At 39.1% G+C, this 57,671-nt stretch carries 49 protein-coding genes; 23 read left to right on the forward strand and 26 right to left on the reverse strand.

All coding sequences use genetic code 11. The features are described 5' to 3' along the window. Nucleotides 1-131: 131 nt before the first annotated feature. From GSF09_RS02315 to GSF09_RS02330, 4 genes are all read right to left on the reverse strand, one after another. The gene (locus GSF09_RS02315) at nt 132-1,085 is read right to left on the reverse strand and encodes a transketolase family protein (protein WP_159799321.1); all 954 of its coding nucleotides are present in this window, start codon (nt 1,083-1,085) and stop codon (nt 132-134) included. Between the two features lie 103 nt (nt 1,086-1,188). After that, entirely contained in the window at nt 1,189-2,040 is an 852-nt protein-coding gene (locus GSF09_RS02320) for a transketolase (RefSeq protein WP_159799322.1), read from the reverse strand. A gap of 120 nt (nt 2,041-2,160) precedes the next feature. After that, nucleotides 2,161-2,655 (reverse strand): hypothetical protein, encoded by a 495-nt coding sequence (locus tag GSF09_RS02325; protein WP_159799323.1) that lies wholly within the window; start codon nt 2,653-2,655, stop codon nt 2,161-2,163. Between the two features lie 10 nt (nt 2,656-2,665). After that, on the reverse strand, nt 2,666-2,992 hold the full coding sequence (locus tag GSF09_RS02330) for a hypothetical protein (protein WP_159799324.1): 327 nt from the start codon (nt 2,990-2,992) through the stop codon (nt 2,666-2,668). Between the two features lie 301 nt (nt 2,993-3,293). Between GSF09_RS02330 and tgt the strand changes: the two genes are divergently transcribed. From tgt to GSF09_RS02360, 6 genes are all read left to right on the forward strand, one after another. Then, nucleotides 3,294-4,424: a tRNA guanosine(34) transglycosylase Tgt gene (gene tgt / locus GSF09_RS02335; protein ID WP_159799325.1), complete on the forward strand. Its 1,131-nt coding sequence runs from the start codon at nt 3,294-3,296 to the stop codon at nt 4,422-4,424. A 48-nt stretch (nt 4,425-4,472) separates the two neighbouring features. Continuing rightward, the gene (locus GSF09_RS02340; protein ID WP_159799326.1) at nt 4,473-5,549 is read left to right on the forward strand and encodes an LptF/LptG family permease; all 1,077 of its coding nucleotides are present in this window, start codon (nt 4,473-4,475) and stop codon (nt 5,547-5,549) included. Then, the gene (locus GSF09_RS02345; RefSeq protein WP_159799327.1) at nt 5,536-6,420 is read left to right on the forward strand and encodes a DMT family transporter; all 885 of its coding nucleotides are present in this window, start codon (nt 5,536-5,538) and stop codon (nt 6,418-6,420) included. The genes GSF09_RS02340 and GSF09_RS02345 overlap by 14 nt, the downstream gene beginning before the upstream one ends. Before the next feature lie 77 nt (nt 6,421-6,497). Continuing rightward, nucleotides 6,498-7,451 carry an acetyl-CoA carboxylase carboxyltransferase subunit alpha gene (locus GSF09_RS02350; protein WP_159799328.1) on the forward strand — a complete coding sequence of 318 codons (954 nt, stop codon included), beginning with the start codon at nt 6,498-6,500 and terminating at the stop codon, nt 7,449-7,451. Between the two features lie 153 nt (nt 7,452-7,604). Then, a complete protein-coding gene (gene dnaB / locus GSF09_RS02355) occupies nt 7,605-9,143 on the forward strand; it encodes a replicative DNA helicase (protein WP_159799329.1) in 1,539 nt (512 codons plus the stop codon). 238 nt (nt 9,144-9,381) lie between these two features. Continuing rightward, nucleotides 9,382-10,644, forward strand: a complete 1,263-nt coding sequence (locus tag GSF09_RS02360) for an asparagine synthetase B (protein WP_159799330.1) — start codon at nt 9,382-9,384, stop codon at nt 10,642-10,644. A gap of 85 nt (nt 10,645-10,729) precedes the next feature. Here the strand turns inward: GSF09_RS02360 and rplT are convergent, their stop codons facing one another. The 4 genes from rplT to thrS all read right to left on the reverse strand — a co-directional run bounded on the left by rplT (nt 10,730) and on the right by thrS (nt 13,918). Further along, on the reverse strand, nt 10,730-11,074 hold the full coding sequence (rplT, locus tag GSF09_RS02365; protein ID WP_159799331.1) for a 50S ribosomal protein L20: 345 nt from the start codon (nt 11,072-11,074) through the stop codon (nt 10,730-10,732). A 90-nt stretch (nt 11,075-11,164) separates the two neighbouring features. After that, on the reverse strand, nt 11,165-11,362 hold the full coding sequence (rpmI, locus tag GSF09_RS02370) for a 50S ribosomal protein L35 (RefSeq protein ID WP_159799332.1): 198 nt from the start codon (nt 11,360-11,362) through the stop codon (nt 11,165-11,167). A 27-nt stretch (nt 11,363-11,389) separates the two neighbouring features. Further along, nucleotides 11,390-11,941, reverse strand: coding sequence for a translation initiation factor IF-3 (gene infC, locus GSF09_RS02375; RefSeq protein WP_159799371.1), 552 nt, complete (start codon nt 11,939-11,941; stop codon nt 11,390-11,392). 30 nt (nt 11,942-11,971) lie between these two features. Next, nucleotides 11,972-13,918 (reverse strand): threonine--tRNA ligase, encoded by a 1,947-nt coding sequence (gene thrS / locus GSF09_RS02380; RefSeq protein WP_159799333.1) that lies wholly within the window; start codon nt 13,916-13,918, stop codon nt 11,972-11,974. Nucleotides 13,919-14,105: 187 nt separating this feature from the next. Here thrS and GSF09_RS02385 point away from each other — a divergent pair, with 187 nt between their 5' ends. Next, nucleotides 14,106-15,038 (forward strand): peptidylprolyl isomerase, encoded by a 933-nt coding sequence (locus tag GSF09_RS02385; RefSeq protein ID WP_159799334.1) that lies wholly within the window; start codon nt 14,106-14,108, stop codon nt 15,036-15,038. Nucleotides 15,039-15,124: 86 nt separating this feature from the next. Further along, complete coding sequence (locus GSF09_RS02390) at nt 15,125-15,679, forward strand: hypothetical protein (RefSeq protein WP_159799335.1); 555 nt, start codon at nt 15,125-15,127, stop codon at nt 15,677-15,679. Between the two features lies 1 nt (nt 15,680). On the opposite strand, the gene GSF09_RS02395 is transcribed toward GSF09_RS02390, so the two are convergent. Further along, on the reverse strand, nt 15,681-16,235 hold the full coding sequence (locus tag GSF09_RS02395; protein ID WP_159799336.1) for a thioredoxin family protein: 555 nt from the start codon (nt 16,233-16,235) through the stop codon (nt 15,681-15,683). Between the two features lie 64 nt (nt 16,236-16,299). Here GSF09_RS02395 and GSF09_RS02400 point away from each other — a divergent pair, with 64 nt between their 5' ends. Then, entirely contained in the window at nt 16,300-16,632 is a 333-nt protein-coding gene (locus GSF09_RS02400) for a tRNA-binding protein (protein WP_370515966.1), read from the forward strand. On the opposite strand, the gene GSF09_RS02405 is transcribed toward GSF09_RS02400, so the two are convergent. From GSF09_RS02405 to GSF09_RS02420, 4 genes are all read right to left on the reverse strand, one after another. Then, a complete protein-coding gene (locus GSF09_RS02405; RefSeq protein WP_159799337.1) occupies nt 16,629-17,471 on the reverse strand; it encodes an alpha/beta hydrolase in 843 nt (280 codons plus the stop codon). The genes GSF09_RS02400 and GSF09_RS02405 overlap by 4 nt on opposite strands. 56 nt (nt 17,472-17,527) lie before the next feature. Beyond that, the gene (locus GSF09_RS02410; protein ID WP_159799373.1) at nt 17,528-18,289 is read right to left on the reverse strand and encodes a C40 family peptidase; all 762 of its coding nucleotides are present in this window, start codon (nt 18,287-18,289) and stop codon (nt 17,528-17,530) included. Between the two features lie 156 nt (nt 18,290-18,445). After that, nucleotides 18,446-18,796: a DUF2200 domain-containing protein gene (locus tag GSF09_RS02415; RefSeq protein ID WP_159799338.1), complete on the reverse strand. Its 351-nt coding sequence runs from the start codon at nt 18,794-18,796 to the stop codon at nt 18,446-18,448. Between the two features lie 25 nt (nt 18,797-18,821). Beyond that, complete coding sequence (locus GSF09_RS02420) at nt 18,822-20,003, reverse strand: acetyl-CoA C-acyltransferase (RefSeq protein WP_159799339.1); 1,182 nt, start codon at nt 20,001-20,003, stop codon at nt 18,822-18,824. Between the two features lie 228 nt (nt 20,004-20,231). On the opposite strand from GSF09_RS02420, the gene GSF09_RS02425 reads away from it, so the two are divergent. The 11 genes from GSF09_RS02425 to GSF09_RS02475 all read left to right on the forward strand — a co-directional run bounded on the left by GSF09_RS02425 (nt 20,232) and on the right by GSF09_RS02475 (nt 37,571). Then, on the forward strand, nt 20,232-20,588 hold the full coding sequence (locus GSF09_RS02425; protein WP_159799340.1) for a hypothetical protein: 357 nt from the start codon (nt 20,232-20,234) through the stop codon (nt 20,586-20,588). A gap of 81 nt (nt 20,589-20,669) precedes the next feature. After that, nucleotides 20,670-23,417: a histidine kinase gene (locus GSF09_RS02430; protein WP_159799341.1), complete on the forward strand. Its 2,748-nt coding sequence runs from the start codon at nt 20,670-20,672 to the stop codon at nt 23,415-23,417. Nucleotides 23,418-23,656: 239 nt separating this feature from the next. Beyond that, nucleotides 23,657-26,479, forward strand: a complete 2,823-nt coding sequence (locus tag GSF09_RS02435) for a SusC/RagA family TonB-linked outer membrane protein (protein WP_159799342.1) — start codon at nt 23,657-23,659, stop codon at nt 26,477-26,479. A gap of 20 nt (nt 26,480-26,499) precedes the next feature. Then, on the forward strand, nt 26,500-27,957 hold the full coding sequence (locus GSF09_RS02440) for a RagB/SusD family nutrient uptake outer membrane protein (protein WP_159799343.1): 1,458 nt from the start codon (nt 26,500-26,502) through the stop codon (nt 27,955-27,957). A gap of 27 nt (nt 27,958-27,984) precedes the next feature. Beyond that, on the forward strand, nt 27,985-28,896 hold the full coding sequence (locus GSF09_RS02445) for a LamG-like jellyroll fold domain-containing protein (protein WP_159799344.1): 912 nt from the start codon (nt 27,985-27,987) through the stop codon (nt 28,894-28,896). A 112-nt stretch (nt 28,897-29,008) separates the two neighbouring features. Next, nucleotides 29,009-30,388: a glucoamylase family protein gene (locus tag GSF09_RS02450; RefSeq protein ID WP_236564839.1), complete on the forward strand. Its 1,380-nt coding sequence runs from the start codon at nt 29,009-29,011 to the stop codon at nt 30,386-30,388. A gap of 9 nt (nt 30,389-30,397) precedes the next feature. Then, entirely contained in the window at nt 30,398-31,099 is a 702-nt protein-coding gene (locus GSF09_RS02455; RefSeq protein ID WP_159799345.1) for a prolyl oligopeptidase family serine peptidase, read from the forward strand. Between the two features lie 26 nt (nt 31,100-31,125). Continuing rightward, nucleotides 31,126-33,369, forward strand: a complete 2,244-nt coding sequence (gene bglX / locus GSF09_RS02460; protein ID WP_159799346.1) for a beta-glucosidase BglX — start codon at nt 31,126-31,128, stop codon at nt 33,367-33,369. Nucleotides 33,370-33,609: 240 nt separating this feature from the next. Then, nucleotides 33,610-35,370 carry a family 43 glycosylhydrolase gene (locus tag GSF09_RS02465; RefSeq protein WP_159799347.1) on the forward strand — a complete coding sequence of 587 codons (1,761 nt, stop codon included), beginning with the start codon at nt 33,610-33,612 and terminating at the stop codon, nt 35,368-35,370. Between the two features lie 41 nt (nt 35,371-35,411). After that, nucleotides 35,412-37,073 (forward strand): MFS transporter, encoded by a 1,662-nt coding sequence (locus tag GSF09_RS02470; RefSeq protein ID WP_159799348.1) that lies wholly within the window; start codon nt 35,412-35,414, stop codon nt 37,071-37,073. Nucleotides 37,074-37,163: 90 nt separating this feature from the next. Continuing rightward, nucleotides 37,164-37,571, forward strand: coding sequence for a hypothetical protein (locus GSF09_RS02475; protein WP_159799349.1), 408 nt, complete (start codon nt 37,164-37,166; stop codon nt 37,569-37,571). Nucleotides 37,572-37,640: 69 nt separating this feature from the next. On the opposite strand, the gene creD is transcribed toward GSF09_RS02475, so the two are convergent. The 6 genes from creD to GSF09_RS02505 form a co-directional block, all read right to left on the reverse strand. Further along, nucleotides 37,641-38,981 (reverse strand): cell envelope integrity protein CreD, encoded by a 1,341-nt coding sequence (gene creD, locus GSF09_RS02480; protein ID WP_159799350.1) that lies wholly within the window; start codon nt 38,979-38,981, stop codon nt 37,641-37,643. 35 nt (nt 38,982-39,016) lie between these two features. Further along, nucleotides 39,017-39,415, reverse strand: coding sequence for a hypothetical protein (locus GSF09_RS02485; RefSeq protein WP_159799351.1), 399 nt, complete (start codon nt 39,413-39,415; stop codon nt 39,017-39,019). 55 nt (nt 39,416-39,470) lie between these two features. Then, nucleotides 39,471-39,767 carry a transcriptional regulator gene (locus GSF09_RS02490; RefSeq protein WP_159799352.1) on the reverse strand — a complete coding sequence of 99 codons (297 nt, stop codon included), beginning with the start codon at nt 39,765-39,767 and terminating at the stop codon, nt 39,471-39,473. A 5-nt stretch (nt 39,768-39,772) separates the two neighbouring features. Next, the gene (locus GSF09_RS02495) at nt 39,773-40,375 is read right to left on the reverse strand and encodes a hypothetical protein (protein ID WP_159799353.1); all 603 of its coding nucleotides are present in this window, start codon (nt 40,373-40,375) and stop codon (nt 39,773-39,775) included. A 124-nt stretch (nt 40,376-40,499) separates the two neighbouring features. Then, nucleotides 40,500-41,318 (reverse strand): 3-deoxy-8-phosphooctulonate synthase, encoded by an 819-nt coding sequence (gene kdsA / locus GSF09_RS02500; RefSeq protein WP_159799354.1) that lies wholly within the window; start codon nt 41,316-41,318, stop codon nt 40,500-40,502. A gap of 55 nt (nt 41,319-41,373) precedes the next feature. Next, on the reverse strand, nt 41,374-41,829 hold the full coding sequence (locus GSF09_RS02505; RefSeq protein WP_159799355.1) for a 2-dehydro-3-deoxyphosphooctonate aldolase: 456 nt from the start codon (nt 41,827-41,829) through the stop codon (nt 41,374-41,376). A 118-nt stretch (nt 41,830-41,947) separates the two neighbouring features. Between GSF09_RS02505 and GSF09_RS02510 the strand changes: the two genes are divergently transcribed. The 3 genes from GSF09_RS02510 to GSF09_RS02520 all read left to right on the forward strand — a co-directional run bounded on the left by GSF09_RS02510 (nt 41,948) and on the right by GSF09_RS02520 (nt 43,544). Beyond that, the gene (locus GSF09_RS02510) at nt 41,948-42,508 is read left to right on the forward strand and encodes a YeeE/YedE family protein (RefSeq protein WP_159799356.1); all 561 of its coding nucleotides are present in this window, start codon (nt 41,948-41,950) and stop codon (nt 42,506-42,508) included. A 6-nt stretch (nt 42,509-42,514) separates the two neighbouring features. Continuing rightward, entirely contained in the window at nt 42,515-42,931 is a 417-nt protein-coding gene (locus tag GSF09_RS02515) for a DUF6691 family protein (protein WP_159799357.1), read from the forward strand. A 133-nt stretch (nt 42,932-43,064) separates the two neighbouring features. Continuing rightward, nucleotides 43,065-43,544: a lipocalin family protein gene (locus GSF09_RS02520; RefSeq protein ID WP_159799358.1), complete on the forward strand. Its 480-nt coding sequence runs from the start codon at nt 43,065-43,067 to the stop codon at nt 43,542-43,544. 82 nt (nt 43,545-43,626) lie between these two features. Here GSF09_RS02520 and GSF09_RS02525 read toward each other — a convergent pair whose 3' ends face one another. The 7 genes from GSF09_RS02525 to GSF09_RS02555 all read right to left on the reverse strand — a co-directional run bounded on the left by GSF09_RS02525 (nt 43,627) and on the right by GSF09_RS02555 (nt 57,515). Then, nucleotides 43,627-44,391 (reverse strand): family 16 glycosylhydrolase, encoded by a 765-nt coding sequence (locus GSF09_RS02525; protein ID WP_159799359.1) that lies wholly within the window; start codon nt 44,389-44,391, stop codon nt 43,627-43,629. A gap of 11 nt (nt 44,392-44,402) precedes the next feature. Continuing rightward, nucleotides 44,403-46,703 carry a beta-glucosidase BglX gene (gene bglX, locus GSF09_RS02530; RefSeq protein ID WP_159799360.1) on the reverse strand — a complete coding sequence of 767 codons (2,301 nt, stop codon included), beginning with the start codon at nt 46,701-46,703 and terminating at the stop codon, nt 44,403-44,405. A gap of 86 nt (nt 46,704-46,789) precedes the next feature. Continuing rightward, nucleotides 46,790-48,445, reverse strand: coding sequence for a family 16 glycosylhydrolase (locus GSF09_RS02535; RefSeq protein WP_159799361.1), 1,656 nt, complete (start codon nt 48,443-48,445; stop codon nt 46,790-46,792). Between the two features lie 4 nt (nt 48,446-48,449). Further along, the gene (locus GSF09_RS02540; RefSeq protein WP_159799362.1) at nt 48,450-50,003 is read right to left on the reverse strand and encodes a PKD domain-containing protein; all 1,554 of its coding nucleotides are present in this window, start codon (nt 50,001-50,003) and stop codon (nt 48,450-48,452) included. Between the two features lie 13 nt (nt 50,004-50,016). Then, nucleotides 50,017-51,522, reverse strand: coding sequence for a RagB/SusD family nutrient uptake outer membrane protein (locus tag GSF09_RS02545; RefSeq protein WP_159799363.1), 1,506 nt, complete (start codon nt 51,520-51,522; stop codon nt 50,017-50,019). A gap of 3 nt (nt 51,523-51,525) precedes the next feature. After that, nucleotides 51,526-54,585 (reverse strand): TonB-dependent receptor, encoded by a 3,060-nt coding sequence (locus GSF09_RS02550; protein WP_159799364.1) that lies wholly within the window; start codon nt 54,583-54,585, stop codon nt 51,526-51,528. A gap of 245 nt (nt 54,586-54,830) precedes the next feature. Beyond that, nucleotides 54,831-57,515: a triple tyrosine motif-containing protein gene (locus GSF09_RS02555; RefSeq protein WP_159799365.1), complete on the reverse strand. Its 2,685-nt coding sequence runs from the start codon at nt 57,513-57,515 to the stop codon at nt 54,831-54,833. Nucleotides 57,516-57,671 lie beyond the last annotated feature (156 nt).

Raw genomic sequence — 57,671 nt, forward strand, 5'->3', positions numbered from 1 at the left:
ACTATTCTCATGTTTTTCCATAATGTTGACATTTATTAGTCAACTTTTTTCAGGACGAGACATGAAATAAAAAAATCCCGGCTTTTAGCCGGGATTTTTTTATGGGTATAAATATATAAATAAAAGAATATTTATTTTCTTTTGATTACTTTTTCAGCAGCTTCAATTATTGCAGCGCTGTTAAGCTTGTATTTCTGCATAAGTTCATCAGGTGTGCCGCTTTCGCCAAAACTGTCATTTACGGCTACAAATTCCTGCGGTGCAGGATTATTAAGGGTAAGGGTACGTGCTACACTTTCGCCAAGCCCGCCTAAAATATTATGTTCCTCAGCAGTAACTACACAGCCTGTTTTAGCAACAGATTTTAAAATGGCTTCCTCATCAAGAGGTTTTATAGTGTGTATGTTTATAACTTCGGCAGATATGCCTTTTTCTTCAAGTTTTTCAGCAGCTACAAGGGCTTCCCAAACCAAATGTCCCGTTGCAATTATAGTAACATCCATACCTTCATTAAGCATAACAGCCATTCCAATTTTAAATTCGCCGTTTTCGGGCGTAAAGTTTGGAACTGATGGGCGCCCAAACCTAAGGTAAACAGGGCCGTCATGTTCAGCTATTGCAATTGTTGCCGCTTTTGTCTGGTTATAATCGCAGGTATTTATAACGGTCATGCCCGGAAGCATTTTCATAAGCCCGATGTCTTCAAGTATCTGGTGGGTTGCACCGTCTTCACCCAAAGTAAGCCCTGCATGTGAGGCGCATATTTTTACGTTTTTGCCCGAATAGGCAACCGACTGGCGTATCTGGTCATATACCCTTCCTGTGGAAAAGTTGGCAAAAGTACCGGTGTATGGAATTTTTCCGCCTATAGTCATACCGGCAGCCATGCCAATCATGTTAGCTTCTGCAATACCTACCTGAAAAAACCTTTCAGGATGGTTCTTCTTAAAATCATCCATTTTAAGCGAACCTATAAGGTCGGCGCAAAGGGCAACTACATTTTCGTTTGTTTTACCTAATTCGGTAAGTCCTGCCCCAAATCCGGAGCGTGTATCTTTATTTCCTGTATTTGTGTATTTTTTCATGACTTTTAATTTAAAAATTTAAATATGGAAAGATTAAAAAAATAGTTGCGTAATGCGTGATGTAATCTTTCAACTATTAAATTTTCAATGTTTAAATAATAAATTAATAATCGCCCAATGAAGTTATTGCGTTTTGAAGAAATGCTTTTTCAAGCTGCTCATCATTTGGTGCCTTGCCATGCCACGCGTGGGTATTCATCATAAAGTCAACACCATTACCCATTTCGGTATGCAGCAGTACGCATACAGGTTTTCCTTTTCCTGTAAGCTCCTTGGCATGTTCCATACCTTTAATTATGGCTTCAAAGCTGTTGCCCAGCAATATTTCAAGCACTTCCCAGCCAAAAGCTTCAAACTTAGCTTTAAGGCTGCCCATAGGCAATACCTCGTCTGTAGGGCCATCAATCTGTTTTCCGTTTACATCTATGGTAGCTATAAGGTTATCCACTTTGTAGGCAGAAGCATACATAATAGCTTCCCAATTCTGCCCTTCCTGTAGTTCGCCGTCGCCATGCAAGCTGTATACAAGGTGGCTGTCCTTATTCAGTTTTTTTGTTTGGGCTGCACCCACGGCAACACTCATGCCCTGGCCTAATGAGCCTGAAGCAACCCTTACACCCGGTAATCCTTCGTGCGTGGTTGGGTGGCCTTGCAGCCTTGAATCAAGCTTCCTGAAGGTAGCCAGTTCACTTACAGGGAAGTAGCCACTGCGTGCAAGAACACTGTAAAATACCGGCGAGATGTGCCCGTTGGAAAGGAAAAAAATGTCTTCGTTAATGCCATCCATATCAAAACCTTCCTTGCGGTCCATTAAAACCTGGTAAAGTGCTATTAAAAATTCAGTACATCCAAGCGAACCGCCCGGGTGGCCAGAATTAACAGCGTGTACCATACGAAGGATGTCTCTCCTTACCTGAATAGCTAACTCGTTTAATTGTTGTGTGTTATAGTTCATTTTCCTGATTTAGTTAAACAGGTGCAAAAGTAGCTTTATTTTTGTGTTATGTCAAAAAAGTTAATGTATATAAACTAAAAAAAGAGGCTACCGCCTCTTTTCTTACAAAGTGTATTTTAGTTATGATAAAACAATTGTTACTGCCGAACCTGACGGAATCCACGTTATGGTGACACCCGAAAAGGGATCGGTTTCGCTATACCAGCTTCCCTGAAAAGGCCCTATGTGACCTGAAAAAGGTGTTCCTAATACATTAAATTTAATAGAAGCCCATTTTTGACTTAACCTGGAATAATAATATGCTGTATTTCCCGAAACCGTTGTGGAGGAACTCCATGATGTTGGATAATATTGCCAGGTAGTAGGTAGCATGTAAAAAGGCAATCCCGGGTTTGCTGGGTCATCATATACTACGGTAGAGTAGGGGTTTAATGTAACCAGGTCATTCATCCTGAATAGTGGAAATGCATAGGTTGGTTCCACTGCACCTATATAGGTTGTAGTCATTAAATATTGAAATTTATAAGGAGTGTTGTTAACAACTTTTAATGGCATATCACTTGCTGATACAGAAATACTGAATGCAAGCATTATTATAGATAATAGCTTTTTCATAATAGTAAGTTTAGTTGGTTCGTAATTCATTTATTTTAGCTAAATGCACATCAAGTGCCTGATTGATTATTTCATAATCAGACAGTCCTTCAGCAATACTCTTACCGTTATATGTCAGGTAATTTCTGGCATCTGTAACAAGTTTTGCCATGGCTTCGTCTTTTTTGCTGTTTTGCATTTTTCCAAAATCCACAATAGATTTTTCAAAATCAAGCATTGGGTCTGTTTTACGAACTTCGGCTACAGTTAATTCATTAGTTGGGGCTTCCTCTTGGTTGGCATCACATGAGAGGAAAACGCCTAATAGTAGAAGCATTAAATAAGAAAATTTCTTCATGGTGATTGTTGTTCCCAGTGCATTATTGCTTTAGGCTGCTGTTTTTTGGAACTTATTTTCCAGCCATAAACTTATCCGGAAAAGCTTGTACTAAAGTAACTTATAATTACAGTTCAAAATAAGCTTTTTAAGTATATTTTAACATAAAAATTAAATAATATTTAATAAATATATGTATTATTTGTTAAATAATTAATTATAATTAACGTTTGACTGGTTTAAATTGAAGTTTAATTAAATAATTAAATTAAGCGTTGCTATAACCTTTTGTTTTTATCTTTGCAGGCTGTAAAAGAAAAGCATGAAATTTGATTTAATTACAACCGATGCGCAAAGCAAGGCAAGGGCAGGGGTAATAACAACCGACCACGGTGTTATTGAAACCCCTATTTTTATGCCTGTAGGTACTGTGGCATCTGTAAAAGGGGTTCACCAAAGGGAGCTTAAGGATGAAATAAACCCGGATATTATTTTAGGAAATACCTACCATTTATACCTGCGTCCTCAAACCGATATACTTGAAAAAGCGGGTGGGCTTCATAAATTTATGAACTGGGATCGTAATATACTTACCGATAGTGGCGGCTACCAGGTATATTCCCTATCTGCCAACAGGAAGATAAAAGAGGAGGGAGTAAAATTTAAATCGCATATAGACGGTTCATACCATTTCTTTTCGCCGGAAAGCGTAATGGAAATCCAGCGTACTATTGGTGCAGATATTATTATGGCGTTTGACGAATGTACACCTTATCCATGCGATTACCGCTATGCAAAGCGCAGTATGCACATGACGCACCGCTGGCTGGACAGGTGTATTGCCCACCTTGAAAAGGTGCCTTATAAATATGGGTACAGCCAGGCATTTTTCCCAATAGTGCAGGGGAGTACTTATAAAGATTTAAGGGAACAGTCAGCCGAATATATTGCGAACGCCGGTGCTGTGGGTAATGCTATAGGAGGCTTATCGGTAGGTGAGCCTGCCGAAGAGATGTATGCCATGACTGATGTGGTTTGCAACATACTGCCCACCGATAAGCCCCGTTATTTAATGGGTGTGGGCACACCAATAAATATTCTTGAAAATATTGCGTTAGGTATAGATATGTTTGATTGTGTTATGCCAACACGCAATGCGCGTAACGGTATGCTGTTTACGGCACATGGAACAATTAATATAAAAAATAAAAAATGGGAGGCTGATTTTTCACCTCTTGATGAAATGGGTATAACCTTTGTGGATACGGAATATACCAAGGCCTATTTAAGGCATCTTTTTGCCGCTAATGAATATCTTGGCAAACAGATTGCCACGATACACAACCTTGGATTTTATATGTGGTTGGTTCGTGAAGCAAGAAAGCATATATTAGCGGGAGATTTCCGTGAATGGAAGGAAAAAATGGTGAAACAAATGAGCCAGAGGCTTTGATGAATTTAGGATAATAAGTTTAGTAATCTTACTACTTAATACTTTTTAATGAAAATAATAGACTGGTACATCCTTAAAAGATACCTGGCAACATTTTTTGTAATGCTGCTGCTTTTTATACCTATAGGTATAGTTATAGACGTATCAGAAAAAATTAATAAGATACTGGCTAAAAAAGTGCCTTTCCTGCAGGTGGCTGCTTATTACGGCGATTTTACCATTTACTTTGCCAACCTGCTTTTCCCCATATTACTCTTCCTTTCGGTGATATGGTTTACATCCAAACTTGCCAACAATACAGAGATTATTGCTATATTAAGTTCAGGTATTTCATTTACCAGGTTTTTGCGTCCTTACATTATTGGTGCATCATTTATTTCTATACTTGCACTGCTTATGGGGTTCTTTTTTGTACCCAAGGCCAGTAAAGGCTTTAACGACTTTAGGTACACCTACCTGAAAAGCAATTCTGAAATAAGGCAAAGCCAGGATGTATATAAGCAGATAAGCGATAACGAATACATATATGTAAGTAGCTTTAATTATATAACCAGGACAGGGTATAATTTTAACCTCGAGAAGTTTAAAGACAACAAGCTGGAATATAAAATTAATGCCAGCCAGATTAAATGGCGCGAGAAGGATAGCAGTTATGTATTGGCAGGTTATACCAAAAGGACGGTAGGTGCCATGGGCGACCAGCTGGAATCGGCAAACAGGAAAGTGTTTAAATTCAACTTTAAGCCAGATGACCTAACGCCTACCATATATGCTGCCGAGACCATGACACTGGGCGAACTTAACGATTTTATTGAAAAGGAAAAAGCAAGGGGTTCAGGTAATATAAATGCCTATCTTGTTGTAAAATATAAAAAATACAGTATCCCTATTTCAGCATTTATACTCACTATTATAGCAGTTGCAGTGTCGGCCATGAAAAGGCGCGGAGGTATGGGGGTTAACCTTGCCATGGGCATCGGGCTTGCTTTTACATTTATATTTTTTGATAAAGTTTTTGGAACCATGGCCGAAAAGTCGAGTATCCCTCCACTAATTGCTGTTTGGTTCCCTAATATTACTTTCGGTATTTTAGCCATATTCCTTTTACGCAATGCTAAGCGATAATATTAAAAGCTACCTGCACTTACATTTTATAGTTTTTATATGGGGCTTTACCGCTGTTTTGGGTGCCTTAATATCACTTGATGCCTTACCGCTGGTATGGTTCAGGATGTCTATAGCAGTAGTGCTGATTTACCTTTATGCCCTTGTAAAGAAAAAATCGTTACGCATACCCTTAAAAACGCTCCTGGCTTTTTTAGTGGCGGGATTGATAATTGCACTGCACTGGCTCACTTTTTTTAAGGCAATCAAGGTTTCCAATGTTTCGGTAACCCTTGCCTGCTTATCAACAGGTGCTTTTTTTGCCTCCCTTTTAGAGCCGGTATTTTTCGGCAGGAAAATTATAGGGTATGAAGTGTTGTTCGGGCTGCTTGTTGTAGCAGGCCTTTACATTATTTTCCGTTTTGAGGGAGATTACTTTTATGGTATAGCCCTGGCGTTATCTTCGGCATTTTTATCCGCTGTGTTTTCTATCATAAACGGTAAGTACGCCAAGCTTTACAGCCCAACAGTAATTTCATTTTACGAATTGCTGGGTGGCGTATTTTTCTTTTCATTATACCTTTTGTTTTCCGGCAGCTTTACAATACAATTTTTCAATGTTTCTGTTTCCGACTGGCTTTGGCTGTTTGCATTGGGTTCCTTTTGTACAGCTTATGCTTTTATAGCTTCGGTGCAGGTAATGAAGTTCCTTTCACCCTATACGGTTATGCTTACCATAAATATGGAGCCTATATATGGGATAATTCTTGCAGTTATTGTTTTTAAGGAAAAAGAAACCATGGGGCTGCCTTTTTATATAGGGGCCGCTATTATTTTAACCACAGTGATACTCAACGGGATATTAAAAAATTACAAGCGCAGGGCTAAGTAATTAGTTTTGGGTTGCTGCTTTCTTAAACGAATATTTTATCTTTGTAGCTTGAATAAAAACTAAAAATCTGCCTTACTATGGAATATTTAGATTTTGAACTTCCGATAAAAGAGCTTGAAGACCAGCTCGATAAGTGCACAATTATTGGCCAGGAATCGGATGTTGATGTATCTAATACATGCAAACAGATAGAGAAAAAACTGGAAGAAACCAAAAAGAAAATATATAAAAACCTTACTGCATGGCAAAGGGTTCAGCTTTCAAGGCACCCCAGCCGCCCTTACACAATGGACTATGTAAAGGCACTTACAGAAGGTACTTTTTTAGAGTTGTTTGGCGACCGAAGCTTTAAAGATGATAAGGCTATGATTGGCGGCCTTGGTAAAATAGGGGGGCAGTCGTTCATGCTGGTAGGACAGCAAAAGGGCTACAATACAAAAACAAGGCAGTACAGGAATTTTGGTATGGCCAACCCTGAAGGCTACCGCAAGGCATTGCGCCTCATGAAAATGGCAGAAAAATTTAATGTGCCTGTAGTTACCTTTGTTGATACTCCCGGTGCATACCCGGGCCTTGAGGCAGAGGAGCGCGGACAGGGCGAGGCAATAGCCAGGAATATTTTTGAAATGAGCCGCCTGAAAACACCTATTATTACTATTATTGTGGGTGAAGGTGCATCCGGAGGGGCATTGGGCATAGGCGTGGGAGATAAAGTGTATATGCTGGAAAATACATGGTATTCTGTTATTTCTCCTGAATCATGTTCCTCAATACTATGGAGGAGCTGGGAATATAAAGAGCAGGCTGCCGAGGCTTTAAAGCTTACTTCTTATGATATGAAGAAACAAAAGCTGATAGATGATATTATCCCTGAACCGCTTGGAGGTGCCCATTATGACAGGGAGACAACCTTTAAAAGTGTGGAGGATTATATTATTAAAGCATACAATGAATTAAAAGACTTATCAACAGAACAACTGGTGGCGAAAAGGATGGATAAGTATAGTAAAATGGGCGAATTTAAAGAATAACCTGCCGAAAAAGCAAAATTCATCCGAAGCCTTGCCGCTTCGGATTTTTTTTAAGTTTTCAACAGGTTATTTACAGGAAATGAACATTTTATAAACAAAATGTTCTTAACAATTCCTTAACGTGCCACTTTCAATTTTAATTACATTAGCAATATGGAAAATGTGAGGAATATAAACCCGGTAAAGGTAGATAAAGCAACTATTATCAATTTGGAAAAAGGCAAGCTGCCGCCACAGGCGCTTGATTTGGAGGAAGCGGTACTGGGTGCTATGATGATAGATAAAAAGGGTGTTGATGAGGTTATAGACATATTACAGCCGGATGCATTTTATAAAGATGCCCATAAATACATTTTTGAGGCCATTGTGCAGCTTTTTAACGATACGCAGCCCATTGACTTATTAACCGTTTCGGCGCAGCTTAAAAAGAATGCAAAACTGGAGCTTTCGGGAGGCGATTTTTACCTTATCCAGTTAACTCAGAAAATATCATCATCAGCGCATATTGAGTTTCATTCAAGGATTATTTTACAAAAGTACATTCAGCGCAGCCTTATAAAAATTTCCAGCGAGATTATAGAAGAATCGTATGATGAAAGTACAGATGTTTTTGATTTGCTTGACAAGGCCGAGTCTAAATTATATGAAGTAACGCAGGGAAATATAAAACGGAGTTCTGAAACGGCACAAAGCCTTGTAATACAGGCGAAAAAGCGTATTGAAGAAATTGCGAATAAAGAAGGTTTAAGCGGTATAGCTACAGGTTTTCATGACCTTGATAAGCTAACTTCCGGCTGGCAGCCCAGCGACCTTATTATTATTGCGGCAAGGCCCGGTATGGGTAAAACGGCATTTGTACTGTCTATGGCGCGTAATATAGCCATTGACTTTGGGCATCCTGTAGCGGTATTCTCATTGGAGATGTCATCCGTACAGCTTATTACACGTTTGATTTCAAGCGAAACAGGGCTGTCATCTGAAAAACTGCGTACAGGAAAACTTGAAAAGCATGAGTGGGAGCAGTTAAGTATAAAGGTAAAAGACCTTGAACGTGCCCCATTATATATTGATGATACGCCTTCACTATCTATCTTCGATTTAAGGGCAAAGGCAAGGAGGCTTTCATCACAATATGGCATTAAGCTAATTATTATTGACTACCTTCAGTTAATGACGGCAGGAGGTAACTCTAAGGGCGGGGGTAACCGGGAGCAGGAAATTTCTACTATTTCCCGTAACCTTAAAGCTTTGGCAAAAGAACTTGATGTACCTGTAATTGCGCTTTCCCAGTTATCAAGGGCAGTAGAAACCCGTGGATCGAGCAAAAGGCCATTGTTGTCTGACCTTAGGGAATCGGGAGCTATTGAGCAGGATGCCGATATAGTATCATTTATATACCGCCCTGAATATTACAAGATAGATGAGTGGGATGATGAAGAGCGTTCGCCAACGCAGGGGCAGGCAGAGTTTATTGTAGCCAAGCACCGTAACGGAGGGCTGGATAATATTAGGCTTAAGTTTGTAGGCAGTCTGGGTAAATTTGATAATCTAGATGATTTCAGCTCGCCGTTTGATGAACTTCCGTCCAGCATGAATGACAGTAATCCTTTTATAACCAAAAACCTGCCTTCTGCCAATGATGCTTTTGGAAGCAATATGAATAACAGTAACGATGACGATGTTCCATTTTAATATAACTAACTAAAACAAATGATTATGGAGAAAATTACAAAAGACCTTATGGAGTTAAACGAAACGATATTAAAAATGGAAGTAACGGGTGCCGAAATTATTTCGGTACAAAATTAATTTCATTAGTAACTATAGCAGTAAAGCGCATCAGTATGGTGCGCTTTTTGTTTTGGTATATATCGCACACTAACTTAGTTGTAATGCCGTTAGTTTAGTATATTTGAGAAAATTATTTACAATGCATTTCAGGAAACTATTTATATTTCTATTACTCATATCCGGTTTTACAGCACGTGCTTCCATGATACTTATACCCATGGATGAAAGCACACAGATTAACCATCTTAAAGCCTATGGCATAACTTACTGGGCGCTTGATAAGAACTATAAAACCAGCTGGCTGCTTAACTACAGGGGCGGCTCTTTCTTATTGCCCGATGCAGAGGAAATAAGGAGGGAGTGCCAGATAAGGGGAGTTAGCTTTGAAGTGCTCTCTGACGGGCAGGCAAATTCAATTTTAGATGAAATAAGCAGCCCTTCGCAAAATATGGAAACCGTTGTGCTGGAAAAGGCACCTAAAATTGCAGTATATACCCCCCCGGGAAAGCAGCCCTGGGACGATGCTGTAACGTTGGTACTTACCTATGCAGAGATACCGTTTACAACTATATATGATGAGGAAGTGCTTAATGATGCACTTTTATTATATGACTGGTTGCATCTGCACCACGAAGATTTTACAGGGCAATATGGAAAGTTTTTTGGGGCATACAGAAATGCCCCCTGGTATATTGAGCAAAAGAAAGAGGCAGAAGAACTGGCAGCGAAATTAGGGTATAGTAAAGTGTCTGAAGAAAAACTGGCAGTTGCCAATAAAATTAAAAACTATGTAATAGGCGGCGGGTTTATGTTCGCTATGTGCTCAGCTACCGATAGTTTTGATATAGCCCTTTCGGCTGACGGTGTGGATATTTGCGAGCCAATGTTTGATGGCGACCCCAGCACGCCTAATTATCAATCTAAGGTTGATTATAACAATTCCTTGGCATTTAAGGATTTTACACTGGAACGCAGTCCTAATGTTTATGAATTTTCGGATATAGACACAACTACCAAACGAAATGTGCAGCCTGATAATGATTATTTTACCTTAATGGAATATTCTGCCAAATGGGACCCTATACCTACCATGCTTTGCCAAAACCATACCCAGCTTGTTAAAGGCTTTATGGGGCAGACTACAGCTTTTGATTCAAAGCTTGTAAAATCAAATGTGCTGGTTATGGGAGAGAATAAACAAAATGGTGAAGCACGCTATATCCATGGCACGAAAGGCAAAGGTATGTTTACTTTTTATGGCGGGCATGACCCTGAAGATTATCAGCACAGGGTAGGGGATGCGCCTACTGTGCTTGACCTTCACCCCAATTCACCGGGCTACAGGCTTATTTTAAATAATGTGTTGTTTCCGGCAGCAAGAAAGAAAAAGCTTAAAACCTGATTGTATAAAGTTTATAATGTAAAAAGCCCGCTCATTGAGCGGGCTTTTTTTATAAGTAAGATAAATATATTGTTGTTAAACGTTTTTACTTAACTTTATTTATGATTGCAGCAAAAGCTTCAGGGTGGTTCATAGCAAGGTCTGCAAGAACTTTACGGTTCAATTCGATACCTGCTGCTTTTACTTTACCCATAAATTGAGAATAACTCATTCCGTGTAGCCTTGCACCTGCGTTAATACGCATAATCCATAAAGCACGGAAGTTTCTCTTTTTCTGCTTTCTGTCACGGTAAGAATAAGCCATTGCTTTTTCTACCGCGTTTTTAGCTACTGTCCAAACGTTTTTACGTCTTCCAAAGTATCCTTTGGCTTGCTTTAATACTCTTTTTCTGCGAGCTCTTGAAGCAACTGAATTTACTGATCTTGGCATAATTTTTAAATTTTTGTAGCAGGCGTTCCTTATTTGGGAAGCTTAAAGCCATACTCCAGGGTTATTAATTGTTTTTAACCGAAACAGCTGTTAGATTAACCTTAATTGCTGTTTTACGCTTTTCTCATCTGCTTGGTGTACAAGGGTAGAGTGCGTTAATGCAAGCTTACGCTTTGTTGATTTTTTAGTCAGGATGTGACTTTTAAAAGCGTGCTTTCTTTTAATTTTTCCAGAGCCTGTAACTTTAAAGCGTTTTTTGGCGCTGGATTTTGTTTTCATTTTAGGCATTTTCTTCCTGTATTTAATTTATCTTACTTACTGTTTTTTCTTTTTAGGAGCAATAAACATAATCATCCTTTTTCCCTCAAGAACCGGCATAGATTCTACTTTGCCATACTCTTCAAGGTCCTGGGCCAGCCTTAAAAGCAGTATTTGCCCCTGCTCCTTATAAATTATGGAACGGCCTTTAAAAAATACAAATGCTTTAAGCTTTGAGCCTTCTTTCAGGAATTTTTCTGCGTTTTTGCGCTTAAACTCATAATCATGCTCATCGGTTTGCGGCCCGAAGCGTATTTCCTTAACCGTTATTTGTGTGGATTTTGCCTTAAGCATCTTATCGCGCTTTTTCTGCTCGTAAAGAAACTTTTTGTAATCCATTATTTTGCATACAGGCGGTTCCGCATTAGGCGATATTTCTACCAGGTCAAGTTCCTGCTGCTCGGCCATCTGGAGTGCCTGGGTAATTTTATAAATACCCGTTTCTACATTTTCTCCTACAAGCCTCACTTCCGGTACCCTTATGGCGTTATTGGTCCTGTGTGCGTCTTTTTTTTCCTGTCTGGGCTGAAAGCCCCTGTTGTTTCTTATAGCTATGGCTCTAAAAATTTAAAGTTAAACTTAAAATGGTTTTAGTGTTTTATTTATTTCTTCCTCAACTAAGGAAGCAAATTCTTCTATTGACATGGTTTGGTTCGATTTTCCTGCATCGCCATGGCGACGCACTGATACCGTACCATTTTTTTCCTCTTCCTCACCTACTATAAGCATAAACGGAAGCTTTTGTACTTCGGCATCCCTTATTTTTTTGCCTATAGTCTCGTTTCGGTTGTCAATTAGGGCGCGAATTTCGTGATTTTCCAGCAATTGTAAAACTTTTTTAGCATAATTTTCATATTTCTCGCTAATAGACAACAGGATAGCCTGCTCCGGCATTAGCCATAACGGGAAGTTTCCTGCTGTATTTTCAAGTAAAATTGCTATAAATCGCTCCATTGATCCAAAAGGTGCACGGTGTATCATAACCGGGCGGTGCAGTTCATTGTCTGCGCCTTTATAAGTAAGGTCAAAACGTTCCGGCAGGTTGTAATCTACCTGTATAGTACCTAACTGCCACTGGCGGCCAAGAGCATCTTTAACCATAAAGTCCAGTTTAGGGCCATAGAAAGCAGCCTCGCCATACTCTACAACTGTTTTCAGCCCTTTGTCTTTCGCGGCATTGATAATGGCGTTTTCAGCCTTTTCCCAGTTTTCATCAGAGCCTATGTATTTTTCCCTGTTGTCAGGGTCGCGAAGCGATACCTGTGCACTAAAGTTTTCAAAACCAAGGGAACTGAAAACATATAATACAAGGTCTATTACTTTTTTAAATTCCTCATCCAACTGGTCGGGCGTGCAAAAAATATGCGCATCATCCTGAGTAAACCCACGCACCCTTGTAAGCCCGTGTAATTCCCCGCTCTGCTCATAACGATACACGGTTCCGAACTCAGCATAACGTTTCGGCAGGTCTTTGTAAGACCATGGCTTACTGTTGTATATTTCGCAGTGGTGCGGGCAGTTCATAGGTTTCAGCAAAAATTCCTCGCCTTCATGCGGTGTATGAATAGGCTGGAAACTATCGGCACCATACTTGGCATAATGCCCGGATGTTACATATAATTCCTTTTGCCCTATATGTGGCGTTACCACTTGCTCATAACCTGCTTTTTTCTGTGCCTTTTTCAAAAACTGTTCCAGCCTGTCGCGTAAAGCGGCGCCTTTAGGCAGCCATAAGGGAAGACCCTGCCCAACCTTTTGCGAAAAAGTGAACAGTTCCAGCTCTTTACCCAGTTTTCGGTGGTCGCGGCGTTTTGCTTCCTCAAGGAGCTCAAGGTATTCAGTAAGCTCTTTCTGTTTAGGGAATGAAATACCGTACACACGTGTAAGCTGTTTGTTCTTTTCATCACCGCGCCAGTAAGCACCCGCTATGCTCATTATCTTCATAGCCTTGATAAGGCCGGTATTAGGTATATGCCCTCCTCGGCACAAATCAGTAAATGTTGCGTGGTCACAAAAAGTAATAGTACCGTCTTCAAGGTTTTCAATTAATTCAACCTTATACGGGTTTTCTTCTTTTTTATAATAATCCAATGCTTCGGCTTTGCTGGCAGAGCGCATTTTAAAATCATGCTTTTCGCGTGCTATGGCAAGCACACGGTCTTCAATGGCTTTAAAATCTTTATCGGTAACTACATGGCTGCCAAAGTCAACATCATAATAAAAACCATTATCAATAGCAGGGCCAATGGTTAACTTTACCCCAGGGTAAAGCTCCTGCAGTGCCTGTGCCATAACGTGGCTGGTAGAATGCCAAAATGCTTTTTTACCTTCCTTGTCATTCCATGTGTATAATATTAAAGAACCGTCCGTCGTCAGTGGTGTAGTAGTTTCAACTGTTGTACCATTAAAGGAAGCAGATATAACATTTCTTGCTAATCCTTCACTGATGCTCATGGCAACATCCAGGGGCGTAACGCCCTGGTCGAACTTTTTTACTGAACCGTCCGGTAATGTAATATTTATCATTGTTAAAAATTTATAAGTAGCAAATATAGGGCATTAGTGTGTGCAGTGCAATAGACGGCAATAAACTTAATTCCGTTATTTATTTGTGCATATAAAGTTTTGCACTTTTGTTAAGATTTGGCAGGAGGCAGCGTTATAATTAATTTGTAACTTTGCTGTTTTTACAAACAAATAAACACTTACTACAATGGAAAATGGAATTTATGCGAAATTCAATACACCAAAAGGAGGAATACTTGTAAAACTTACCCATGATAAAACCCCAGGTACAGTTGGTAATTTTGTAGGGCTTGCCGAAGGCAACCTTGAAAATAAGCAAAAACCGCAGGGAGAACCTTACTATAATGGACTAAAATTTCACAGGGTAATACCCGATTTTATGATACAGGGCGGATGCCCTCAGGGGTCTGGTGCAGGAGGGCCCGGCTATCAGTTTGATGATGAGTTTCATCCCGACTTAACGCATAGCGGTCCCGGTGTATTATCTATGGCTAATGCCGGCCCGGGCACAAATGGTTCCCAGTTTTTTATTACACATGTGGAAACGCCGTGGCTTGATAATAAGCATACAGTATTTGGGCATGTGGTAGAAGGGCAGGATGTTGTTGATGCCATACAGCAGGGTGATGCTATAGAGAGTGTTGAAATAATAAGGGAAGGCGATGAAGCTAAAAAATGGAATGCCATAGAGGCTTTCCGCACATTTGAGGGCTCGCGTGAAAAACGCCTTGCCGAAGCGAAAAAAAGGGCTGAGGAAGAAATGGAAAAACTAGCTGCAGGCTTTGATAAAACTGAAAGCGGGCTTCGTTACAAGCTAATACAAAAGGGTAACGGTAAAAAAGCTGAAAAAGGTAAAAAAGTTTCTGTTCATTATACAGGTGCCCTTGATAATGGGCAGGTTTTTGATTCGTCTTATAAAAGAAAACAGCCTATTGAGTTTCCTTTAGGGCAGGGGCATGTTATTGAAGGATGGGATGAAGGTATCGCATTACTGCAGGTAGGTGATAAAGCAAGGTTTGTTATACCTTCGCATCTGGGTTATGGCTCACGCGGTGCCGGAGGAGTTATACCGCCTGATGCTACACTTATTTTTGACGTGGAATTAATGGATGTAAAGTAAAAAATTCATTATAGATGTTTAGCCCGCTTACAGCGGGCTTTTTTATTGGAACATTTTTTGCTTAATATTATTTACTTTTGCTTATTATGAGATACCTGCTATTATTTTTTATATTCTTTACACTATCTGCCACTGCCCAAATACCGGGCTCAGGGATGCACTGCGGTTATGATTTTACATCCTACTTTGTACTGGATGTACACGAATCGGGCAAGTCGGAAAATATTAAAGGTTTAAAAATTACAATTATTGACAGCCTTGGTAATGATGTGGTTAACATTAATAATGCCTATAGCTGGAAAAATGCTAATAAGCCTTTACAGTTTTACCTTAATTATAAAATTGACGATAACAATCAAAAAGTGGCAGAAGGGAAAGCAACAGGAAAAGAACGCTGGTTTTTCCCGTTTGCTAAGGATAATTACCTGATTTCTGTAGCCAACACTTTCCCTGCTGAAAAATTTAGTGTTAAGGTACAGGATGTGGACGGGCAGGAAAACGGAGGCAGGTATAAAACTGTTATATTACCGTTATACAGCTATAACATGTATATACTTTGCTCCAGCGAAACCCAGCAGGCAGCCATGAAATTCGGGCGTAAAATGAACCGCCCTATTGATATAGTACTGGAAAAAGAATAAGCTATTTCCACTTAATGCCACAGCCCATACTTGGCTTTTGGTTTTGGGGTATGTTACGGTTATATAGTACCCCGTCAATCGCATTTCGCAAATCGCTCCCGCTTACAGGTATATTGTTGCCCGGCCTTGAATCATCAAGCTGCCCCCTGTAAACAAGCCTGTCCTGAGAATCAAACAGGTAAAAATCAGGTGTGCATGCTGCATCATATGCTTTTGCGGTAAGTTGCGATTCATCAAAAAGGTAAGGAAAATCTATGTCATTCTCAAAGGCAAATTCAGTCATGCGTTCAGGTGCATCCTGCGGATATTTAAAGGCATCATTACTGCTGATGGCAGCCATGCCAATACCCTGAACCGTATAATCATTTGCAATGCGCACAATTTCTTCTATCACATGAAGTACAAACGGGCAATGATTGCAAATAAACATTATAAGTGTGCCTTTTTCCCCTTTTATATCGCTAAAAGTATAGAAATGGCTGGAATTGGTATCCTTTAACCTGAATTCAGGTGCTTTTGTGCCGAGCGGCAGCATATTTGAAAGTGTATTTGCCATATTGCAGGAAACATTTATTTTAGCAAAAATCTGTATTTATCTCCAAATTTAAAACATTTATATTATGTTAACCTGGGAAGAATTTGAAAAAACTGAAATGCGTATAGGCACAATTATAGAAGTAAATGATTTTCCTGAAGCGAGAAAACCTGCTTATCAACTGATAATTGATTTTGGTAATGCTATCGGTATAAGAAAAACTTCGGCACAAATTACCAAACGATATACTAAAGAAGCCTTACAAGGCAGGCAGGTTGTAGCAGTAGTTAATTTTCCTAAAAAACAGATAGGCAAGTTTATGAGTGAATGCCTTGTATTAGGAGCTGTGGGTAATGAAGGCGATGTTGTACTGCTTTCACCTGATTTTAAAGTGGAAAACGGGCTTCGGATAGCTTAACTGAAATATTTTTTCATAAAAGCATGCATTTTCCGTTTAATGTCGGCGGAGTTTTCATCATTCCATTTCCCGTGCTTTTCACCTTCATAAATATATAATTCATTTGGGATGCCGAATTTATCAAGCTTTTCTTTAAGCCTTGGCCCCTGTGTGCGTGGTACAAGCGGGTCTTCCGAACCATGGAACATAATGGTAGGCGGTGCACTTTTTGTTACGTGGCTTATAGGGCTTACTTCCGTATATATCTGCGGATTATTTTCCCAGGTATTATCTTTTCCCACTAAATTTCGCAGCATACCACTACTATAGGAAGCACTTGAGGTATAGGAAGGGTCAGTAAAATCTACCGGGCCTATAAGGCTGCAAACCGCTTTAACCTCATTGTTTTTATCAAATCCGTATGCATACAGTAAGGAAAGGTGGGCACCGGCACTGCTGCCAATAAATGCATACTTATTACTTATTTTATATTCGGCGGTTTTATTTTTTAAATGCTTTATAACAAGGGCAATATCATTAATCTGCATTGGGTAGGCAGGATTTTCCGGTGTTGCAAGCCTGTAGTTTATATTTACTATGGCATGGTTAGGAAACTCTTTTTTTAGATTACGCACCATATAGCTGAAATTTTCTTTGGAGCCTTTACGCCAGCCGCCACCGTGCAGCAAAAGGAAAACTTTGTTTTTCCCGTCCCGCTCTGCCGGAAGATGAATATCAATAAGCTGTTCAGGATTTGCACCGTAACGCACATCTTTTAAGGAGATGCTGTCTTTTTCAGTATTTTGGCAATTGCTTAAAAAAGCGGTCAATAAAAATGCTATTATATATATATTCTTCATAAGTCTTAAACTTCTGTTTTTACAATATTAATTAAAAAAGCAGCGATATGGCTGCTTTATATAATTTTTTTGATAACTCTTAACTTATGGGTATGCCTCCTTGTTTCTGCATTGTAAATCCCTAAATGGTCCAGCCTGTCTATCCTTACTTTGCCATGCCCATGGATAATGTAGTTATCCTCCATAATAATGCCAACGTGTATAATATGGCCTTCTTCATTGTCAAAAAAAGCAAGGTCTCCCGGTTCGCTTTCTTCAATAAAGCTAAGGGCTTCGCCCTGAGTAGCCTGCTGTGAGGCATCGCGTTGCAATTTATAACCGTTAAGCTTATAAACCATTTGTGTAAACCCTGAACAATCCAGCCCGAAAGGTGTTTTGCCTCCCCATAAATAAGGGGCATTTAAATACATAAAAGCTGTGCGGAGTATATTTTGCTTGCCTGTAATGCCTGTTGTTTTCATTCCCTCAAAAGCAAAATTCTCTACATTAATATCGGTATGGTCTAAAAAAGAAAGGGAAGCACCCAATGGTATTGGCATTAATGAGTTGCCCGGTGTTGCCACATATTCAATAAGGTCTGCATTAAGTACGGCAGGAACAGTGTTTAAATAATTATAATTAGGTTCGCTTATAACCCTGAACTGTTTATTATCTATCCATCCTGTATAACTGTCAAAAGCAAGCTCAATCCGCGACCATTTGTGGGTTTGTTCCAGTACTTTAAAATGCTCGCCGAATAAAACCTGCGAAGTCATTTCACTGCGGTCGCTTGGCTCCAGCCGCAGGGGAACAATAGCAAGGTTGCAAATACCAAAAATCATCTGTAATAGTACTTCTTTTTTTAATATTGGTGGTTGTACAGCAAAAAAGGCGTTGCTTATCTACAACCACAAATATAGCAGTTAATTATTAAGCAACGCCAATTACTGTTATTGTTTTCGGCTAAGTCAGTATGTTTACTACATTAAAAAAAGCTACCGCAAAATCTTTTCCATTTTCCTGCCTTTTGCCAGTTCGTCCACAAGCTTGTCAAGATAACGTACTTTTTGCGTTAAAGGATTTTCAATATTTTCCACCCTGTATCCGCAAATAAGGCCGGTAATTAAATGAACATTTGGGTGTAACGAAGTATTTTCAAAAAACTGCTCAAAAGTTACCTTTGCGTCAATAAGTTCAGCGATTTTTTCTTCGTCATAGCCCGTAAGCCATTCAATAACCTCATGCAACTCTTCCTTAGTCCTGCCTTTCCTCTCAATTTTAGTAAGATAGTGCGGATACACCGATGCAAATGTCAAATTTGCAATGCGTTCATCATGACTGCTCATAGCCTTGCGTTTAATTTAATGCAGGTTATGGCCTTTCAATAACAATTGCAGAAGCACCGCCCCCGCCATTGCATATAGCAGCCGCGCCTGTTTTGGCATTATTCTGCTCCAACACATTTAGTAATGTAACAATAATCCTTGCACCTGAGCAGCCAAGCGGATGCCCAAGCGATACTGCACCTCCGTTTACATTTACTTTTTCAGGATCAAGCCCCATTATTTTGGTATTAGCTATCCCTACTACCGAAAAAGCTTCGTTAAATTCAAAGAAATCAACCTGTTCTTTGCTTATGCCTGCTTTGTCAAGCGCTTTAGGCAATGCTTTTGAAGGTGATGTTGTAAACCATTTTGGTTCCTGCTCTGCATCAGCATATGACTTAATGTATGCTAATGGCTTTATGCCAAGTTCTTTTGCTTTATCTTCACTCATAAGCACCAAGGCGGCGGCCCCATCGTTAATTGTGGAAGCGTTGGCTGCCGTTACTGTACCCTCTTTAGTAAAAACGGCGTTTAACGAAGGTATTTTGTCCAGCTTAACATTGGTGTATTCCTCATCTTTTGTTACCATTACAGGTTCACCCCTGCGTTGTGGTACTGCTACGGGAACCACCTCATTGTTAAATTTACCGGCATCCCATGCACGCGCAGAGCGTTCATACGATTCTATAGCAAACTTATCCTGGTCTTCCCTTGATATTTTATATTCTGTTGCACAAAGGTCTGCACAAACTCCCATTGCATTATTGTCATAAGCATCGGTTAACCCGTCCTTCTGCAAACCATCTATCATAGTGGCAGGGCCAAACTTGTTGCCGTTCCTCATGTGTACATAGTGCGGTATAAGGCTCATGTTTTCCATACCTCCTGCAACAACAATTTCGGCATCCCCGCACATTATACTTTGTGCTCCCTGCATTACGGCTTTCATACCAGAGGCACATACTTTATTTACAGTTGTAGCAACAACATTATCAGGCAAACCGGCCAGCCTTGATGCCTGCCTTGCAGGAGCCTGCCCAACACCTGCCTGAACTACATTTCCCATTAAAACCTCATCTACAAGATTGGCGTCAAGGTTAATTTTTTCCAATGCACCTTTTATTGCAGCCGCACCAAGCTGAGGTACACTAACGGTTGATAATGCTCCCATAAAGCTGCCTATAGGTGTACGCACTGCTGAAACTATTACTACTTTTTTATTATTCATAACTGTTGCTTTTTATGTTTGTGTTGCGAATTTAATGATTTTTAATGCTTGTAAAAATAAACTATTTAAAATTAATGGAATAATTATGGCTATTATTAGGAATGATTAAATACGATACGGTAGAACATCTGTTAAATAGCATCTGCTTTTTTTACAAATTAATTGGGAAAACCTGAACAATTAATATAGAGTGTACTCTTTATCTTTGAGATAATTAATACAAAAATTATGTTTGAAGCAATTTTATTAATAGGGATACCTGTTCTTTTATTAGTGTATTTGCTGATAAGGTTCATTAAATCTGAAACGGCAGAAATAATTGAGCTAAGGATACAGGATAAGGCAGGTGATTTAAAATTGTCGCCTGGTGAGGCAGTTCGCCTTGTAGCAAGGCCAGACAAGAGGGTGGTAGAAGTGTTTAGCGATACTGAAGGATATAAAGAAAATAAACTTGGGGTAATTAAAAACTACAATATTTTTAAGCATGTGCTTATAGAGGGTACAGTGGCCAGGATATACTCGGTATATAAGGGCGGTATTTTGCTGCTACTGCTGGACAGCAAATATAAACCTGAACTATTATAAAAATGGCTGCCATCGGGCAGCCATTTTCTTTTTAGGCGATAAGGGAATAGTTTTATAAATTTGGATGTAAACTATTACCCGATGCCTGTAAAAAAAATATTATATATATGTGTTTGCCTTAGCTGCTTATTTACAAGGGGACAGCAGCTTATTCCTTTTGTAGAAAATTTTACCAAATCAGAATACAATGGTGATAACCAGGTATGGAATGTTGTACAGGGCAATGACAATGCCATGTATTTTGCCAATCACCACTATTTTTTAAGGTATAACGGCGTAAAATGGGAAAAATATTCACTACCAAATAAAACCATTATCAGGTCGGTATTTGTAGATGGCAATAAAGTGTACTGCGGCTCCTACAAGGAGTTTGGTTATTGGGAGCGTATTGACGGGCGAATGCAATATATTTCACTTTCCAAGGGCAAGAACCTTTTTTTGGGTAATGCTGATAATGAGGAAATATGGAAGATATTTAAGCACAAGGGCAAGTTTTATTTTCAGTCATTTAATGAAATATATGTTTATGACGGTAAGGATATAAAGAAGATAAAATTTCCTGCGCAGATTTCCTATTGTTATGTTGTGGATGGTAAAATATATGTAGCCTGTGTAAGGATTGGCATGCATATTATGGAAGATGAAGAATTTTATCCTGTAAATAACTGGCCGCAGCTAAGGGATAATGTTATTCATGGCATGGAGAAAAATAATGGCAGGATTTATGTTTTTACCAAGAATAATGGGGTTTATATAGGCGATGAAAATAAGCTGTCTCCATGGCAAAGCCCCCTAAATGAACTGCTGAAAAATGATGTGCTGGTTTCGGAAAAGTTTTTAAACGATTCCACACTTATTATAGGTACAGGGCTGCAGGGGCTTTATATTATAGATATAACTACAGGTAAATATGTAAATATAAACCGTGGCAACGCATTAAAAAACAACGCTGTTTTATCTATTGCCACAGATAAGGAAAATGACCTTTGGCTGGGGCTGGATAACGGAATATCGCATATTGAGGTTAATTCTCCTGTTTCTATATTTTCTGATAATTCCGGCAGGCTGGGGTCGGTATATTCGCTTGCCACCACCAGCAAAGGATATTTATTTGTTACCAATCATGGCATATTTACTTCTATAGGCAAGGAACTTAATGCTGTACCCAACTCGCAGGGACAGGTGTGGGATATATACAAAAATGGCGAGCAGTTTGTAATTGGGCATAACGACGGTACTTTTGTTTATGAAGATGGTGCGCTGCATAAAGCAAATCCGGTAAACGGCGGATGGAAATTCCTTAAAAGTGAATTTGATAATGCTTACTTTCAGGCTAACTATTCCGGTATTGCAGTATATAAGGATATAAACAATCTTTCCCAATGGAAAATACTTGACAGTATTACCAAGCCCATCAGGAATATTGCACAAAATAAAAAGGGGGAACTTTGGGCTGCGGATAATTACAGGAGCCTTTACCGTATACTGTATAATGAAGATTTTACAGTTAAGAAAGTTGAAAATATTTCCCGCAAAAATAATATTGAAAGCGATTATGGTGTAAAGTTATTTAATTTCAGGGGAGAGGTTTTATTCCTGATAAATAATACCTGGTATGTGTATAATAGCATATCGGGCAGGCTGGAAAAAAACAAGACATTTAATGCCTCTTTCCGTAATATAAGCGATATTATACCTGTAGATGATGACAGCTTTCTTATACTGAAAAAGGGTTTGCTGTATCTTATAAACCAATCGCAAAATGGTTTTGTGTGGAAGCTTATACCTGAGAAATATTACCAGGGAAAGCTTATTATAGAAAATATAAAGGTTTTTAAGGATGGTGATGCACTGCTTATAAACCTTGATGATGGCTTTATAGCTTTTGAGCAGGGCAAGGAAGAGAGGAAGTTTTCGCCGGTTTTGATTGAGGCATATTATCAGGGGAAAATAATAAATGATGATACAAAAATAAAATACAACCAATCTGTTGAGGTTAATCTTATCAGCAAATATTTTGGTTATAATAAGCCGGACTTGTATTATAAATTTAACGACTCACCGGGTTATGAACCTATAAAAGGAGGCATACTCACGCTTAATAACCTTAGCAGTGGCAGCCAGGAACTGGAGGTATTTTATAATGATGGGAAGCGATATAAAAAAGTAGCTTCCTATAATTTTAATGTTGCCAGGCCATGGTATTTTTCCCTATGGATGGTTTTAGCCTATATAGCAATACTCTCGCTTATATTTTTCCTTTATTACAGGTGGAATAAAATAAGGTATAATGAAAAGATTAAGCTGAATGAAGAAGAACTTAAGCACAGAAGGGAAATCCTTGAGCTTGAAATGGAAGCAGAAAAAAAACTGAGGGAGCAGGAGTATGAAAAGCACCGCCTTGAGGTTGAAGTACAAAATAAGGCTTCGGAAGTTGCCGGAAAATCGTTATCTATTGCCAAGCATAGTGAAATGATTGAAAGCATACAGCAGGTTTTAGAATCTGAAAACAGTACAGACCAGCTTAAGCAAAAAATAAAAAAGATTATTAAAACAAATTCACTTAGTAAAAATGAGTGGCAGAGCTTTGAAAAGAACCTGATAAAAAGCCACGAAGAATTTGTGGAACGCCTTACTGCCAAATATCCTTTCCTAACACCAAAAGATATAAAACTGTGTATATATCTTAAGATGAATTTATCTTCAAAAGAAATAGCTCCTTTAATGAATATTTCCTACAGGGGAGTGGAACTTCACCGCTACAGATTACGAAAGAAAATGGAAATACCTACGGAAGAGAACCTTTCTAAATTTATGATTACTGTATAAATTAACTTATAAAATTGCAGTTATTTTAATATTTTATTAGCATTTATTCAACTTTACAATACATCATTAGTACATCATTTTGCATTTTAATGATGTAATTTTGTTTAATTTAAATAATTAATAATCAATAAATTATATAATTATTTTAAGATAATGATGTAGTTTAGTAAGGCACATTGTAGTGTAGCTACAACGTTTTAGTTGTGTAAATTTGGTTTAATAATCCATTTTATTAAATCATGAGGAAAAAATTACTCAGTATTAGCATTTTATTAATTGGTGCAGCATCCTTTGCACAGGTTCCTCCTACACCGCTTGATTCTTTAGATGCCGTTTTTAACGACTCCATTTTCTTTAAAAATGAAATGGAAGAAGTGGTATTAATAGGATATGGTACAAGGAAGGCAGGAGCCATTACAGGGTCTGTAGCACAGGTTAAAGCCGCAGATATTGTAAGGACACCGGCGCAATCGGCCATACAGGCCATACAGGGTAAAGCTGCAGGTGTAAATATTGTAACCAATGATGAGCCGGGAGGGCAGCCGTCCATCCGCATACGTGGTTTGGGTACTATAATAGGTGGCCGTGAACCATTATACGTTATTGATGGTATAGAAACATCCGGACTTAACGGGCTAAACCCAAATGATATTGCTACTATCGATATATTGAAAGATGCCTCATCTTTGGCTATTTATGGGCAAAAAGGCTCCAACGGTGTGGTTTTAATAACCACTAAAAAAGGTAAAGTTGGCGATATAAAAGTTTCTTATGATGGTTATTACGGCCAAAAATTTATACAACGTAAAGTTGACTTGGCCAATTCCTATGATTTTGCTTACTATAACAATTCAGCTTTAGGCTTTCCTGAATATTTCAGGTTTGAGCAACCCTATGATACCGACTGGCTTGATGAAATAACCGACACAGGTGAAATGATAAGCAACTCTATATCAGTTTCCGGCGCAGGTGAAAATGCATCATATTATTTTGGTGCTTCCAATTATAAGGAAAAAGGTATATTAAACGGTACTTCTTATGAAAGGACAAACGTTATCAGCAAAAATGAGTTTAAACTGCTGGATGACAAATTGAAAATCAATACCTTTTTCAATCTTTCTACAGATAAAAATTCCCCAAAACCTTTAAGCGCTTTTACCAATGCCTACAAGCAGGCCCCAATTGTGCCCGTAAGGTTTTCAAACGGCAGGTGGGGCGTGCCTATACTTAATAAAGATACTGGCTTAGCCGATCCGGCAGGTAATGACAAGTTTAACAATGTAGGAAACCCTGTAGCCCAGCTATATTATTTTAATGAGCAAAATAAAAACACCACACTTATTGGTTCGGTAAATGCAGAATTAAAGATACTGGATTACCTAAAGTTTAATTCAAACTTTGGTGCTACCGCAAATTGGTCAAAAGGCTACACCTATACACCTACAAGGGATATTTGGTTGTCGCAAAACCCTACACAGGATATACAGGATTATATAACCCGCAATCCTAATAACCCGATAATAAATACACTTCAGCAGCGCAGGGGTACTTCATACCGATGGAACTGGGATAATTATTTAACTTTCAGCAAATACTTCGGCAATCATAATGTAACTGTTACTGCCGGACTTTCAAGGACTACATTTAATGTAAATGAATTTTTAAATGCTTCGCGCCAGGATGTGCCTGTACAGTCCAATTACTGGAGCCTTGACCTAGCCTCTTATAATGAGGAAGTTGCTCCGGGTTCAATAGTTCAGAATACCACAAGCACACCTATTGTATCAGTCGCTTATTTTGGACGTGCTGAATATGATTATAAAGGCAAATACCTGTTCTCGGCTTCTATACGAAGGGAAGGTGTAAGCGCATTCCAGCCTGGTAACCGATTTGAAGTTTTCCCTTCTGTATCAGCAGGATGGATTATTACTGATGAAGATTTTATGGACAACGTAAAATTTCTTGAACATTTAAAAATAAGGGGAGGCTATGGTGAAGTAGGTAATGGTTATACGGGTAATTCCTTAAACCAGTTATTATTCAGGGCAGGTGTTAATTATCCTTTTGGGGCAGGGCAGGTTATACAGCCCGGTTCATTAGTGCCTTACCAGGTTGATCCTAACCTTACATGGGAAACAATGTCGGAAATTGATTTTGGGTTTGATTTTGCCACTCTTTCCAACAGGCTTACAGGTAGTGTTGACTATTACAGCCGTGAAACGGATAATGTTTTACTGCCTGTAGCTGTACCAACTGTTATTTCTCCTGAGGCAGTGATACTTAACAGTGGGCTTGTTACCAATACTGGTGTTGAGGTAACACTTAAATGGCAGGACAGGATAGGTGATGAATTCAATTATTGGGTAGGGGGTAACTTCTCCTATAATAAAAATGAACTTAAAGAAGTTTACAGCGAATTTTTCGGGCAATATACAGGAGGCTCGCTGGGCAATGGCCAGTGGACAAAGCAGGTATTACAGGGAGAAGCACTGGGAAGCTTTTATGTATATGATGTAACAGGATATAATTCTGACGGGTTTTTTACTTATAGTGATGAAAGGGTTGTGGCAGGGTCATATATTCCTAAATATACATACGGTATAAACTTAGGGGCTACCTACAAAAACATAGATTTTTCTGTTGATGCTTACGGCGTAGGGGGTAATAAAATTTATAACGGAAAAAAAGCACAGCGTTTTGGCGGCGAGAATATAGAAACTGCCTACCTGGATGATTTCTGGACACCTTCCACTCCTAATGCTGAAAACCCACGGCCTAATAATGATGTGCCACGTGCTTCTACATATTATATAGAGAAAGGCGACTTTTTAAGGATAAATAATATAACACTGGGTTATACAATACCTAACCTTTTTGAAGGGCTTGATAAAGTAAGGTTATATGTAACCGCGGTAAACCCGTTCCTGTTTACAGAATATACGGGGTACTCTCCCGAAGTAGTGGGTGATGGTGGTGCAAACCCTTTAGGTTCAGCCGGTATTGAACTGGATGCATACCCAACCAACAGGACATTTTTATTTGGTCTTAACGTAGGCTTTTAATTGAATTAAAAATAAAAGAGATGAATAAGAAATTTATATATGGTTCGGTTATAACATTACTATTGGCAGGAGCCGTGCTTACTTCCTGTGATGATGATTTAAATGTTGAACCGAATAATGCACTTACAGAGGATGACTTTTTAAACAATCCGGATAATGCGGTACAACTTGTAAATGGTGTGTACAACAAAATGCTGGATTTTAATATGTATTCGTTTTCATGGATAGGCATAACAAGTATAACGTCTGATGATGCAGATAAAGGTTCATCAACGAGTGATACAGGAACCGATAAGCATAAAATGGATGCCCTGACTTTTGATGCTTCTGACCTTTCCTTTAATGAAGTTTGGGAAGGCAGGTATGCAGGTATTTACAGGGCCAATAATGCCATATTTTACCTTGACCAGTTACAGATAGACGAAACTTTAAAAAGCAGGCTGATAGGAGAAGTTAAATTTTTAAGGGCATTTTGGTATTTCGACCTTGTAAGGTGCTTTGGTGATGTGCCTATAGTATTAGGTAATATAGACCTTAATGATACTGAAACTATAAACAATGTTGTATTTAACAGGAGGCCTAAAGCAGAGGTTTATGCCCAGATTGAGGAAGACCTTGAAGATGCTATTTTAAGGTTGCCCTTAAAAACCCAGTACAGCCCTAATGATTTAGGCAGGGCAACACAGGGTGCTGCACAGGCGCTATTGGCAAAAGTATATTTATACCAGCAAAAATGGCAATTGGCTTATGATATGGCAGGTAATGTTATAACATCCGGACAATACGATCTGATGGATAATTATGCCGATGTATGGCGCCAGGTTGGTGAGAACCAGGAAGAGTCAATTTTTGAAGTACAGGCCACACTTACCAAAGGTATTATTCAGTACACAGACGTTCAGGGGCCGCGTGGAACTCCCGACTTAGGCTGGGGCTTTAATACGCCATCAGTTAGTCTTGCCAATTCCTATGCAGCAGGAGACCCAAGGCGCGAAGCCACAATAATGTTTGTACCCTCTACCCTGTGGGATGGTTATGAAGCACCTACTACATGGGCTAATCCAAGATATAACTACAAGGCTTACCAGAGCAGTATAGCAGAACCATGGAACGGTAATAAAGCGGAAACAGCTAAAAACCTAAGGCTTTTAAAATACAGCGATGTGCTGCTGATAAGGGCAGAAGCCGGTTTTCATATTGGTATGACCACAGAAGTTAAAAACCGCATAAAGGAAATAAGGGACAGGGTTAATCTGCCTGTTATTGAAGCCCCTACTTTGCAGGATATATACAATGAGCGCAGGTGGGAAATGGCTATGGAACACGAAAGGTGGTTCGACCTGGTAAGGACAGGCCAGGCTGCTTCGGCAATGGCGGCAAACGGTAAAAACTTTATTGTTGGAAAGCATGAAGTATTCCCTATACCGCAGGCACAAATTGTAGCAAGCGGCGGAAGGTTATCACAAAATAATTACTAATACTAACTTAATTTAATTTTAATTACTATGAGAACAATCAAATTTTTTGCGTATTCGCTGATGATTACATCAGGAATGATTTTAACAAGCTGCGGCAGTGATGACAGCGATGGAGGCGGAAGGCCGCCAATTGGAGGCTATGATAATGCTGACCAGGTTGGAGCCGATGATTTAGTGGCTTATTTTCCACTTGATGGCAATGGAAAAGAAGATGTTTCGGGTGCTATGCCTTCATCTTCAACAAATGTTACATGGGTAGATGGGGTTAAAGGAAAAGCTGCAAAATTAAGTGCAGGTTATTTAGATTATGAGCCAATGGCTAACCTTAGTACTTCAATGCCAAGTATGACTATAAGCTTATGGGCTAAAGTTAATAACAATGGTGGTCCTGATGCAGTTAACCCTCATGCTACAATGCTTTTTCAATTAAGTAAACCTGGGGATTGGGCTGGTAATATTAACGTTATGTCAGAAACAAGCTGGTATGCACCAGGTGTAGATACATTAGTTGTAAAAGGCTATGTTAAAATTAAAATGCCTGATGGAGCAGAGAATGGACAGGACAGCAGAAACTCACCTAAGCCTTCTCCAGATGATATTGAAGCAGGACACGTAGGTAATGCTAATAAGAATGCAGGTAAATGGGCGCATTATGTTATCACATGGGATGCTACAAATGGTTTTTTCAGGGTATATGCAAATGGACAGAAAATTTCTAACCCAATGTGGGAATCAAGAAATGGTGGTGAAGCTTTAGGGCTTAACTTCTTTACTCCTACCAGGCCAATCATAGGTACTTTCGCTTCTGTAATTGCAGGAGGTGCTGATGCATGGCAAAAATCAATGGATGGAGAAATTGATGAAATTCGCGTTTACAAAAAAGTGTTAATCCAGCAGGATATCGCAGCACTTTATCAACTTGAATTAGCGGGAAGGTAATTTTATAATAAATTAAATACCCGGCGAAAGCCGGGTATTTATAATCAATTCTATCCATCACACTTATTACATTACACGCATCAATCAAAAATCACATTTAAAATAATTTATAGTGAAAATTTTTCAATTACTCTTTATCCTCACGTTTTGTATTTCATGTTCATCCTGCGATTCCAAAAATGATGACGGGCCGGGAGAAGAAAATCCCCCTGTTGGTCAGTTGACAGATGATGAAATCATGGATTTGGCGCAAAAGGATGCCCTTAAATACTTTTGGAATTATGCTGAAACCAATTCAAAACTGGCAAGGGAAAGATACCATGTAGATGATTCGTCTTTAGACGCTAATATAGTAACAACAGGAGGTTCGGGCTTTGGGCTTATGACTATACTTGTTGGTATAGAGCGCGGTTTTGTGCCGCGTGGGGAAGCCATAGCCAGGCTTCAAACCTCATTAAACTTTCTTGAAAATGCCGATCGTTTCCATGGTGCATGGCCCCACTGGATGAATGGCACTACTGGCGATGTTGTTCCTTTTGGGCAGGTAGATAATGGTGGCGACCTTGTGGAAACATCTTTTCTGTGTGAGGCACTTATCTGTATCCGTGAATATTTTAAAAATGGCACCGAAGAGGAGAAGGCACTTGCCCAGAAAGCAGATGAACTTTGGAAGGGTGTTGAATGGGACTGGTACACCAAAGGGGGAGAAAATGCCCTTTATTGGCACTGGTCGCCTGAATATGAATGGCAGATTAACTTTAAGCTTGAAGGCTATAATGAGTGTCTTATAACTTATATAATGGCGGCTGCATCGCCAACACACCCTGTTGGTGCCGAGGCATACCACCAGGCATGGGCACGCAATGGCAATATTGTACACCCGGGGCAACGTTTTGGCATACCTGTAATTTTTAATTACAACGGTGCCACAGGTAATGTAGGCCCAATGTTTTGGGCACATTATTCATATTTGGGGCTGGATCCAAGGGGGTTGACCGATGACTATGCAAATTATTGGGATTTGGTAAAAAACCATACCGAAATTATGTACCAGTATTGTGTAACTAACCCTTATAAATGGGAAGGTTATGGCGAGGATTGCTGGGGGCTTACTGCCAGTTACACCCGTAACAGCAATGGCTCTACAGGTTATACGGCGCACCAGCCAAATAACGACAGGGGTGTTATAACTCCTACAGCAGCTTTATCGTCTTTTCCCTATATGCCGGATGAATGCATGAAGGCTATGAGGTTTTTTTATGAAAATGAAAACTGGAAAGACAGGCTTATAGGCCCTGCGGGCCCTTATGATGCTTTTTCTCCGCACTATGACTGGGTTACAAGGCGCTACCTGGCTATTGACCAGGGAACTATTGCCCCAATGATTGAAAACCACAGGACAGGAATGCTGTGGAATTTATTTATGAATGCTCCCGAAGTACAACAAGGGCTTCAGGCGTTGGGCTTTCAATCATCCCAGCATAAGTTTTAATAAATATATATGTCAAGGATTTTCTTCATAGCAATTTTATTTTTAAGTATGCCGTCTTTTGCCCAAAAGGTGGAAGGCGGTTCTTTTAAAACCGAAATCACACTAAAAAAAGAATTAGGTTATCTGCTTCACATACCCGAAAATGCCAATGGCAGAAAACCACTTATAATATTCCTTCATGGTTCAGGTGAAAAGGGCAATGACCTTGAAAAAGTAAAAATTCATGGCCCGTTTAAATACTTGAAGTCGCACAAGTTAGACGCCTATGTACTGGCGCCTCAGTGCCCTGAGGATGAATACTGGGACAGTGAAACTTTATACAGGCTGATAAATAAAATAATAAGGGAGAACAATATAGATAAAAGCAGGATATACCTCACAGGGCTTAGTATGGGCGGCTGGGGGGCATGGAACCTTGCCTTTGCCTACCCGGATATGTTTGCAGCTTTAGTGCCCATAGCAGGTTTTGTGGACAGGGTGCCCATGATTGAAAACTGTAAAATAAAAAACATACCTATCCGCATTTATCACGGTTTGCTTGATGATGTGGTTAATGTAAACTATTCAATAGATATTTATAAAAAGCTAAAGCCTTGCAATACAGATATTGAATTGGAAATTTTTGACGATGCCAATCATGATAGCTGGACAAGGGTGTATGATAATGAAGCTGTTTACAAATGGATGCTTCAGCAAAGGAAAAAAGATTAACCGATATAATAAGATAATAAATACAAATGAATACTGTAAAAGCCACTTTACTTTTATTAGCCTGTACATTATCCCTGCATGCACAAAAAGGGAAAAATGATAAAAAAATTAAGCCGAAGAAAGAGTTTGTTGCCGAATTAATGGCTAAAATGACCGTTGATGAAAAAATAGCGCAAACAGTTCAATATACGGCAGATGGCACTGTTACAGGGCCAAAAACAGGTATCAATTACATTGATGAGATTAAAAAAGGTAATGTTGGCTCTATATTAAATGCAACAGGGGTAAAATATACCAATATGCTGCAAAAGCTTAACCTTGAAAATTCAAGGCTTAAAATTCCACTTATTTTTGGGTATGATGTAATTCATGGTTATAAAACAATTTTTCCTATTACACTTGGAGAAGCTGCAACGTGGGATTTAAGTGCTGTTGAACTTTCGGCCAGGGTAGCTGCTGCCGAGGCTGCTGCCAATGGCGTGCATTGGACATTTGCCCCTATGGTAGATATATCCCGCGACCCGAGATGGGGAAGAGTTTCCGAGGGTTCAGGTGAAGATACTTACCTGGGCACACAGTTGGCTGTGGCAAGGGTTAAAGGATTTCAGGGAAATGACCTGGCATCAATTAACACTGTAATGGCCTGTACAAAACATTTTGCAGCCTATGGCGCTGCAGAGGCGGGGCGTGATTACAATACGGTTGATATGAGCGAAAGGACTCTAAGGGAGATGTACCTGCCACCATTTAAAGCAACTGTTGATGCAGGCGTAGGCTCTTTTATGACCTCATTTAATGAAATTGCAGGAGTGCCTGCTACGGCAAGCAAATTTTTATTAACCGATATACTTAAAAAAGAATGGGGCTTTGATGGTTTTGTTGTAACTGATTATACTGCAATAAATGAATTGATTCCGCACGGTGTGGCTAAAGATTCTGCACAGGCTGGTGAGCTGGCATTAAAAGCCGGCGTTGATATGGATATGGTGGGCGGTATTTATATGAAAAACCTTAAGAAACTGCTTAAGGAAGGAAAAGTAACAGAGGCTCAGATTAATGATGCCTGCCGTAGGGTACTGGAAGCAAAATACGATTTAGGGCTTTTTGAAAACCCTTACCGCTATAACGATGAAAAAAGGGAAAAGGAAGTTACTTATAAAAAAGAGCATTTGGATGCTGCCCTTGATGTGGCAAAAAAATCAATGGTACTTTTAAAAAACAGCAACAATGTACTGCCATTGCACAAAGAGCAAAAGGTAGCTTTTGTAGGGCCTCTTGTAAATGACGAGTGGAATATTATAGGTTCATGGGCTGCTTCGGGCGACCGTTATGGATATGCAGTAAGCGTTCAGGAAGGCGTAAATAAAATAATAACTGATAAAAGCAAAGTTACATTTGATAAAGGTGTGGAAATTATAGATAGCCGCAGGGACATGATGAAAGCCGCACTTGATAATGCACGTAAGGCCGATGTAATAGTTGCTGTTATGGGAGAATTTGAAAACATGAGCGGAGAGGCAGCTTCCCGTACTGATATTGATTTACCGGGTATACAGAAGGAATTTCTTTCCGAGTTAAAAAAGCTGGGTAAACCTGTTGTACTTGTATTGATGAATGGCAGGCCGTTAACCCTTACATGGGAAAATGAAAATATGGATGCCATACTGGAAGCATGGTTTCCCGGCACCATGGGTGGCGACGCCATAGCACAAACGCTGTATGGGCTTAATGTACCAAGCGGTAAATTGCCTATGACTTTTCCCAGAAATGTTGGGCAGGTGCCAATTTACTATAACCATAAAAATACAGGCAGGCCTTATTTAGGTGCCGGCGACCCTGAACAAAAATATAAATCCCGATATATCGATGTGGATAACAGCCCCCTTTATCCCTTCGGTTACGGGTTAAGTTACACCAAATTTGATTATTCAAACCTAAAGCTGTCATCGCAAACTTTAAATTATAGTACTAAAATTAAAGTTAGTGTGGATGTAGCCAACGAAGGTAACTTTGATGGAGAGGAAGTAGTACAGCTTTACATACAGGATGAGGTGGGTAGTGTAACACGCCCTGTTAAGGAATTGAAAGGCTTTAAAAAGGTATTCCTTAAAAAAGGTGAAAAGAAAACGGTAGAGTTTGAAATAACTGCCGATGACCTCCGGTTTTATAACATAGATATGAAATTTGTTGCCGAACCCGGAGACTTTAAAGTTTTTATTGGTGGGGATTCTGCAACAAAATTACAGGATAAGTTTGTGTTAGTTAATTAAGTTTTATTTTTTGAACCTTCGAAAAAAGCCGCCTGTTGGCGGCTTTTTAATTTAGGAAAACCATTTTTTAACTGCTAATTGCATAATTTTCATTCTGTATATGCTTAAGCTGAGGTTTTTTAATGATTTAATGCAATTTGTATGGTTTTTTTAGCAGGTTTATTTATTACTGTAAATACTGATATGTGTATATTTATCAAATTTTAATTTTCTAAAATCACGCTATATTATTTCTTTATAATGAAAAAAAACATAAGCTTTTTTTTATTTATGGTTATGGCTGTTTCAGGCTACGCACAGCAGAAAACATACTGTAACCCAATTAATATTGACTATGGCTATTGCCCGATACCTGATTTTGTTACACAGGGAAAACACCGTACAACAGCCGATCCTGTAATAGCATATTTTAAGGATAAATACTATCTTTTTTCCACTAACCAATGGGGCTACTGGCATAGTGACAATATGCTGGACTGGAAATTTGTTTCGCGTAAATTTTTAAGGCCGGAACATAAAGTATATGATGAGCTTTGCGCGCCATCGCTGTCTTATGTCAATGATACGCTTTTAGCTATAGGCTCTACACATTCTAAAAATTTTCCTATATGGATGAGTACCAATCCTGAAACAGATAACTGGAAAGAATTGGTACATAATTTTGAAGCCGGTGCATGGGATCCGCAAATATTTTGGGACGAGGATACAGATGAAGTTTACCTGTATTATGGTTCCAGTAATATGTACCCGCTTTACGGGGTTAAGCTCAACCGCAAAACATTTCAGCCGGACGGAGAAGTTATTCCCGTTATGGCTTTAAACGACCATGAACATGGGTGGGAACGTTTTGGCGAAAATAATGATAATACTTTTTTACAACCTTTTCTTGAAGGTGCTTTTATGACGAAGCATAGCGGTAAATATTACCTGCAGTATGCCGCACCCGGCACAGAGTTTAGCGGTTATGGCAATGGAGTATATGTAAGTGAGAAACCACTTGGCCCTTTTGAGTATCAGCAGCACAATCCATTTTCATATAAACCCGGAGGATTTGCCAAAGGCGCGGGTCATGGCGCCACCTACCAGGATCCTAAAGGCAATTACTGGCATATAGCCACCATGGTTATTTCAGTAAAAAATAATTTTGAAAGGCGGTTGGGCATCTGGCCGGCAGGGTTTGATAAAGATGATGTAATGTACTGCAATACTGCCTATGGCGATTACCCTACTTACCTGCCTGCTGAAAATAAAGGTCATATGGGTATGAATTCCTTTGCGGGATGGATGCTGCTTAACTATAATAAGCCTGTACAGGTATCATCTACACTCGGGGCTTTCAAACCAAATTTTGCTGTGGATGAGGATATAAAAACTTATTGGTCGGCCAAAACGTCTGATAAGGGAGAATATATTATTACCGATTTGGGTGAAAAAAGTACAATTAATGCTATACAAATTAATTACGCCGATCAGGACGCCGAAGTTATGGGGAAAGCCAAAGCCTTACCCGGGCATAAATATATAATTTATACCTCGGATGATGGTAAAAGCTGGAAGAAGGCTATTGACAAAAGCAAAAATGAAAAAGATGTGCCACATGACTATATTGAGCTTGAAAAGCCATTATCTGCACGCTACATAAAACTGGAAAATATAGCTGTGCCAACGGGAAAATTTGCCATAAGCGGGTTAAGGGTATTTGGTAAAGGCTCTGGTAGCAAACCCGGTGCTGTACAAAATTTTATACCGTTACGCACTGCACCAAAAATTAAGGGCGAACGCAGGAATGTATGGTTTAAATGGCAACAGCAACCTGAAGCCGACGGCTATGTTATTTACTTCGGCAAGTCTCCCGAAAAAATGTACGGTTCAATTATGGTGTATGGTAAAAATGAATATTACTTTAACGGACTGGACAGGACAGAAGCTTATTATTTCCAGATTGAGGCTTTTAATAATAATGGCATCGGGCCAAAATCTGAAATAAAAAAAGCAGAATAAAAAGCATAATCTAAATATCACATTAACCTTAAAATGACATTATGAGTTCAGAACAGACTAAAACTAATTATCCGGCTCTGTATACCCTTATTACCGTTTTCTTTTTCTGGGGGTTCATCGGGGCATCAAACGGCGTTTTCATTCCTTTCTGCAAAGCTAAATTCGGGCTCGACCAGTTTCAGAGCCAGCTTATTGACTTTGCTTTTTATGGAGCTTACTACATGGGTGCACTTTTCTTATTTGTTTTTAGCACACTCGTTAAAAAGGACATACTTAATTCCTGGGGCTTTAAAAAAGGGATTATAAATGGCTTGCTTATAAGTACTGTTGGGGCAGTAGCCATGATATTTGCAGTTAAATCAGGCGACTATTACCTTATTTTAGGTGCTTTATTTATTGTAGCATTGGGCTTTTCATTACAGCAGACATCAGCACAGCCATTTGCTGCTTCACTTGGTGAACCGCACACGGCAAGTAACAGGCTTAATCTTGCAGGTGGTGTTAACTCCTTTGGGACAACTATTGGCCCTATTGTAGTTTCATTTGCACTGTTTGGCGTAGCATCAGGCATTAACATTGAAGAATTTGCCAAAAGGCCGGAATCACTGGATATGATGGAGATATTGTATATGTTTGTGGGCGGGTTATTCCTTATTGCCGCAGGTTTATTCTTCTTTTCTAAAAAACTTCCTTCAGGAAAAATAGAATCTGTATTTGAGCCTGCAAAAAAAGCAATGAATACCCTTTTGGTTATTACACTTGTGCTTATATGCATTTTTGGCTATATATTTTCCCGTTATGAAGATCCTGAATTTATTACCCGCTTTATAGAAAACAGGGAGAAAGACTTTGTAGGTTTAGGGCTAACGGTGGCAACCCTGCTGGTTATAGTATTTGGTTTGTTGTATGCCAACACCGCGGCACAAAAAAGGCCTGAAGGCTGGGGAGCTATGCGCTATCCGCAACTGGTTTTGGGTATGCTTGGTATTTTTACCTATGTAGGGGTTGAAGTTACTATACAAAGTAACCTTGGGGAACTTTTAGGCACAGCAGCCTTTGGTTCGCTGGAAGGTTCGGCAATTGCACCGTATATTTCCATGTACTGGGGCAGTTTAATGATAGGGCGCTGGGCAGGTGCTATCTCGGTTTTTAACCCTTCAAAATCAATGCGAAAAGTATTGCTTATTATAGTGCCTTATGTTGCTTATGGCGTGGTGCTTGCGGCCAATGCAATTTCAGGGCAGGATATTACACCCCTTTATGCTTATGCAGGCATAGTGGCTTTCCAGGTAGCAGGTTTCTTTTTAGGGCAGGACCACCCGGCAAAAACATTGATGATATTTGGTATAATGGGTATGATAGCAATGCTTATAGGCCTTTCTACAGATGGCATAGTTGCTATTTATGCCTTTATGAGCGGTGGTTTGTTTTGCAGCATCATGTGGCCTTCAATATTTGCATTAGGTATTGCAGGTATAGGGAAATATACATCACAAGGCTCGGCATTTTTGGTAATGATGATTCTTGGCGGTGGCATTATACCCCCGTTGCAAGGTAAAATAGCCGATATAATTGGTATTCACGAGTCATATTTTATTCCGGTTCTATGTTTTGCTTATATCGCATTTTATGGATGGTATGTAGTAAAAATACTTAAAAAGCAAGGTATTGCTGAAGAGATTGAAGTAGGTGCAGGGCATTAATTGTCCTACCACCTTTAATAGTAAACCGCCTAACAAGGCGGTTTTTTTATTATCCGGTAAACAGTATCTTTGAGATAAACAATTATGATTATGAAAAAAGCAATAGCTTTAGGATGCCTGCTTACTATAACAGCTGTAACAGGATGTAAAGAAAAGAAGGAGGAAGGATTAACTGAGCAAAAGGATACAATAGTACAAAAAGATACCGTTGCGGTTGATAATACTGAAGTGGAAGTCCCTGAGGTAGTTTCCCAGCCGGCATCTATTGAAGATACTGTGCTGAAAGGGAGGGTAACAGATATACAAAGGGGTAAAGACGGCTATACTGCAAAAATTAAAACAAGAGAAGGTATTATTTATTTTGCTACCATCAGTATACCCAATCTGGATAGCCCAAAACAATTCAGGGAAGTAAAAGTAGGTGAAGATATTGAGGTGAGCGGCGAATTTTGGCAAATGGGCAAAGAACAGCATATTAAAGTTACAGAACTTAAGTAATGTAGAAAGGCTGCCTTAAAACATTATGCAATTAGAATAAAATGCATTTAAAGCAGCCTTTTAATTATTTTAGTTTGTACCCCAATCTATTTTTCTTGAAAAGTACATTACTGCACCTAATATAAGGAACAACCCAATACTGCCAACAAGCAAAGCATAGTTTTCAAGCTGAATTATCACATAAATAAAAGTATAAAGCGCACTTAGGGATGCGGCTATAAAAACTGGGAATTTAATATTCTTTAATATAGATATGGAATATAGCCCAATCATTGCCACCACAGAGCATCCTGCAATGATGTAAGCCAATGTAAAGCTGCTATGCTCTGTTATCGAAATTAATAATGTATAGAACATTATAAGCGCAAGCCCAATCATTGTGTATTGAAATATATGGATGCTTATTTTACTAATAGCCTGTATAAGGAAAAAAATAAGGAAGGTTAACCCTATTACCAGAAATCCGTATTTTGAAGCCCTTTCATTTTGCAGGTACTGGTCAACCGGAATCATGAAATCAACATTAAAGCTGAATTCGCTTAAATCAGGCAGCCCATCAAAGTGCTGCTGGGGAAAGGGCCTGTTTAAATAAGATATTTTCCAGTCGGCGGTAAATCCTTTTTCGGTTATAGTTTTATTTTCAGGCAGGAAATTACCACCAAAGCTGGGTGAATGCCAGTTGGAAACCATAGATGCTTCGGTTATTTTGCCTACAGGCACAAAAGCAATATTACGGCTGCCGTTATAACTTATAGCCATTGTAAACGGGGCAGTATTGTTTTGCAGAAGTGCGCCTGCATCAATAGGCAGTGTGGCAAGTGAAGATGTGCTGTCCTTACCGTTATTAATGGCTACAGGTTCAAAAGTATATTTATTGCTGCCAAAGTTAATGCTCACCTCGCCTTTAATACCTTTAATATTATTAGTGCGAATGATAATGCTGGCTTTATCCCACTGCATGTTTTCGCTGGGAATATCCCTGTTGCTTATATCCGGCTTTATAAAACTGCCTTTTATATTTATGTCTGATTTAAATATAACTGACTGGTAATTATTCCTGCTTTTTTCTTCTGTATTTACCTTTATGTCAGATTTTAATTCTTCCGGGAAGAAATAAGCGTATTCGGTTTTTGGGCTGCGTTTGGTTACTACCTGTTTGGTTTTTTCGTCAATAAGGCTTTCCTCTTCATATACCGTATAGGGTACTTTAAGCATAGGACCATACAGGTAAACATGTCGGCCCCATTTGTCGTTTATTTCTTCTACAACTTCCTGTTGCCTTTGTGCCCTTTCCTTTATAAGTCCTTTTACAAACTCCAGGGGTATAAGCAGGATAAGTGTAAGCAGTCCCACCATAATTATTTTTGCAGTGCCTGACTGAAAAAATGATGTTTTTTGATTTGTTTCCATATTAATTGATTGTTATTTACTTTAAAACCTAAATGTTACCGTATTAAAAATGTTGCTTTAATTTTTGTAAGCGGCAGGTGCAGCATTGCAAAATGATTAAGGTCAAAAAAGCGAAGTGCTTTTTTGCCTTCATTATATCTTTTCAGGAAATAGGGAATGTTCCAAAACATTAACACACCACCGCTAACGGCTATAAATAATGTCCTGAAGCTGTAATCACCATTGCCGGCCAGGTAATAGTACATGCCAATTTCTTCTCTATCAGAAGTTTTATCAGTTATTAGCGCCCTGAAAATATCTTCTGATTCCGGTTCAGGGTTTGGCTCGATACTGTTTTTAAACAGGTGCTGCCCAAGATGAAAGCCCAGGCTTCCTTCGGGATAATCGATAAGCTCTGCCAGGCTTAATTTGTTTTGTGGTTTAGATTTCTTCATTGTTTTGTTTTTTAAAAGTACTTTGTTTTTCAAAGTGATTATGTAAAAAAATTTATTATCCTTTTTGTATTAATTTTTCCAGTGCATCAATATGGTCTTTAAAGGCTTTTCTGCCAAGCTTGGTAGCTATATATCTTGTGTTTGGCTTTTTGCCCACAAATTGTTTTTCAATGGTAATATATTCTTCATTTTCCAATGCTTTTGCATGGCTGGCCAAATTACCGTCTGTTACGCCAAGCAGCTCTTTAAGCGTATTGAAATCAGCATACTCATTTACCATGAGTATGCTCATAATACCCAGGCGTATGCGATGGTCAAATGCTTTATTTATATGTTGCAGTATATTTTTCACAATGTTTATTTACGGTCATATTTATAATACATTACAGAGCCGTATAATATATGACAAACCCCGAAACCCAATGCCCAAAATTCCAGTCCGTAGCCCATAAATGCAGTAGCCAACAGCCCGATTATAATTATGGTTATGCCAAGGTACCGGATATCCCGCAAGGTATATTTACCGGCATTAAGGCAAGCCATGCCGTAAAAAATTAAAGTTATGGGAGCTATAAGGCCATAATAGTGATTTTTAATAAGCAGTATGGCAAATATACCACCGGTCACTAAAGGTATAAGGAAGTTTATCACAAGTCGCTTTGAAGTTGTGTTCCAAAGTACTTCACCATATTTAACGGCTTTCCGCGCTGACAGGATAAAGGCAGTAACTACCGATAGGACAAGTACACCAATAGCTATGGCAGATATGTATTTAAAGGTGCTGCTTTCGATTATTACATAATTACCACGTTCCCTTTCTAAAATAGTATGGGCTGCATAGGCGCCGGCCAATGCATATATACCTGCCATTATACCCGCCATACCACTAAGGGATAAGAACTGGCTGCTTCTGTCCATCATCTTTTTGATGTCCTGTATATCCTTTAAATAATTTTCCATATTAAAGTACTTTGAAATGCAAAGTAAAATATAATTTTTTATTTGTACAATACTATTTGAAAAAAAATACATAAAAAAAGGATAGCTGATGCTATCCTCCTAAGTCTTTTAAATATATGATTTTTTAAAACTTGTTAATGGTTTGGCGGATTGCTACCAGTTTCTCCATTAGTCCTTCAAAATAGTTTAGGTGCAGCATGTTTGCCCCATCGCTCTTTGCATTAGCGGGGTCAAAGTGCGTTTCAATAAAAATACCGTCAACGCCAACAGCTATTCCTGCTTTTGCAATGGTTTCAATCATATCCGGCCTGCCACCCGTTACACCTGTAGTTTGGTTGGGTTGCTGCAGTGAGTGTGTTACATCCAATACAGTAGTTGCAAATTGTTTCATGGTAGGTATTCCCCGGTAATCTACAATCATATCCTGATATCCAAACATAGTGCCCCTGTCAGTTACCATAGCATTTTCATTATTGCAGTCCAGTACCTTTTGTACGGCATGCTTCATGCTTTCAGGGCTCATAAACTGTCCTTTTTTAAGGTTTATGGTTTTTCCCGTCTGTGCGGCCGCTACAACAAGGTCTGTCTGTCGCACAAGGAAAGCAGGTATCTGCAATATATCTACATACTCTGCTGCTTTTGCAGCATCTTCATTTTCATGTATATCGGTTACGGTAGGCACTCCAAAGGTTTGCGATACCTTTTGCAATATCTTCAGGGCTTTTTCATCACCAATACCTGTAAAGCTGTCAATTCGTGAGCGATTTGCTTTTTTAAAAGAGCCTTTAAAAACGTAAGGTATTTTTAACCTGTCGGTAACGCTTACAATTTTTTCGGCTATTCGTAACGCCATTTCTTCACCCTCTATGGCGCAAGGGCCTGCAAGCAGGAAAAAATTATTACTATCAGTGTGTTTTATCTGTGGTATGTTATTTAAGTCCATTAAATTTAATTATAAAATGTTACGTGCAAAGATACGAATATGTATGCTTTCAGCATTATTCAATTTTTTTAATGCCAAAGCCAAGCGGGGCTAGTATTTCACCTTTTTCATATAAGTTTATATGTATGCGTTTGGGTTCTTTAAGCCCTTCCCACTTTACTTCATAAATATCCAGTATTCCTGCACCCATATCATTTCTTTTAGAAGGGAAAGGGCAGCAGCTTTCAATTTTATTGTATATTAATTTTTGACCCTGTGGCCCGGTTAGTGCGCCAAAGTATCTGTCAACATTCACTTCAGAGCTTTTTAAAGACAGGAATCCAAGATTTACAGGATAATCGGGGTCATAACCATATTTATCGCTGTTACTTATCTCTGTAATAATAAAAGTCCTTTCTTTTGAAAGTGCAGGCATATTTGCATTATTATCAATATTCTTAATAGTATTCCTTGTACTTATGCAGGATGCTGCTATTATAAGCATAAAGCATGCTAAAACTATTTTTCTCATGACTGTATTTATTCCTCAAAGTTAGCAAATAATTATATGTATATGTAGTGCCAACTTTTTAAGCCATTTTACCAATAGCAACATTCAGAATGTTATTTTTGTAAAAAATAAAACAAATATGTATAGTTTTTATGGTACCTGGCCCTGGTATATATCCGGCTTTATTATTGGGCTGGTAATGCTGCTTTTAATTTACTTCGGTAAAACTTTTGGTATGTCTTCCAATCTCCGCACTATGTGTTCTGTGCTTGGAGCAGGCAAAAACTGTGATTTTTTTCGGTTTGACTGGAAATCACAACGCTGGAACCTTGTTGTGGTACTTGGTGCTATGATTGGTGGCTGGATTGCGGTTAACTACCTGAGTGACGGCAGCGGAGTAAATATCAGCACACAAACTATAACCGAATTACAGGAAATGAAAATTGATGCTCCTGAAGGTAAACTGTTACCCGAAACACTTGCAGGTGCTGAGGCTATTCAATCACCAAAAATCATAGCAATTTTACTATTAGGCGGGTTATTGGTTGGATTTGGCACACGCTACGCAGGCGGATGCACTTCCGGGCATGCCATAACAGGGCTAAGTAATTTACAGTTGCCCTCATTAATAGCCGTTGTCGGTTTTTTTATTGGCGGTTTAATAATGTCATGGCTGGTACTGCCATTAATTTTTAATTAAAAAGAAATGAAGTTTATAAAGTTTTTATTTACAGGCATACTTTTCGGTGTTGTACTAACAAAATCAGAGGCTGTGTCCTGGTACAGGATATATGAAATGTTTCATTTTCAGTCATTCCATATGTATGGTATAATTGGTGTTGCTGTTATTACAGGTGTTATAGGCATACAGTTTATTAAAAGGCGTAAATTAAAAGATATTGCAGGCGCTGCCATTACTATTCCCGATAAAGAAAAAGGCTTTACCAACTATTTAATAGGGGGACTGATTTTCGGTTTAGGCTGGGGGCTTGTAGGCACTTGCCCTGGGCCGATTTTTATATTAATAGGGGCAGGGTACTGGGCTATTGCACTTGTATTTATAGGGGCTTTGGCAGGTACTTATTTATATGGTTTAATAAAGGATAAACTACCACACAAATAGCCTTTATACTTAAATGTTAAAATATTTTAGTTTTTAACTTGATAAAGTTAATTAATTTATAATACTTCCTGTTTAAGTTTTTATTAAGATACCTAATAGTAATTTTGTTCAAAACCTTTAACAAAAAAGTAATATGAAACAAATTAAACATTTAAGTATCTCATTTTTAGCGTTATTTCTTGTTTTGGCTTCTTGCAGCAGCGATGATGATAATAATGTGGTAGAGGACAGGCAGGATTTTACAATAGACAGAGATTTGGTAGGAAAGTGGGAGCTTGTAAGCAGGACAACTATGATTGATTATCAGGTTCAAAGTACTGAACAGATAAACCCCGAAAACGGATGCAGCAGCAGAGATTACATAGAATTTACAGCACCTAACGTTTATGAATCAATGACGTATATGATGGATGGTGATGATGTTTGTCAAGGTACTGTAGTTAATGGTATCTGGTCGCAAAATGATTCCGCATTAACTGTAACCGAAGGTGGAAATGCTTATACTTACAGGATTTACAGGCTTAGTGAAAGTACATTGAATATTGGTAATGATACAAGGCTGGATGATGGAAGATTATCTTCAGAATTTTATACTTACCGATTGGTAAAATAATTTTATACAACTATATAGTATTAAAAAGGATGCCCATAAGCGGCATCCTTTTTTTTAACTAAACTAACTTAACAAATGAAAACTATTTACTTGAATAAACTTTTATGTAATCAATTATAAATTTCTGGGGAAAGATAGAATCATCAACATCCGGCCCGCCAAAATTACCTCCAACCGCAACATTTAATATAAAATAAAAAGGTTGGTTAAACGGCCATACATCACTATTTTTATCTGAAGGTTTGAAAGTATAAACTGATTGACCATCAACAAAAAATTCTATTTTTTCTTCTGTCCAGTCAATAGCATAAGTGTGAAATCCTTCCTCAATATTTTCAAACCTTGTTTTTTTGGTATTTATGGTATTGCCGTGGCTATCCTGTGTATGTAATGATGTAAAAACCATATCAGGCTCTTTGCCTACATATTCAAGTATGTCAATTTCCCCTGCTTTAGGCCATCCAACCTGTTTAATATTACTGCCCAGCATCCAGAAAGCAGGCCATATACCTTTACCGACAGGTATCTTAGCCCGTGCTTCAATATAGCCATACTTAAATTCTTTTTTGCCGGCGGTGGTTATGCGCGTAGAGGTATAAATATTACCCTCTTTATTTACATTAATAATTAAAAAGCCATTTTCAACACTGTGGTTATTTTTGGTGTATATCTGGCGTTCGTTATTACCCCATCCGCATATATTGGGGCAGCCATCTCCCAACTCAAAATTCCATACTTTTTCATCCAGCTTTTTGTCGTTAAAGTTTTCCTCCCAAATCAACTCCCTTTTATTTTCCTGGGCTGAAAGAGTGATAGATGCCAGTAATGTGATTATTAAATATCTCATTTATAATTAATTTATTTGGTATAATTAAAGCCTGATTCCAATGTCTTGTCAGAACTTCCTCCTACAAAGACTTTAAATTCCCCCGCTTCAGCCTCCCATATATTATTTGCAGTATAAAATTCTATACTCTTTTCGTTTATTGTAAAAGATATTGTTTCTGTTTCTCCAGGTTTAAGTTCGGCAACTTCAAATCCTTTAAGCTCTTTTACAGGACGTGTTACAGAAGCTGTTAAATCGCGTATATATAGCTGAACAACCTCCCGTCCACTTATTTTACCCGTATTCTTAACATCTACAGAAACTGTTATGCTTCCTCCTTTGCCAAAACTGTTTTTGTTAAGTTTCAGGTTAGAATACTGAAATGTTGTATAGCTCAAGCCATATCCAAAAGGGTATAGCGGGGTATTTTCAACATCTGTGTAATGCGACCAGAAAACGCTTTCGGGCTCATTGCTTTCCGGCCTCCCTGTATTTTTGTGGTTATAATATAAAGGCAACTGGCCAACAGTCCTTGGAAATGACATGGGCAACTTACCACCGGGATTATAATCGCCATATAAAACCTGTGCAATGGCGTTACCGCTTTGTATACCCAGATGCCAGGCCTCTATAATGGCGGGAATGTTTTTTGCTGCCCACGGTATAACCAGGGGCCTGCCATTGGTAAGCACTAAAACAACATTAGGATTCGCCTTATAAACTGTTTCTAAAAGTTCCTGTTGTACCCCGGGTAAACCAAGTTCGCTACGGCTGCGCCCTTCACCACTTTGTAGTCCGTGCTCGCCTAAAACCATGATGACAATATCCGCATTTTCAGCAGCTTTTACGGCTTCATTAAAACCACTTTTATCGGTAGTGTTAATTTTTGTTTCAGATACAAAAACAGTTTTGCCTACAGTTACATCAGCACCTTTGGCATAAACAAGCTCGTTCCCTTTATATTGTTTAAGTCCCTCCATAACCGAAACGGCTGTATTATCATCTGCACCAATACGCCAGCTTCCCAATGGGCTGGTTTTATCATTGGCCAGTGCGCCTATAACAGCAATTTTTTTACCCTGTTTTGCAAGTGGCAGTATATTGTTTTCATTTTTTAGGAGTACTATCGATTTTTTTGCCATATCAAGTACACCATCATGAAATTCCTTTTTTCCCGTAATTGCTTTTTCGCGGGCTTCGTCGCAGTATTTGTAAGGATTATCAAATAAGCCTAAAAGGAATTTCACTTTAAGTATGCGGCGCACAGCATCATCAATAACTTCCTCTTTTACTTTTCCTTCTTTTACAAGTTCGGCAAGATGCTGAACGTAACCGTATGACTCCATATCCATATCAGATCCTGCGTTTGCTGCATGCATAGCGGCTTCCTTTAAATCTTTTGCATAACCGTGCGGTATCATTTCCGCAAGCGACCCCCAATCAGATACTACGAAGCCTTTAAAGTTCCATTCTCCTTTTAATATATCCCTTTGCAGGTAATGGTTGCCTGTGGCAGGTATTCCCTCAAGTTCATTAAAAGAATTCATAAAAGTTAATGCACCGGCTTCCTCTGCTGCCTTAAATGGAGGCAATATAATATTGTGCAGTGTATTGTTGCTTATGTCTACCGTATTATAATCACGGCCCGATTCAGAAAAACCGTATCCTGCAAAATGCTTTATGCAGGCTGCCAGGTTAAATTCTGTTAAGTTGCCCTGAAAACCTTTTACACGTGCAATGGCTATCTGGCTGCCAAGGTAAGGGTCTTCACCGGAACCTTCCATAACCCGCCCCCAGCGTGCATCACGGGTAACATCAACCATTGGCGCAAAAGTCCAGTTAAGTCCTGCAGCTGCGGCTTCGGCAGCAGCAATTTCAGCCGACTTTTTTATGGCTTCCATGTCCCAGCTTGCAGCTTCTGCCAATGGTATGGGGCTAACGGTTTTGTAACCGTGTACCACATCAAAGCCAAAAAGCAGTGGTATGCCCAGCCTTGTTTCTTCAACCGCAATTTTTTGCAGGGCCTTTACATCTTTCACGCCCCTTACATTAAGCATGGCACCCACAAGGCCTTTTTTAATATGGTCATATTTCTGGGCTGCAAGCCCCCCTGTGGGAGCAGGGCCTGTAAAGTCCCAAAAACCGTTGTACTGGTTCATTTGCCCTACTTTTTCTTCGAGTCTCATTAGTGCAAGCACCGAATCTACTTTCCGGTCAATAGGTAATTTCTCAGTATCAGTATATAATTTCTTTTTATCCTGCCTGGCAGCGGTACAGCCCAACACTGTTACCACAACTACTGCCAAAACAGTTGTTTGTATAGTAAATTTCATTAGTTGCAATATAAATCAACAGTAGGGGAGGCGTTATGCCGCCCCTGACTGTTGAAATAGAGTGAATTAAAATAGATGTGAATTAATTATTCCTGGTAAACCCTTATATAATCAACCTCCATGGTAGATTGTGTAAAGCCCGGGGCTATCTCCCCGCCAAAGTTGCCACCCATAGCAACGTTAAGTATCAGGAAAAAGTCGTGGTTAAATACAGTTGAAGGACTATTATCAAATGTATGGTACATATTGCCATCTACAAAAAACCTTATCTTGGTGGGGCTCCATATTACAGAATACACATGGAAAGCTTCCGCAAAATCGGGCACATTAGTAGAGTTGGTATTTGCATTACCTCCGGAATTTCCAGGATAATGCAGCGTGCCATGTATTTCTCCCGGCGAATTGCCCACATGCTCCATAATATCAATTTCACCACATGCCGGCCATTCATTGGTTTCAAAGTTAGAACCCAGCATCCATAATGCAGGCCAGGTACCACTGCCTGAAGGCAGTTTAGCCCTTATCTCTACTTTGCCATAAGTAAAAAAGTATTTTTCGTGTGTCATCATCCTGGCCGAAGTATATTCCATACCTCCAAAATTTTCTGCTTTAGCTGTAATTTTTAAAATTCCGTTATCAACAACGGCGTTTTCAGCCCTGTAATATTGTTTTTCATTATTACCCCAGCCATTTTCGCCCGTGCCTGTTTCCATTGTCCATTTCGATGGATCTGGTGCGCCATCTGTATCAAATTCTTCCTGCCATACAAGGTTGGAGTAATCAGGCTCATTATCGCCGCCCTGCTGGTCAACAGGTACGGTTGTAAAGGTATGGTACCATGCATTGGCAGGATTGTTAGCCTGTACTGCCCTTACTTTCATTTCGGTAGCGGTTATAGATAGTATCTCATATTCTGTAGCACCTATATAATATCCCATAAATCCGCCATCTGAAAATATCATTGATGTTCCTGTAGATACCGAAGGAACTACAACAGAGTTTGCAGGGGCAAGGGTAACGGTCTTTTCACCGGATGTATCATAAGGCAGGCAAAAATCTTCTGTCTGGCTTCCACCGGCAACGCCCACATAGCTTACATTGAAGAAAGTACTACCGCCGTTATCAAGCGTATATTTAATTGCATCGCCTTCCTGGCTAAAGGTAAGCACGTTATTATACAGGCAGCTACTGTTAGGCGATCCGGCCTTTTCAAAAGCGCCTGCTGTGTACCAAACGGTTGAAGCATTTTCAGCAGGGTTGTCATTATTTGGCCCCAGGCCAAGATGCCCTGCCGCGGAGGCTTTCCAATACCATACTTTTGTACTTCCACCAGTTAAAAGTTCTAAAGTTTCAGGATCTGAAAAGTCACTGAAAACGGTTACTTCAAGTGTAGTGCTGGTTGAAACGCCACCTGTACCGTAGGCAATGGCAGTAACGGTATAAGTATTTATACCGTTTTGTGTAAATTGTTTTGTAACAGTGCCCTGTGGTGCATTAAGCGATGACTGGTCGCTAAAGGTAAATTTATAGGTTAGGGCATTATCCGCCGTAGCCTTAAAATTTACTTTACCCGATCCGTCTCCAAATTCATTGGCTCCACCATCAGCCCCCACTATTTCATAAGTTACCTCAAGGTTTGTGGGTGCTGTGATGTTTCCAAACGTAACATCGTCTTCCTGGCAGCTTATTGCAAATAAGAACAGCGCCAGTAAAAGCCCTAAATTTTTTATTGTTTTTTTCATAGCTTTAATTTGATAGTTGAACATCATCAAAATAATAGGTAGCTCCTGTACCGGCTACATTAAAATCAAAGAATACAACAAGTTTCTGATAATTGTTCGCGTTATTTATTCCCGTAAAATCAAAAGTAAGTTCCTCCCATTGGTTGGCTGTTGTTGTGGTAACAGGCACTTCAACATTTATACCTGCATCATTCAGGTTTTCAAATTTCATTAATACTGTTATCCCTGCCTGTGGCGACCACACTTTCATTTTTACTTTTTGCTGGGAAGAAAAATCAACAGGAGCTTCCAGCGGTATTACAACACCGGCATATACTTCAGCACCGGCAGTTTTTACAACCTGGCACACGTTGGCACTGGTATTAATGCCTTCCTGGTGCGGGTTGGTTACTTTATCTCCATATGCACCGCCAAATTCATCTACAATGTAATTAACAGATGCATACTCAAAAGTAAGCGGCAGCGTTAATGATTCAGGTGCGGGGACAAGTGCAATGTCATCAAAATAATAGGTTTCGCCTGCACCGCTTGTATTCAGGTTAAAGAAAATAACCAGCCTGCCATATTCCTGAGAAAAATCAGTACCGGAAAAATCAAAGTATATATATTCCCACTGGTTTGCAACAGTTGTAAGCACCTCTACCTCATGGTTAATATCTGAATTGGCCAGGTTTTCAATTTTTAAGGTTACCGGTATTCCTGCCTGTGGCGACCATACTTTCATCCTGAAATGATTGAATTCTGAAAAATCAATTATTTCATCAAGTGCAATAGATGTACCTGCCCATACCTGAGACCCGGCAGTCCTTAGCTGGCTTCCTACTTTTGCACTGGTATTGATCCCCCCCGATGCGGGATTGTCTATAACTGTAGTGTAGGCACCGCCAAAATCGCCAAATTCATAGTTTAAGGTGGAATTTTCAAAAGTAATAGGCAGTAACAGCGGATTGGTAATTGTTACTTCTTCGGTATAAACAGTTGTAGCTGCACCGCCGCTAAATGCTGTAACAGTTACAGTATATGTACCTATAGAACCGTAGGTATGCCTTATTACCTGGCCTTCATTAAACTGTACAGGCTCCTGTGCAGGGTCTTCACCATACGTAACCTCAAAAAAGGCTTCATAATCTGCAGATGCTTCTACATCTATAGAAAAGGCATCACCGGTAACCGGTATTATATCTACACTCAGGTTTTCCGGCGCAATAAATGATACTGTAAGTTCATGGTTGTATTCGGCAGTATCGCCATTAAGGTTGTAACCTACAACTTTTACATTATATATCCCTTCGGCATAGGTATGCATTGCCCTGCCGCCCGGCCTTACTTCGCCCGGCTCTTCGGTGCCGTCTCCAAAATAAACCTCATATTTTGTTACTGCCTGCCCGCTGGGGGTAATAGTTACCACACCAGTATTATCCTGTGTGATAGTAAACAAGGCAGAAATATCTGATGGTGCAGCCGACCCTGTAAGCGAATCCAGGCTGCTTTCGTCTTCAGAACAGCCTAATAGTAAAGCTGCAAAAACGAACGTAATTATATATTTTAATCTTTTCATATCTGGATTTTTTTTAATTGATGTAATTAGGATTTTGCTTCCAGTTATTGTTAGAGAATTGTATTTCTTCTATCGGTATAGGGAACAATTCATTTTTATTGGCGGTAAACCCGGGTATTTTAGCAGCTGCCTGCCCAGTCCTTACCAAATCGAAAAAACGATGCCCTTCACCTAAAAGCTCTTTCCTGCGCTCCTCCAAAATTATATTGGTAAGTTCAGGCCCGCTTTCAACAGTTATGTTATGGCTTGTATTGCCATAAGCCCTTTCAATAACCATATTAAGGTAAAGCCTAGCCTTTGAGGCATCGCTGTAGCTATAGGCCTCAGCAGCCATAAGCATAACATCAGCCAGCCTTATTGCCCTGTAATTGTTGGGGTTGGTAAGGTTAAGGTCGCCTTGCGCCCCAGAACTGCGCTTTCTTGGAATGTATTTACGGTTAAAATAACCGGTATCTTTATAATAAGGGTCGTAGGTAGCACTGGTTTGTGCGCCCCATTCTTGCATATCCAGTATGGTTACAGCCCTTCTTTGGTCGCCTGGCTGGTATATCTCAGCAGCCTCTTCTGTAGGGAGGTTAAAGCTGAAACCTGAACTGAACAGAGGGCCATCATAACTTCTTGGGCCGCTGAAACCTACTGCAACATTACCTTCGCTGCATTGCAAACACTCAAACCCTGCACCTTCAACATCAGTATATTGTATTTCAAAAACTGATTCAGGGCCGTTTTCCCCGATTTCCTCAAATAGATTGCTATATTTTGTAGCCGGGTCAGTATTAGAGTTTTTAGTAAGTGCATAAAGCGGACTGTTAATTACATTTTCCAGCATTGGCCCTGCAAGGTTAAACTTCTCCTGGTACAGGTACACTTTACCTAAAAGTGCCTGTGCAGCCCCTTTTGTAGCCCTTCCTGTTTGTGGGGCACTCGGCGAAAGGTCTTCAATGGCCAATAAAAGGTCATTTTCTATAGACTCATAAACTTCCTCCGGGGTAGAACGCGGTATTACAAGTTCATCGCCAAGCTGAAAGCGCGCATCGCCTTTTAAAGGTATCCCGCCAAACCATTTAACAAGTTCAAAATGGTAATAAGCGCGTAGAAAGCGTGCTTCGGCAATAATCTGTGCCTTGCCTTCAAAATCTGTCTTATCTTTAAACTCCAGGATGTAGCTGGCACGGTTAACCCCTGCAAACATCCAGTTCCAAATTTTTCTTATTTCCTCATTTACCGGTGTATGGGTCATTTCATCAACCTGCTGCCAGCCGATAACATCGGTAGCCCTTTCGCCACCGGAAACAGTATTGTCTGAAGCAATTTCACCCAGTATCACATTTACATAAGTAGATTGCAGTATGTCATAAGCACCAATAAGTGCCTTATGGTATTCCTCTTCTGAATTGAAATAGTTGTCAGATCCTATAGAATAAGGCGGCTCTTGCGGTACATAGTCATCGCCACAGGAAACAAGCCCTGTTGTAATGATGCCGAAAGCCAGTATAGCTGTAATTATTTTTCTTTTCATTTTTTAGAAATTTAAGTTTAAACCAAGCATGTAAGTCCTTGGGACAGGGTAAAAGCCATAGTCAATGCCCGAAGAAAGCGGAGCACCGCTCGAGGCCCCAGGGTCATAACCTTTATATTTAGTGAAAGTGTAAAGGTTATTAACGCCTACATAAAGCCTTAATTGGGTTATATACGCTTTTTTAGTAAAATCAGGATTAAAGGTATAACCTAATTGAACGTTTTGTATCCTGAAGTAGGAAGCGTCTTCCACAAAGTAATCAGAAAATACATTGTTTGCAGTAGCACCTGTAGTTACCCTCGGTATGCTGTTGCTGGTACCTTCGCCATGCCATCTGCCTAATGTATAGTTCATACGGTTTACGTCGTTTAACGTCCTCTCATAATTGCGAACCATGTCATTTCCTATAGAGGCAAACCCATAAGCAACAAAATCAAAGCCTTTATAATCAAACTGAAGGTTTATACCCATAGTTGCATTAGGTATAGGATCACCAATTTCAGTACGGTCATCCGGCGTTATTTCACCATCGCCATTAACGTCAACAAACCTTAAATCTCCCGGCTGTGCTGCTGCGCCCACTTCAGTTTGTGAAGGATGTGCGTTAACTTCATCCATATTCTGGAAAATGCCTGCTGTTTTATAACCATAAAAGTAACCCATCGGGTGTCCTTCCTGCATCCTTGTAGGCTGCAGTTGCCCAACGCCAAAAGCACCACCGGCATAAAAACCTGTACCATTGTTAACCTCTGTAACCTCATTATGAAGGAAAGTTACATTGTAAGAGGCCCTGAAATTAAAATCTTCACCTATCCTGTCATTATAGCTTAATGCCAGTTCAAGACCTTTATTAACCACAGTACCTGCATTTATAGTAGGGTTCTGGCCGCCCGGCCCATAAGTTCCTATAATACCGGATATTGGAATATTTGGTATTAAAAGGTCGGCACGTGTATCAATAAAGTAATCAGCATTAAGCTCTACTTTGTCGTTTAAAATCCTTAAATCAACACCAACATCAAATTTGCGGGCTTCTTCCCACCTTACATCCTTGTTTGGCAAAGTTCCTATTGCTACACCGTTTACTAACTGGTTATCCAGCACATATGTAGCTTCGCCATTTAGCTGTCCCAGATATAAATAAGAACCTATAAGGTCATTACCCAGCACACCGTAACTGGCCCTTAACTTGGCAAAGCTAACCGCTTTTGACTGGCCAAAGAAAGCTTCGTCCGAAACTACCCAGCCTCCCGTTACTGAAGGGAAATAGGCTACCCTGTTTGCAGGGCCAAACCTTGTAGAGGAATCACGCCTCAGCATACCGGAAAGCAGGTATTTACCCTTATAATCGTATTGTATCCGGGCAAAGTAGGACAATCTTCTTTCATCATAATCGTAACTGCTTACCGGTTTAGCCTCACTAATGCCGTTAGCCAGTGATATATCTGCAAAATCCCATGAGTTATTAGGTACATCAAAACCCGTGGCAGTAACATTTTGTCCCCAAGTCCTGTAGGCTGTTGTACCTATGGTTGCTGTAAAATTATGCGCTTCATTAAGCGATTTTTTATAAGTAATAAAACCATCAAATGTGTATTCATTATCATTGGTGGCACTTTCGGTAACGCTGCTTCTCTGTGTATCAAACACCTTACCGCCGTATGAAATCTGTTTATTAAACACTTTTGAGTTATAATTAGATGTGTTTACACCTATACGGCCTGTAACCGTTAGTCCTGCAATAGGCTCATAATCCAACCCGAAAGTACCGTTTAATTTCCTGAAGTTAAATCCGTTATAAGTATTGGCTATTTGTGCCAGCGGGTTTATAATTTCATTACCCAGGTTGCTGCCCGGCATAGAGGCACTACCGGTTGGTAATACAGTAAAATCGCCATTATCATCATAAGGACTGTATATTGCCGGCGTACTGATAGCATTAAATAATACCGAGCCCAATGCGTTTTCGCTTATAGTCCTCCTGTTGGTAGAAGTATAAATAAAGTTGGTATTCATTTTAAGGTTGCTGTATAAATCGGCATTAAGCCCTATACGCGCGGTACTACGTTGAAAATCGGACTTGTTGCTGCCAACTATACCGTCCTGCTCCAGGTGAGAGCCACTTATAATATAGCTGATTTTTTCACCACCACCAGAAATTGTAAAGTCATGGTTGGTTATAGGTGCACCTTTTTCAAATACTTCATCCTGCCAGTCAGTTCCCTTACCCAAGCCGCTAACATCCGGAAAAGGAATGGCCTGCCCGCCATTTGCGTAACTTTCATTAAGCAACAGGGCATACTCTGTAGCATTTAGCAGGGGAAGCTTTCTTGTGGTTTCCTGGAAACCCATATAAGTATTATAGGCAAAAGATGTTTTTGTATTTCTTTTTCCCTGTTTGGTGGTAACAAGGATAACACCGTTACCTGCCCTTGTACCATATATTGCTGCCTGTGCATCTTTAAGTACAGTTATACTTTCCACATCATTAAAGTTAAGGTCGCTTAAACTGCCAATATAACCATCAATAATAACTAACGGGCTGCTGTCTCCGTTTGTGGCTATACCCCTTATCCTTATATCAAGCCCCGCACCCGGCGAGCCTGATTGTGTGGTTACATTTACACCTGATACTGTTCCCTGTAAAGCCTGCTCTACTTTTACAGGCCTTAAATTTTGTAAAGTTTCACTATTTACTACACTTACCGCACCCGTTACTTCTCTCCTGCGTTGTGTACCGTAGCCTATAACTACAACTTCATCCAGCGTTTGTGCATTTTCCTGTAATGAAATTGTAATGTTTTCGTTAGCCGTTACTGTACGTTCCTGATTGTTAAACCCGATAAAACTAAATACCAGTGTTGAGCCTGAAGGTACCGAAATGGAAAAATTACCATCTATATCGGTAACTGTGCCTAACGAAGAATTTTTTACAGCCACATTTACACCCGGCATAGGCAAGCCGGTGGCTGCTTCATTTACCATACCTGTAATTTCAACTTCCTGCGCGAAGCAAAAGGCTGAAAGAAAGATGAAGGTAATTAAGAATAGTTTTGACTTCATATAAAATTGTTTTTTGTGATAATCTAAAATTAAGAGGTCTTTTTTTACATTAAATAAAAATAGCCTTTACAAAAAATATACATTCCTTATTTTTTTAAGCCAATTCAGTTTACTTTTGTTCAACAGCCAGTGTTAACAGTTATTTAAGAGAAATAACAAGGGTGTTAAAATATTTACGAAAACCTTGTAAATACAGTGAATGTTGAGGTGATGTTGAGGTGAATTACCTTTTTGATGAGGTGATTTTATATGGATAAAATGTATTCAACAAGGCCGCTTTCATGCGGTAAATCCATTTTTTTGCGCAAACGATATCGTTTTATTTCTACACTGCGGACTGAAATATTCAGCAGGGGAGCAATTTCTTTTGAAGATAAATTAAGCCGTAAGTAGGCACACAATCTTAAATCATTTGGAGTTAAGGAAGGGTGTGCATTTTTAACTTTTTTGAGGAAATCTTTATCAGCATTATTAAATGCTTCTTTAAACATATCCCAAGTATCATCCTCATTAATATTTTTATTAATGGTTGTAATAACTGATTTTATGCTCCTGTCAGTATTTTCATTATTCTTTTTCAAGTCGTCCTTAATCATGGAAAGTAATTCATTCTTCTTTATAAGATTCATTGTAGAAACTGCCAGTTCCCTATTTTTATTTTCAAATTCCTGCTGCAGTTTTTCATTTTTAATCTTCATCAGTTCCTGCTCATTTTCCAGCTCTTTTATTTCCAGCAGCCTATTGTTTTCCTCAATTAATTTTTCTTCCTGTTTTTTATAATGCTGCTTGTAAGCCCTGTTTATAAAGTAAGCAGCTATAAGAGCCAGTATAAAATATATTATTACAGCTGTGTTAGTAGCATACCACGGCTTGAGTATAGTAAAGGTATATTGTACTGTATTTAAGGATAAAGAATCACCTATTTTAGCGCGAACTTTAAAAGTGTAATCGCCCGGCGGTAAATTTTTAAAGTTGATAAAAGGCTTACTGCTCCATTCGCTCCATTCGTCCTGCATGCCCTTTAACAGATACTGAAATTCTGCATTTACATATTTGTTGTATTCCGGGACTGTATAAGAAAACGTTAAGTTATTTTCCCGGTATTTAAAACTGCTGCTGCCTGATAGCGGCTGTAGAATAGTATTTTGGTTTAATTGGTTTGTAGCAACACCGGTTACTGTTATATTGTAATCATTAAAATTCAATTCACTGTTGTCCATTATATAATAGCCGTCTGTAGTGCCTATTAAATAAGTGTTGGCAGTAATCTGGGTTATATTTTCATACCCAAGCATGGAGTTGGTTAATGATGAGGGTATGGGAATAATATTATGTTTTAATTCAGGATTAAGTTTTCCCGATGAAAAATAATTTATATAGTTTTTTGTAAAAAACCATAACCTACCTGATTTATCTGTAGTAAGTTTTCCCGATGTATATTCATCCTTTACAAATGCTTTTGATAATTCTTCCTCTTTTGTAAATAGTTTGGTTTTACTGTCAAGTTTGAAAAAGCCATCTTTAGAAGCATAATAAATTGTACCGTTAAATTTGCCAAGGCTGGCATTTTTACCTTTGGCCGGGCTATTATAAGCAGCCCATTCCAGCGCTTTACGGAAACCTGTATCAGGCTTTACCCTGAATATACCTTTATATTCGTGGCTTATGTAGATAGTATTATCATCTGCAATTTCAAAATAGCGGCTGGAATAGTCAAAACCTTTTATTTTATTGCGGAATTTCCAGTTTCCATTCTTTTTTTCCAATACAGATAATCCATAATAATTGCCCTGTATGAGCAGATTTGGTTCAGTTGGGTGCCTTTCAAATTTCCAGGTTCCTGAAGCTGAAAATATATGTGTTGCGCTGCTGCCATTAATTATATATGTACCTGAATCGTGCCCGCAAAAAATAGTACCATCATATTCATACAGCGACCAAACCTGCCCTTTAGTACCCGATACAAATTTAAATTCTTCATTAGAGTTATAGGTTTTATATAACAATCCCTGGTTCGTTCCTACATACAGTATATTATTGTGTAACATGGAGGTATAAACGGTACCTAAATAACCCGTATCATCCACAAAACTCCTTATAGCTGATTGCAGGTTTATACAGTTTATACCATTGTCAAGGCCAATCCATAAATTTTTATCATGGTCTTCAAATAAAGATAAAGCCGTGTTATTGCTTAACCCCTTATTCTGGGTAATATGATAACGTATTTTTCCCTCAGCCGATAAAATAAATACCCCGTTAGAAACCGTACCCAATGCCATGCTGCCATCATTTAACAGGCAACTGCTGTATATACTGCTCAATTTTAACTCGCTATCGGCTTCTGTTGGCCATTTGGTTACAGTGTTGTCATTTAATTCAAGCAACCCGTTAAACTGTGTTTGTATTAAAAGGCTTTCGCCTTTTTTATAAATATTCACAATTTTATTTTCTACCAGTAAAGGGCTGTTGTTTACAATTTTACTTTTACCATTTTCAATCTCAAAAAGACCTGTGCCAAAGGTTTGGTATAAAATAGAACTGCCTGCTATAAATACCTTGTTTACGCCTGTTTCAGGTTTAAGTATATTGAACTTTTCCGTTTTTGTATTGTAAACAAATATCTGGCTTAATGACTGAAATATAATCCACTGGTCATACTCTGCAATATTCCAAAACTGTTCATCATCAAGTATTTTATCCTTTATTTTACTGCTGATGGAGTAATATTTTAAAACCCCGTTTATATCACGTTCCCAATAGCCAAACTCCATATAGCAGCCGGTATATATACGTTCGCCTATAACTTTTACCGACCTTATAATTGTTTCATTAGGCGAAGGGTATAATGTCCACGCTGTGCCATTATATTCCAGCAAACCCTCATTGTTTGCAAAATAAAGGTACTGCAATGCATCTTGTGTTATCATCCAGTTTTGGTTGCCCGCACTGTAAGTCCCTGTGTTGAATTTAAGGATAGGGGGTAGTTCCTGCGAAATACAAAAGCAGTTTATAAATAAAAACAGTGAAATCAATTTTCTGTTCAAAGCGCTATAAAATTTATCAGGATACGAATATACAATATG

Source organism: Flavobacterium sp. MK4S-17 (genome assembly GCF_009848495.1).
Taxonomy (GTDB): domain Bacteria; phylum Bacteroidota; class Bacteroidia; order Flavobacteriales; family Flavobacteriaceae; genus Flavobacterium.

Coding starts and splice junctions, on each gene's coding strand:
- GSF09_RS02545 (WP_159799363.1), bottom strand. CDS start 51,522: ATGAAAAGAAAAATAATTACAGCTATACTGGCTTTCGGCATCATTACA.
- GSF09_RS02330 (WP_159799324.1), bottom strand. CDS start 2,992: ATGAAGAAATTTTCTTATTTAATGCTTCTACTATTAGGCGTTTTCCTC.
- dnaB (WP_159799329.1), top strand. CDS start 7,605: ATGGAAAATGTGAGGAATATAAACCCGGTAAAGGTAGATAAAGCAACT.
- GSF09_RS02445 (WP_159799344.1), top strand. CDS start 27,985: ATGAGAACAATCAAATTTTTTGCGTATTCGCTGATGATTACATCAGGA.
- GSF09_RS02395 (WP_159799336.1), bottom strand. CDS start 16,235: ATGGCAAATACACTTTCAAATATGCTGCCGCTCGGCACAAAAGCACCT.
- GSF09_RS02345 (WP_159799327.1), top strand. CDS start 5,536: ATGCTAAGCGATAATATTAAAAGCTACCTGCACTTACATTTTATAGTT.
- GSF09_RS02485 (WP_159799351.1), bottom strand. CDS start 39,415: ATGAAGAAATCTAAACCACAAAACAAATTAAGCCTGGCAGAGCTTATC.
- GSF09_RS02340 (WP_159799326.1), top strand. CDS start 4,473: ATGAAAATAATAGACTGGTACATCCTTAAAAGATACCTGGCAACATTT.
- GSF09_RS02495 (WP_159799353.1), bottom strand. CDS start 40,375: ATGGAAAATTATTTAAAGGATATACAGGACATCAAAAAGATGATGGAC.
- GSF09_RS02510 (WP_159799356.1), top strand. CDS start 41,948: ATGTATAGTTTTTATGGTACCTGGCCCTGGTATATATCCGGCTTTATT.
- GSF09_RS02555 (WP_159799365.1), bottom strand. CDS start 57,515: ATGATAACACAAGATGCATTGCAGTACCTTTATTTTGCAAACAATGAG.
- tgt (WP_159799325.1), top strand. CDS start 3,294: ATGAAATTTGATTTAATTACAACCGATGCGCAAAGCAAGGCAAGGGCA.
- GSF09_RS02320 (WP_159799322.1), bottom strand. CDS start 2,040: ATGAACTATAACACACAACAATTAAACGAGTTAGCTATTCAGGTAAGG.
- GSF09_RS02400 (WP_370515966.1), top strand. CDS start 16,300: ATGTTAACCTGGGAAGAATTTGAAAAAACTGAAATGCGTATAGGCACA.
- GSF09_RS02435 (WP_159799342.1), top strand. CDS start 23,657: ATGAGGAAAAAATTACTCAGTATTAGCATTTTATTAATTGGTGCAGCA.
- GSF09_RS02475 (WP_159799349.1), top strand. CDS start 37,164: ATGAAAAAAGCAATAGCTTTAGGATGCCTGCTTACTATAACAGCTGTA.
- GSF09_RS02415 (WP_159799338.1), bottom strand. CDS start 18,796: ATGAGCAGTCATGATGAACGCATTGCAAATTTGACATTTGCATCGGTG.
- GSF09_RS02505 (WP_159799355.1), bottom strand. CDS start 41,829: ATGAGAAAAATAGTTTTAGCATGCTTTATGCTTATAATAGCAGCATCC.
- bglX (WP_159799360.1), bottom strand. CDS start 46,703: ATGAAATTTACTATACAAACAACTGTTTTGGCAGTAGTTGTGGTAACA.
- GSF09_RS02525 (WP_159799359.1), bottom strand. CDS start 44,391: ATGAGATATTTAATAATCACATTACTGGCATCTATCACTCTTTCAGCC.
- bglX (WP_159799346.1), top strand. CDS start 31,126: ATGAATACTGTAAAAGCCACTTTACTTTTATTAGCCTGTACATTATCC.
- kdsA (WP_159799354.1), bottom strand. CDS start 41,318: ATGGACTTAAATAACATACCACAGATAAAACACACTGATAGTAATAAT.
- GSF09_RS02430 (WP_159799341.1), top strand. CDS start 20,670: ATGCCTGTAAAAAAAATATTATATATATGTGTTTGCCTTAGCTGCTTA.
- GSF09_RS02405 (WP_159799337.1), bottom strand. CDS start 17,471: ATGAAGAATATATATATAATAGCATTTTTATTGACCGCTTTTTTAAGC.
- GSF09_RS02360 (WP_159799330.1), top strand. CDS start 9,382: ATGCATTTCAGGAAACTATTTATATTTCTATTACTCATATCCGGTTTT.
- GSF09_RS02550 (WP_159799364.1), bottom strand. CDS start 54,585: ATGAAGTCAAAACTATTCTTAATTACCTTCATCTTTCTTTCAGCCTTT.
- thrS (WP_159799333.1), bottom strand. CDS start 13,918: ATGATAAATATTACATTACCGGACGGTTCAGTAAAAAAGTTCGACCAG.
- GSF09_RS02315 (WP_159799321.1), bottom strand. CDS start 1,085: ATGAAAAAATACACAAATACAGGAAATAAAGATACACGCTCCGGATTT.
- GSF09_RS02325 (WP_159799323.1), bottom strand. CDS start 2,655: ATGAAAAAGCTATTATCTATAATAATGCTTGCATTCAGTATTTCTGTA.
- GSF09_RS02420 (WP_159799339.1), bottom strand. CDS start 20,003: ATGAATAATAAAAAAGTAGTAATAGTTTCAGCAGTGCGTACACCTATA.
- rplT (WP_159799331.1), bottom strand. CDS start 11,074: ATGCCAAGATCAGTAAATTCAGTTGCTTCAAGAGCTCGCAGAAAAAGA.
- GSF09_RS02465 (WP_159799347.1), top strand. CDS start 33,610: ATGAAAAAAAACATAAGCTTTTTTTTATTTATGGTTATGGCTGTTTCA.
- GSF09_RS02520 (WP_159799358.1), top strand. CDS start 43,065: ATGAAACAAATTAAACATTTAAGTATCTCATTTTTAGCGTTATTTCTT.
- GSF09_RS02455 (WP_159799345.1), top strand. CDS start 30,398: ATGTCAAGGATTTTCTTCATAGCAATTTTATTTTTAAGTATGCCGTCT.
- GSF09_RS02540 (WP_159799362.1), bottom strand. CDS start 50,003: ATGAAAAGATTAAAATATATAATTACGTTCGTTTTTGCAGCTTTACTA.
- GSF09_RS02350 (WP_159799328.1), top strand. CDS start 6,498: ATGGAATATTTAGATTTTGAACTTCCGATAAAAGAGCTTGAAGACCAG.
- GSF09_RS02390 (WP_159799335.1), top strand. CDS start 15,125: ATGAGATACCTGCTATTATTTTTTATATTCTTTACACTATCTGCCACT.
- GSF09_RS02440 (WP_159799343.1), top strand. CDS start 26,500: ATGAATAAGAAATTTATATATGGTTCGGTTATAACATTACTATTGGCA.
- rpmI (WP_159799332.1), bottom strand. CDS start 11,362: ATGCCTAAAATGAAAACAAAATCCAGCGCCAAAAAACGCTTTAAAGTT.
- GSF09_RS02385 (WP_159799334.1), top strand. CDS start 14,106: ATGGAAAATGGAATTTATGCGAAATTCAATACACCAAAAGGAGGAATA.
- GSF09_RS02515 (WP_159799357.1), top strand. CDS start 42,515: ATGAAGTTTATAAAGTTTTTATTTACAGGCATACTTTTCGGTGTTGTA.
- GSF09_RS02535 (WP_159799361.1), bottom strand. CDS start 48,445: ATGAAAAAAACAATAAAAAATTTAGGGCTTTTACTGGCGCTGTTCTTA.
- GSF09_RS02470 (WP_159799348.1), top strand. CDS start 35,412: ATGAGTTCAGAACAGACTAAAACTAATTATCCGGCTCTGTATACCCTT.
- GSF09_RS02425 (WP_159799340.1), top strand. CDS start 20,232: ATGTTTGAAGCAATTTTATTAATAGGGATACCTGTTCTTTTATTAGTG.
- creD (WP_159799350.1), bottom strand. CDS start 38,981: ATGGAAACAAATCAAAAAACATCATTTTTTCAGTCAGGCACTGCAAAA.